Source organism: Micromonospora sp. CMU55-4, from assembly GCF_011602315.1.
In the GTDB taxonomy this organism is placed as follows: Bacteria; Actinomycetota; Actinomycetes; order Mycobacteriales; family Micromonosporaceae; genus Micromonospora; species Micromonospora chalcea.
In genome coordinates this window covers 57,672-115,342 of sequence record NZ_JAAOLH010000015.1, presented here as the reverse complement: position 1 = coordinate 115,342, position 57,671 = coordinate 57,672, and the positions used below count along the sequence as shown (strand labels likewise).

Here is a 57,671-nt window from a genome sequence, read left to right as displayed (position 1 = left end):
CCCGGCGAGCACCGCCAGCCCGATCTCGGCGGCCCGCCCGGGCGGCAGCGGCCCGTCGGTATCGATGATCTCCTGGAGGGAGCGGGACGGGACGTACTCCATGACCAGCCAGGGGTCGCCCTCGACCCGGACCACGTCGTAGACGCGGACCACGTTGGGATGGTTGAGCCGCGCGGACGTCCGCGCTTCGCGCAGCGTACGGGCGCGCAGCTCGTCCCGCTCGTTCTCGGCGAGCCAGTTCGGCGGCACGACCTGCTTCACCGCGACCTCGCGATGCAGTTCCTCGTCGCGCGCCCGCCAGACCTGGCCCATCCCGCCGCGACCGACCAGGTCGAGCAGGCGGTACCGTCCGGCGATCACTACGTCCCGCACCGCACTCCTCACCGCTGGTCAGTGGTCCACAATAGCCAACGGATCGGACGGTACCTATCGCACGGCGAGACGTCATGCCCTAACTGGCCGTACCGGCGAGCAGATTCCCTTCCGGAATGGTGATCGCGGACCGGTCCCGGGCCAGCAGGGCGGTGGCCCGGCGGGCCTGGAACCCGTCGTGGTCGCGGCGCGCGGCGGCGTAGCTGCCCGCGGTGCGGGCGGCGATCGCGGACCAGGCGTACCGCTGCGTGACCATGGTCCGGGCCCGGCGCGCCACCCGGCGGGCGAACACCTCGTCGGCGAGCAGCCGGTCCACGGCGCCGGCCAGCGCGTCCGGGTCGCCGTGCGGGAACGTCACCCCGGTCACCCCCGGCTCGACGATCTCGGCCAGCCCGCCGGTACGCGCCACCGCCAGCGGCGCGCCGGCGGCCGCCGCCTCCAGCGCGATCATGCCGAACGGCTCGTAGAGGCTGGGGATCACGGTGGCGTCGGTGGCGGCGAGCACCGCGGGCAGCTGGGTGGAGTCCATGAAGCCGGCGAACCGGACCGTGTCGCCCAGCCGCAGCCGCCGCGCCTGGTCGACCAGCTCGTCCTTGTACGGCCCGTCCCCGGCGATCACCACGCGCAGGCCGGGGTGCCGGTCGGCCAGGCGCGGCACCGCGTGCACCAGGTGCTGCACGCCCTTCTCGTAGACCAGGCGGCCGGCGTACCCGACCAGCGGCCCGTCCGCGGCGAAGCGGGCCCGGGCGGAGGCGACCGCCTGCGGCCGGGCCCGCCAGGCCCGGTCGTCGACGCCGTTGGCGACCACGTCGATGCGCCCGGACGGTACGCCGAACAGGCGGGTCACCTGCTCGCGCATGTACCCGGAGCAGGCGATCACCCGCCCGGAGGCGTTGCTCAGCCAGTGCTCGACGCCGTGGATGGTGCGGTTCATCTCCTCCGGCAGCCAGCCCTGGTGCCGCCCGGCCTCGGTGGCGTGGATGGTGGTCACCAGCGGCACGTCCAGGTGCTCGGCAAGCGTGACGGCGGTGTGCGCGACGAGCCAGTCGTGGGCGTGGATCACGTCGTAGGCGCCGGAGGAGGCGGCGCGCAGCGCGGCCCGCGTCAGCGTGTGGTTGAACGCCATGGTCCAGGCCAGCAGCGAGCCGGTGGCGAGCGGGAACCGGACCGGATCCTCGGCGGCGCGGACGACGCGCACGCCCTCGGCGTACTCCTCCAGCGGGGCGCCCTCGGCGTGGCGGGTGACGACCGTGACCTCGTGCCCGGCGGCGGCCAGCGCCACGGACAGCGCGTGGACGTGGCGGCCGAGGCCACCGACGAGCACCGGCGGGTACTCCCAGGAGAGCAGCAGCACCCGCAGGCGCCGGGCGGGCTGGATGTCGATCACTTCGGCGTCAGCTGACACGCGGCCCCCTTTGAGTTGTGGCGTCCCCACCCCGGCGGCGGCGTCGCCGCGGTGTCCGGTGGGGTCGGCACCCATCCTGCCGAGGGGTCGATAACCGGCGGCGACGCGCCGGTTGCCGGTCTGTAACGCGTTACCGGCGTGTCCGCCGTGCGCGCAGCAGCTCGGCCACCGACCACGCCTGGAACGGGCAGCCGGTGGCCGCGTGCGGGGCGTCGCCGTCGGCGGTCTCGCTCACCGAGCCCAGGCCGTCCTCGGCGAGGTGGCCCTCCAGGCCGACCAGCAGGTCGTCGGTGGGCAGCCCGGCCCGGCGGTACGCGTCCAGCAGCGGACCGGTCAGCCACGGCCAGACGGTGCCCTGGTGGTAGGCGGAGTCCCGCTCGGCCGGCCCGCCCCGGTGCCGGCCGGTCCAGCCGGGGGAGCCCGGGGCGAGGCTGCGCGGGCCGAGCGGGGTGAACAGCGCCTCGGTGATCCGGCGCAGCGTGGCCTCGTCCGGCTCCAGCGGCGCGTACGGCAGCGACCAGGCCAGCAGCTGGTTGGGGCGCAGCAGGTCGTCGTCGTGGTGCGTGGCCCCGCCCAGCGGGTACGCCGGCGCCGGGGCTTCCACCACGTCGTACAGCCAGCCGGCCGGGGCGGGGAACCGCTCCCGGAACGCGGCGACGGCCCGCCGGTGCAGCGCGTGCAGCGCCGAGGCGTCGCGTCCGGCCAGCTCGGTCAGCTCGGCGAGCCCGGCCAGCCCGTTGATCCACAGCGCGTTCACCTCGACCGGCTTGCCGGTACGCGGGGTCACCGGCACCCCGTACACCCGGGCGTCCATCCAGGTGAGCGCGACGTCCGGCGGGCCGCCCTGGGTCAGCAGCCCGTCGGCCGGGTCGACGCCGATGCCGTACCGGGTGCCCGCCACGTGCGCCTCGACCACACCGTGCAGCGCGGGCAGCAGCTCGTCGCCGAGGTCGGTGTCGCCGGTGACGGTGACGTGCCGGCTGACCGCGTGCAGGAACCAGAGCGTGCCGTCGACGGTGTTGTGCTCGACCCGGCCGGTGTCGGCGGTGTTCGCCAGCATCCCCTCGGACAGCGTCGCCGCGTACGCCCGCAGCAGGTCCCGGCCCTCGTCGGCCCGGTTCGTGCACAGGAACAGGCCCTCGTAGGAGATCATCGTGTCGCGCGACCAGGCCCCGAACCACGGGTAGCCGGCGACCACGTCCGGGCCGGTGGCGGTGCGTACCACGAACGCGTCGGCGGCGAGCGCGAGCGTCGCCTCGACCGCGTCGCCGGGCTTCGCCGCCGCCGTCACGGCCCGGTTGCGCCGCCGGGTCGACTCGACCACCGCGGTCGCCGGGGGCGGCTCCTCGGCCAGGTCGCCCGCCCAGGCCAGCACCGACACCGTCGCGCCGGGCTCGTCCAGCGCGCCGGTGAACCGGCCCGCGTACCAGAGGTCCTCGTCCGGGTGCAGGCCGCGCTCGGCCTCGGTCCGGTGGCGTACCCCGTGCCACCACTGGCCCTCCGGGGTCCAGTCCGGCCCGGCGAGCCGGTACGCGCCGTCGATCACCGCGCCGCCGGCCGCCGCCTCCAGCCGGGGCGCCGGACCGTCGGCGCGCCGCTCGCCGTGCGCGTCGCGCCACGTGCAGGCCGCCGCGAGGTCGAGCCGCACCGGGCCGCCGGAGATCAACCGGTGTACGACGGCGACGCACGAGCGGCCGTACGTCATGGCGATCTCCCGTTCGATCACCACGTCGCCGACGCGCCACCGCCAGCGCGGCACCCCGTCGGTGAGGTCGAAGCGCTCCAGCAGCTCGAAGCCGCGCGGGTCGACCACGCCGGAGGACCACTCGTGCGCGCCGAGGCGGACCTGCCGCCCCGACGGCAACGTCACCGCCGGGTCGACGCTCGCCAGTCCCACCTTTCGGGACGCGGGCGTGTCGCCGGCCACCACGAGCAGCCCGTGATACCGGCGGGTACGCAGCCCGGCGACGGTGCCCATGGCGTATCCGCCGAGCCCGTCGGTGACCAGCCATTCCCGCGTGGCGGCGGCGGACAGCTCACCGCAGACGCGCGGCCCGAAACGGATGTCGATCAACTTTCCTCCACCGGCAGCGAGGTGTGACATGCCACGGCGACAATGGCCGCTGTGGAGAAGTACCCCGGCGGCGTCGAAGATGTGCCAGTGATCACCGACCGGTCGACCTCCGCGTCCCCCGACCCCGAGCGGCACCGGCTCGCCCAGGCCGACGCCGGGGAGCAGGACTGGCGCGCATGGGGCCCCTATCTGTCCGAGCGGGCGTGGGGCACGGTACGTGAGGACTACAGCGAGCACGGCACGGCCTGGGACTACTTCCCCCACGATCACGCGCGGTCCCGAGCCTACCGGTGGAACGAGGACGGCATGGCGGGCGTCTGCGACGACCGGCAGACGTTCTGCTTCGCCCTGGCGCTGTGGAACGGGCGCGACCCGATCCTCAAGGAGCGGATGTTCGGCCTCGGCGGCGACGGCGGCAACCACGGCGAGGACGCCAAGGACTACTGGTGGTACCTCGACAGCACCCCCACGCACTCCTTCATGCGCTGGCGCTACCACTACCCGCAGGCCGCCTTCCCGTACGACGAGCTGGTCGCGGTGAACGCGCTGCGCGGCCGGGACGACACCGAGTACGAGCTGGTCGACACCGGCATCTTCGACGACGACAGGTACTGGGCGGTCACCGTCGACTACGCCAAGGCGTCCCCGACCGACATGTGCGTGGTGATCACCGTGGCGAACCGGGCCGACACCGACGAGACGCTGCACGTGCTGCCCACGCTCTGGTTCCGCAACACCTGGGCGTGGGGGCTGCCCGGCGCCGACCGGGTGCCGAAGCTGGTCGGCACGGGTTCCCGGCTCGTCGGTGAGCACTGGGTGCTCGGGCAGTTGCTGCTGGAAGGCGACGGCGACCCGGTGCCGCTGCTGTGCGACAACGACACGAACGCCGAGCGGCTGTGGGGGCTGCCGGGGCGGTCCGCGTACCCCAAGGACGGCATCAACGACCACGTGGTCAACGGCGCCGCCACCGTCAACCCGGAGCGCACCGGCACCAAGGGCGCGCTGCACTACGTGCTCGACGTGCCGGCCGGCGAGCAGCGGCAGATCCGGCTGCGGCTGACCCGTACCGCGCCGCCCCCGGCGGCCGCGCCGCCCGCCCCGGCCGACCTCGGTGACGGGTTCGACGCCGTGCTCTGGGCGCGCCGGGCCGAGGCGAACCGGTTCTTCGACAGCGTGATCCCGGCCGCCGCCACCGCCGACGAGGCGCTGGTCGCCCGCCAGGCCATCGCCGGGCTGATGTGGGGCAAGCAGTTCTACCACTTCGACGTCGAGCGCTGGCTCACCGGCGACCCCGGCTCCACGCCGCCCGCCGGCCGCCGGCACGGGCGCAACAGCGCCTGGTGGCACATGAACAGCTTCGACGTCATCTCCATGCCGGACCCGTGGGAATATCCCTGGTACGCCGCGTGGGACCTGGCCTTCCACTGCGTCACCATCGCCCGGGTCGACCCGGGCTTCGCCAAGGAACAGGTCCTCCTGCTGCTGCGCGAGTGGTACCTGCACCCCAACGGGCAGATCCCGGCGTACGAGTGGGCGTTCGGGGACGTGAACCCGCCGGTGCACGCCTGGGCGGCGCTGAAGGTCTTCGAGATCGACGGCTCCCGCGACCACGAGTTCCTCGCCCGGGTCATGCACAAGCTGCTGCTCAACTTCACCTGGTGGGTCAACCGCAAGGACACCGGCGGCAACAACGTCTTCGAGGGCGGCTTCCTCGGGCTGGACAACGTCGGCCCGTTCGACCGGTCGGCCGCGCTGCCGGTCGCCGGGGTGCTGGAGCAGTCCGACGGCACCGGCTGGATGGCCATGTACGCGCTCAACCTGCTCGACATGGCGATCGTGCTGGCCGAGCACGACCGCGCGTACACCGACACCGCCACCAAGTTCTTCGAACACTTCGCGTACATCGCCGCGGCGGCGTACCACCAGGGGCTCTGGGACGCCGAGGACGCGTTCTTCTACGACGTGCTGCGCCTGGCCGACGGCACGAAGGTGCCGCTGAAGGTCCGCTCGGTGGTCGGGCTGCTGCCGCTCGCAGCCGTCACCCGGCTCACCGCCCGCACCATGCGCCGCCTGCCCGAGCTGGGCGCGCGGCTGCGCTGGTTCCTCACCAACCGCCCGGAGTACGCCGAGGTGATCGGCGGCCGCCGGATCGGCCCCGACGGCCGGCAGCAGCGGCTGCTGTCGATGGTCGCCCCGGACCAGGTGGTGCGGCTGCTGGCCCGGATGCTCGACACCGACGAGTTCCTCTCCGAGTACGGGCTGCGTACGCTGTCCCGAGCCCACCTGGACAAGCCGTTCACCGTCACGCTCGGCGGGCAGGAGTTCAGCGTCGGCTACGAGCCGGCCGAGTCGACCAGCGGCCTGTTCGGCGGCAACTCCAACTGGCGCGGCCCGATCTGGATGCCGACGAACTTCCTGCTGATCAGCGCGCTGCGCGACTACGCCGCGTTCTTCGGCGACGACCTGCAGGTCGAGTACCCGACCCGCTCCGGGGTCAAGCGGACGCTCGACGAGATCGCCGACGACCTGTCCGCGCGGCTGATCTCGCTGTTCACCCGCGACGGGTGGGGACGGCGGCCGATCTACGGCGCCGCGCAGCTGTTCCAGACCCACCCGGACTGGCGCGATCTGATCTGCTTCCCGGAGTACTTCCACGGCGACAACGGCGCCGGGCTGGGCGCCTGGCACCAGACCGGGTGGACCGCGCTGGTCGCCGACCTGATCCTCACGCTGCGCCGCTGACCGTGTGTGCGGGGCGCGACGGGAGAGCCCGCCGCGCCCCGAACGGTCACGCCAGCGGCAGGAACGCCAGCCGGGCGTGGTACTCGCCGGCCACCGTCACGGTGTCGCTGCCGACCCACAGGCCCCGGTCGGTGGCGTACAGCTCGCCGGTGCCCACCCCGCGGTCCTTCGTCGGGTTCCACGGCAGCGCCTTGCCGGTGACCGGGTGGATCGCCCCGATGCCCGGCCGGGACACCGCGCCCGGACCGGCCGAGTTGCGGCCCTGCGGGTTGTCCAGCCAGCGCTGGTGGCCTCCGACGTAGACGGCCGCGCCGGTCACCGCCACCGACAGCAGCGTGTCGCCGCCGGTGTAGTTGGCCCAGGTGGGCTGCTTGCCGCCGGTGGCCGCACCGAACTCGAAACGCGCCGCGGTGTCGCAGAGCGTGGCCGGGAACGGGCCGCCGGTGGTGACCACCGCGAACCAGGTGCCGTCCGGCGAGATGTCGACGCCGCGCATGTAGACCGGCATCGTCCGCGCGCACTGCGGCTGGTAGCGGTCGGTGGCCCAGCCGGAGAGCGTGGCGCCCGACGCGCTCAGGTCGGCGACGGCGATCTGGTGCCGCGCCACGCCCGCGACGCTGCTGAAGCCGCCGACGAACACCAGCCGCCGGCCGTCGGCGGAGACGTCCAGCGCCTCGATCTTCACCGGCGCGGTGGCGCCGGAGGTGGTCGTGCGGGGACCGGCCAGGTTCAGGTTGACCGACGGGTCGGCGGCTCCGGTGGTGGCGTTCACCGCCGCCAGGGCGCGCCGGGTCACCCCGCCGACGGTCTGGAACGCGCCGCCGACGATCAGCCGGTTGCCGACCAGGCGCATGTCGTTGACCTGGTTGTTCAGCGCCGGCGTGGTGAAACCGGCGACCCGCGCGCCGGTGGCCGCGTCGATCCGGGCCAGCCGGGACGCCGCGGCGCCGTTGACAGTGGTGAACGCGCCGCCGATGTAGAGCGAGCGGCCGTCCGGCGCGGCGGCGAGAGCCTTCACCGCGCCGTTCACCTGCGGCCGGAACGCGGTGTCGATCCGGCCGGTGGTCGCGTCGAGCGCCACCAGGCGGGGCATCGCCAGCTGGGCCGACTGCCCGGCGTTGCGCACCTTGGTGAACGTGCCGGCGACGTACACGCGGTTGCCGATCTGGAGGATGCGGTGCACGGTGCCGTCCAGCGCGTGCGGCGTCCAGTCGACCGGGTTCGTGCCGACGACTGTGGTGTGTGCGGCGTTGACGGCGAGCGCCGGGGATCCCGGCAGCGCCGCGCCCGCGACGGCGAGCGCCGCGGCCACGGCGACGGCCGCGCCCCGTCTGCGCCCGGGTGGATGATCGGGTGAGATCGTCATGGCCGAAGCATGTCGCCCGACCAGGGATCGCGCAGTCGGGTAGCCGCCGGTAACCGCCCGCCGACCGGATAATCCGCGTGGTCCGTCCGGCGACCGGGCAGTACGGTGTGCGAGGTCCGTGAGGGAGGGAGCCCCATGCCGCCGCGCCGGGATGCCGCCGTGCTGGTCTTCGACGCCGACGACACGCTCTGGGAGAACAACGTCCTGTTCGAGCGGGTGATCGACGACTTCCTCACCTGGCTCGACCATCCCACGCTGGACCGGGCCCGCATCCGCGCGGTGCTCGACGACATCGAGCGGGCCAACGCCGTCGCGCACGGCTACGGCAGCAAGGTCTTCCTGCGCAGCCTCGGCGAGTGCCTGGAGAAGCTGCGCGAGCGTCCGGCCACCGACCGGGAACGCGCCGAGATCGATCAGCTCGCGGCGGCTCTGATCGGGCACCAGGTCGAGCTGATGCCGGGGGTGGCCGAGACGCTCGACGACCTGGCCGGCCGGCACGAGCTGCTGCTGCTCACCAAGGGCGAGCGCGAGGAGCAGCAGCGCAAGCTGGACGCCTGCGGGCTGCTGCACCACTTCCGCGCCGCGCACATCGTGCCGGAGAAGGACGCCGACACGTACCGCTGGCTGGCCCGCGAGCACGCCTTCGACCCGGCCGCCGCCTGGATGATCGGCAACTCCCCGCGCTCGGACATCCTGCCCGCCCGGGCCGCCGGGATGAACGCGGTCTTCATCCCGAACGAGAACACCTGGATCCTGGAGCACGACGAGCTGGACCCGTCCGACTCCCAGGTGATCCGGCTGGCGGCGTTTCCCGACCTGGTCCAGCACTTCTAGGCGGCCGGTAACGTCCGGGAGGTGCCACTCACCTTCCCGTCGCACCTGGCGCCGGTGCTGCCGCTGAAGCTGTGGCGGCCCCGCTGGTTCGACGGGGTGGCGCTGTGCGCCGGTGCGGTGGCGCCGGACGCCGCGTACCTGTTCACCGGCACGCCGCTGGCGCTCGGCATGCGTACGCACACGCTCGGCGGGCTGCTCTGGTGGGGGCTGCCGGTCGCGCTCGCGTACGCCTGGGTGGCGCGCCGCGTGGTCGCCGGCGTCGTCGCGCACCTGCCGGGGCGGCGGTTCTTCGGCTGGCCCTGGTACGCGACGCTGGCCGCGGTGCGGCATCCCTGGCAGGTGTCGGTCTGCTCGGCGCTCATCGGCGCGTTCAGTCACGTCGCGTGGGACCGGGTCAGCCACAGCGAGCGCCTGCCCCGGCTGTTCGGCGTCACCGACTTCCACGCCCTGACCGGCGTGTACTGGTACCAGTTCGTGGACGTGACGGCCGGGCTCGGCGGCGGGCTGCTGGTGGTCGTCCTGGCCGTGGGGGAGGCCCGCCGGGGACAGCCGGCCCGGGGCGTCGCGCCGCCGCTGCCGGCGGCGAACCCGGCCGTGTTCTGGCGGGTGGCGCTGGCGGTCACCGGGCTCGGCGCGCTGCTGCTGCCCGCGCTGCCGGCGGCGGACGTCGCCGCCCCGGCCGGCGTGCGGGCGCTGCACGTGGCCGCGCTGGCGCTCGTCGCCGGGGCCGCCGCGGCCCGGAGCGTCCCGCCGGGGCAGGCCGGGCGCAGTCCGCGTCTCGAAGTCGAACAGCGCGAAACCGGCTGACCCCGTTACGCCGACATGCCGCAATTCCGCATAGACATCAATCACAGGCGCGGCCACCGGTCATCGCTTGTCCGGCCTGCGCGTACGCGCCTAACCTGAGCCGGCGTCCACGCCTCGTCGGGGTGAGACGGGGGCGCACCGGAGTCCGGTGGTAAGAGCACCGTGGAGCTGAGTGCGGGCATACCGGCTCGCCGCGCGGAGCCCGGCGAACGGCGTCGTGCCACGCCTGCCGGGTTCCCGCGGCGCAGACCGCTACCCAACCGGACGGCCGGGGTCAGGGCCGGGGAGTTGCGGACCCGGTCCTGACCCGTCCGGCCCCGGAAACAGGCGCCGGAATCGGGTGGGACGCCTCTGGTGCGCGGGCCGGTCACGGAGCGACACTGAGTCATGACTCCTCAGCGCGTACCGCTGCTCGCCGGCCTGGTCGTGCTGCTCGCGGCGGCCTGCACGGCGACCGGCCACGACGGCGCGTCCACGGCGCCCACCCCGACGGCCGCGGCGGCCCCCGCGGCGACCGCGACGGAGGCCACGCCCACCCCGCCCGTGCCGACCGAAGCGGCCCCGACGGGCGGCTCGTGGCGTGTCACCTGGGACTGGGCCGTGCCCGGCCAGCCGGCCCGGGTCGCCCACCGGGTCCGGGTGCCGGTCACGCCGCCGCCGGGGGAGCCGCTGCCCGTCCTGGTGGCGGTGGACGTCGGTGACCACCCGGCGGAGGGCTTCAGCCGGATCACCTTCGCGTTCCGCGGGCCCACCCCGTCCTACCAGGTCGCCTACGTGCCGCGGGTGGTGACCGAGGGCCGGGGCGCGCCGGTCGCGCTGCCCGGTACGGCGTACCTGTCGGTGCGGTTCGAGCCGGCCCAGGCGCACGACGCGCGCGGCGGCGGAACGGCGGACCTGCCGCCGGCGGCGATCCGCTTCCCGACGTTGCGTGGATGGGCGGTGGCCGGCGACTTCGAGGGGCACCTCAGTTTCGGGCTCGGCCTGCTGCCGCCGGACGACGGCCGCCTGCCGGTGCGGCTGGGGGAGTCCACCCGCCCGGACGGCACGCACGTCGTGGCCGTGGACGTGCGCCGCAGCTGAGGCCGGCCCGCGCCGGCGGGAGCGGCGCGGGCCGACCGGGAATCAGCGGTCGATGATGTTGTTGTTCTCGTCGATGCCGTGGGTGCGCCAGTAGACGTCCCACTCGTCGTCGACGTGCTGCGGCACCTTGCCCTCCGGGTAGCGCACGTACGGCGGGGACGGCTCTTCCCCGTCCGGCACGCAGGAACTGCCGCCCTGCGGGCCGACCGCGATCACCGGGTACTCGTCGCTGCCGCAGATGCTCTGCCGCAGGGAACAGCCGGTGGTCGCCATCAGCCCGGCCAGTCCGAGCACGGCAAGAACGATCATGATTCGAGTTCGCACGGGGAGAATTCTCGCCGCCCCGGGCGGGCCCGCCATCGGTACGCGTACTCAATTCCAGGGTGCGGCCCGGGCTCAGGTCAGCTCGCCCCGCACGATCGCCACCGCCACCCGGCAGAACTCGTCCATGTCGGGCTGGAAGCCGGCCGCGATGTCCGGGTGCAGGCCGGAGCGGGTCTCGTCGAGCAGGCGGCGGCACACGTCCTCCACCGGCTCGCCCGCGTAGCCGGAGCGGACCCGGTCCGCGGCGGCCTGCAGGGCCGAGGTCAGCTGATCCTCCAGCGGGCCACGCAGCTTCTGCTGCACAGGGTCAAGCCCGCTCGGGTCGAGCGTGACATGTGGCTCCGACATCGGCGCTCCCTTCGTCGGCGTCCGCGGTACCCCACCGCGAACGTCGGTCAAACCATCGTCGGTACGGCCGACACCCGGACCAGGTACGAGAACTCCTCCGCCGGCTCCTCGACGTACGACAGCCGGCGGATCTGCCGGTCGTCGGACCAGAGCGCGACGTCGACCAGCACCCCGAGGTGGGCGAGACCGATGTTGGCGACCCGCTTCTTGTCCTGGAGCACCGCGCACACGCCGCCGAGCAGCGTGCTGGCGTCGGAGGTGCGGTGCCCGGGCGGGCACCGCAGGGTGAGGTCCACCTCCACCGGGCCGGTGAGCGGCGTCCACCCGGTGCGCTGGGCCGCCGTGCAGGCGGCCTGGAGCAGGGTACGGACTCTCGTCGCCTGCCGGTGCCCGGCGGCGAAGATGGACAGGGCCTCGGTCTTGACCGGGGGCAGGCCGCTCACCTCGAACGTCAGGGCGAGAGCGCGGGTGTCCTGCACGAAGCACCTCCTCGGGGCGAATCCTGCCCAACCGGGGAACGAGCGGACGGCACTTTCCCGACAGAACCAACCGATCGGGCGGGCAGTGGGGGACGGCCGGAGGCGTATCGACGTCGACGGCGACGCGCCGGCTACGGAGCCAGCCCCACGCTAATGCACGACCGCTGACGCTCGGTAGCCTCGCCGTTTCACGACGTGGGACGGCGTGTCGGCCGCGCCCCGTCGTCGCGCTGCCGACGGTGTGCGCGCCGTCACCGTCACATGTCCGTGATGTTTCGCTCCGTCGCAGGTCGGGCACGTTCAGCCGCACGACACGCCCGGGGCGTTCGGTGATCGGACCGAGAACCCCGCCGTCTCGCCGTGCGCCGGGGCACGGGTCACTCCCCGGTTCTTCGCCGAAGAGAGGGGGAGGGTGATGACGACAGTCCCCGACACGGCCGCACGACGGCCGGCCGGACGCGCGGTGGCGGCAGCCGCCGCGCTCGCGTTGGTGGCCCCGCTGGCAGCCTGCGGATCCGGCGGCGACGGCGGCGTCCCCACGATCAACCTGTACTACCCGCCGGAGCAGAACCTGCAGAAGGTCGTCGACACCTGCAACACGGCGGCGCAGGGCCGGTACCGCATCGACTACCGGGTGCTGCCGCGCGAGGCCGACGAGCAGCGGGTGCAGATGGTGCGGCGGCTCGCCGCGCAGGACAGCGGGATGGACGTGCTCGGCCTGGACGTCACGTGGACCCAGGAGTTCGCCAGCGCGAAGTGGATCCGGGAGTGGACCGGCGAGGACAAGGCCGAGGCGGAGCGGGGCACGCTGGCCGGCCCGCTGGACACCGCCCGGTACGAGGACAAGCTGTACGCCGCGCCCAAGAACACGAACGTGCAGCTGCTGTGGTACCGGTCGGACCTGGTGTCGCAGCCGCCGAAGACCTGGGACGAGATGATCTCCGCCGCCCAGCAGCTCAAGGAGCAGGGCAAGCCGTACCAGGTGCTCACCATGGGCGCCCAGTACGAGGGCCTGGTGGTCCTCTACAACACGCTCGCCGAGAGCGCCGGCGGCAAGATCCTCAGTGACGACGGCAAGAAGGCGGAGATGGACGCCGGCGCGGTACGCGCGCTCGACCAGCTCAAGAAGTTCGCCACGTCCGGCGTGACGTCGCCGTCGTTCAGCAACGCGCTGGAGGACCCGGTGCGGCTGGAGTTCCAGTCCGGCAAGGGCGCGTTCCAGGTGAACTGGCCGTTCGTCTATCCGGCGCTCCAGGAGGCCAACCCGGAGCTGGCGAAGAACGTGAAGTGGGCCCGGGTGCCGGGCATCGAACCGGGCATCCCCAGCAAGGTCACCATCGGCGGGGTCAACCTGGCGGTCAGCAGCTACTCGAAGCACCCGGAGGAGGCGTTCGAGGTGGCCCGCTGCCTGCGCAACGCCGAGAACCAGAAGTTCTCCGCCGTCAACGACGGCGTGCCGCCCACCATCGAGGCCGTCTACGACGACCCGGAGATGACCGAGGCGTACCCGATGAAGGAGACCATCCTGGAGGAGCTGAAGGAGCCGGCGGTGCGACCGCTGACCCCGGCGTACCAGAGCATCTCCACGGTGATGTCGGCGATCCTGTCGCCGCCGTCGGCGATCCGGCCCGAGCAGACCGCCGACGAGCTGCGCAAGGCGATCTCCGACGCGCTGGAGTCCAAGGGGGTTCTGCCATGAGCGTGAACGCCACCCCGGCCGGCGCGCAGGCCGCCGCCGAGGCCGAGTCCGAGCAGCCCGGCGGCCGGCACGCCGCAGTGCCGCAGCAGCGGTCGCGGCGCGGCTCCCGCGCCCCGCTGAGCGAGAACAAGCGGGCCGAACGGCGGCTCGGCTGGCTGCTGTGCGCACCGGCCGCGCTGGTCATGGTGCTGGTCACCGCGTACCCGATCCTGTACTCCGTCTGGTTGTCGCTGCAACGCTTCGACCTGCGCTTCCCCGACGAGCGGCAGTTCGTCGGGCTGGAGAACTACGTCACCGTGCTCACCAACGACTTCTGGTGGACCGCGTTCGGGGTGACCGCCCTGATCACCGTGGTCACCGTCGCGGTCGAGCTGGTGCTCGGCATGGGCCTGGCGCTGATCATGCACCGGACGCTCGTCGGCCGGGGGATCGTCCGCACCGCCGCGCTGATCCCGTACGGCATCGTCACTGTGGTCGCGGCGTTCTCCTGGCGGTACGCCTGGACGCCCGGCACCGGCTACCTGGCGAACCTGTTCGACGGCAGCGCCCCGCTCACCGAGCGGGCCAGCTCGCTGGCGATCATCATGCTGGCGGAGATCTGGAAGACCACCCCGTTCATGGCGCTGCTGCTGATGGCCGGGCTGGCGCTGGTGCCGGAGGACCTGCTCAAGGCGGCCTCCACCGACGGCGCGACGGCGTGGCAGCGGTTCACCAAGGTGATGCTGCCGGTGATGAAGCCGGCCATCCTGGTCGCGCTGCTGTTCCGCACGCTCGACGCGTTCCGGGTCTTCGACAACATCTTCGTGCTCACCAACGGCGGCAACGAGACGTCGTCGGTGTCGATGCTCGCCTACAACAACCTGATCCGGGGCCTGAACCTCGGCATCGGCTCCACGATGTCGGTGCTGATCTTCATCACCGTGGCGATCATCGCCTTCGTGTTCGTGAAGCTGTTCGGCACCGCTGCCCCGGGCAGCGACGATGGGGAGAGGCGCTGACATGGCAGTGGAATCCACCACGCGGGCGAAGGTGCGCTGGGGCCTGCTGGACGTCGTGGTCGTCGTCTTCGCGCTGGTCCCCGTGCTCTGGATCGCCTCGCTGTCGTTCAAGACCCCGGCCACGCTCACCGACGGCAAGTTCTGGCCGCGCGAGTGGACGCTGGACAACTACCGGACCATCTTCGACACCGACCAGTTCGTCCGGGCCCTGATCAACTCCATCGGCATCGCGCTGATCGCCACCACCATCGCGGTGGTGCTCGGGGCGATGGCCGCGTACGCGATCTCCCGCCTGGACTTCCCCGGCAAGAAGCTGCTGGTCGGCGTCTCGCTGCTGATCGCGATGTTCCCGCAGGTGTCGCTGGTGTCGCCGCTGTTCGAGATCGAGCGGCAGCTCGGCCTGTTCGACACCTGGCCGGGTCTGATCCTGCCCTACATCACGTTCGCGTTGCCGCTGGCGATCTACACGCTGTCGGCCTTCTTCAAGCAGATCCCGTGGGACCTGGAGAAGGCGGCGAAGATGGACGGCGCCACCCAGGCCCAGGCGTTCCGGCGGGTGATCGCGCCGCTGGCCGCGCCGGGCGTGTTCACCACCGCCATCCTGGTCTTCATCTTCTGCTGGAACGACTTCCTGTTCGCGATCACGCTCACCTCGACCGAGCGGTCCCGCACGGTCCCGGTGGCGCTGCAGTTCTTCACCGGCGAGTCGCAGTTCGAGGACCCCACCGGGGCGATCTGCGCCGCCGCTGTGGTGATCACCGTGCCGATCATCCTGTTCGTGCTCTTCTTCCAGCGCCGCATCGTCTCCGGTCTGACCTCCGGCGCAGTCAAGGGATAGGTGGTAGCAATGGCCGACATCGTGCTGGACAAGGTGAGCAAGCGGTTCCCGGACGGGACCACCGCCGTACAGGACGTCGACCTGGAGATCGCCGACGGCGAGTTCGTCATCCTGGTCGGTCCGTCCGGCTGCGGGAAGTCCACCACGCTCAACATGATCGCCGGGCTGGAGGACATCAGCTCCGGTGAGCTGCGCATCGGCGGCGAGCGGGTCAACGACAAGGCGCCCCGCGACCGCGACATCGCCATGGTCTTCCAGTCGTACGCGCTCTACCCGAACATGACCGTTCGGGAGAACATGGCGTTCCCGCTGCGGCTGGCGAAGCTGGACAAGGAGACCATCAACCAGAAGGTCGACGAGGCGGCGAAGGTGCTGGAGCTGACCGCGCTGCTGGACCGCAAGCCGGCCAACCTCTCCGGCGGCCAGCGGCAGCGGGTGGCGATGGGCCGGGCGATCGTCCGCCAGCCCAAGGCGTTCCTGATGGACGAGCCGCTGTCGAACCTGGACGCCAAGCTGCGGGTGCAGATGCGCACCGTGGTGTCGCGGCTGCAGAAGCAACTCGGCACCACCACCGTCTACGTCACCCACGACCAGACCGAGGCGATGACGCTCGGCGACCGGGTGGTCATCATGCGCGGCGGCGCGGTGCAGCAGGTCGGCCCGCCGCAGGAGCTGTACGACCACCCGCGCAACCTCTTCGTCGCCGGGTTCATCGGTTCGCCCTCGATGAACTTCGTGCACGCCGCGGTGGAGGACGGGAAGCTGCGGACCGCGCTCGGAGACGTGCCGGTCGGCGAGCGGGTCCGCCGCGAGCTGGAGGCCGGTGACGCGCCCCGCGAGCTGATCCTCGGCATCCGGCCGGAGCACTTCGAGGACGCCGCGTTGATCGACGACGAGACCCGCCGCCGGGGCATGGAGTTCGAGGCGCCGGTGGACATCGTCGAGTCGATGGGTTCGGACAAGTACGTCTACTTCACCGTCGAGGGGGAGCGGGCGACCGCCGCCGAACTGGAGGAGCTGGCCGCCGACGCGGGCGCGGCGGACTTCGCGGGCGGCGGCTCGAACCTGGTCACCCGCCTGTCGGCGGAGTCCCCGGTACGCGAGGGCGAGTCGCGCCGGGTGTGGTTCAACCTGGAGAAGATCCACCTGTTCGACCCGGGCAGCGGCCGTAACCTGACGCTGCACGAGGGCCGTTCGGCCGGCGCTCTGGCCGACTGACCCCGGACGCGCGAAGGGCCGGTGGCACGCGGTGCCGCCGGCCCTTCGGCCTTGTCCGGCCAGCTCACCCTCCTCCGTAGTCGGCCATCGGCGTGAGTGGAACGCCACGGGTGTCTCGGCGCGGTTTTGACACCCATGGCGTTCCACCGAGCACGAGCGCGGCGACCCGATGCGCCGATGGCTGCAGAGCGAAGGGGATGCTCGGCAGCAGAGGAGAATGAGGTAAGGCAACGGCGGGAGCCGTCGCTCACCAGGAGTGACGCAGCTCCAAGCCGAGGAAGCGGGCGTAACCCGTCAGCGCGGCGTCCACCCGGGTGCGCAGCGCGGCGTCGAACGGCACGAGCTGGTGCACTGTCACTGTCACCGCCCGCGCGCCGATCGTCCGCGTCCAAGTGCCGACCACGCGCCCGCCGCGCACCACGGTCGACCGGAACATCCCGTTGTTGCCGGGGACCACCGCTGCGGCGTGCGCCGGGTCGAGCATCAGCGACCGGTCCTTGAAGCCGAGCAGGTATTCGTCGAAGCCGGGCAGCGTGTGCACGTCGTCGACGGGCGCGCGGGGCGTGTCGAGCAGCGCGGCGTCGACCACCGCCGGCTCGCCGTCGACCTCGACCGGGGCGAGCAGGTCACCGGCCAGCGTGATCGCCCGGGTCGCGTCGGTGACGGTGAGGCCGGTCCACCGGGCCAGCTCGTGCCGGGTCACCGGGCCGTGGCCGCGCACATAGCGGTGCGCCAGCAACGACAGCGCCTCGTCGCGCTCCGGGCAGCGCGGATCGGGCGCCCACTCGTCGAGCAGCACGAACGTCTGTTCGTTGCCGACGTGCGGGGCGATGCAGGTGACGCCGCGCTGGCTGGCGTACCAGAGCAGGTGGTAGCCGCGTTGACCATCCGTGTCCAGCCCGGCAGCGCGCAGCGCGGCCAGGCACTCGGCGCGGGTGAGCCGGCCGCCGCCGGCCAGCGCCGCACCCAGCACCTCACCGGCCCGTTCACCGTCGGCGACCGCCAGCCCGAGCTGCCGCCACCGCGCGGCGATGCCGGCCAGCGTCCGCACCCCGGTCAGCTCCAGCAGCCACCGCGCGTCGCGCGCCGGCACCAGGTGCACGGTGCCGCGCATCGGCCAGGTGCGCAGGGCCTCCCGCCGCTCCAGCGCCGCGCGGACGTCGTTCTGGGTGGCGCCGGGAAGGCGTACGCCGAGCGACCACAACCCGCTCGCGGCGTCCTGGGCCTGCATGGCGCCGAACCACTCGACCACGTCGGCGACGCCCTCGGGACGGGCCGTCGGGTGCGGGCGCAGCAGCAGGCCGGTCATCCGTAGCGCGAGCGCCTCGGCGCGGCTGAGGCGAACGGTCACGGGCGTCAGCGTAGGCCCGGGGTCCGACAGCCCCTGATCGCGCTGCGCCGGCCGCGCTGCCGACGAAGCGCGATCCCCCGTTCAGGTTCCCGGCGCGGGGGCAGCCGACTTGGCTGGCGCCGGTCCGACCAGGATCCTCGCTGAGCTGGGCCGGGAAAGCGTTTTCGCGCGGAACTTGCGCAAATCTTGAGCCTCGGTCAGTCGAGCCGCCGGTGCATGACGAGCAGGTCGACGTACCCCCGGGTGGGGTGCCGGAAGCCCTCCGGCACCCGGCCGATCACCGCGAAGCCCAGCGACCGCCACAGCGCGACCGCCCGGGTGTTGGTGGCCACCACCGCGTTGAACTGCATGGCCCGGTAGCCGTCGGCCCGGGCCGCGGCGAGCACGTGCCCGGCCAGTGCCCGCCCGACGCCGTGCCCGGCGGCGGCCGGGGCGACCATGAACGAGGCGTTCGCCACGTGGTCGCCGGGGCCGCCCTGGTTGGGCGCGAGCTTCGCCGAGCCGAGCACCGCGCCGTCCGGCGCCACCGCGACCACCGTCCGCGCCGGTGGGCCCGGCACCCAGAGCCGCCGGGCCTGCTCCTGCGTGACGTCCGGGGGCCAGGTGTACGTCTCGCCGGCCGCGACGATCTCGCGCAGGAACGGCCAGATCAGTGGCCAGTCGGCGGCGGTGGCGGTGCGGATCTCCACCTGGCGAGCATGCCACGCCCGCCGTTTGACGCGACAAGTAACGGGTAGTCGCGGGAGTTGACCCCAAACGAGGAGGGATCGTCTGATGGATGGCCAGGTCAAGGTCGCGGTGATCTACTACAGCGCGACCGGCATCACCTACCAGATGGCGCAGTCGGCAGTCGAGGCGGCGGAGGAAGCCGGTGCCGAGGTGCGCCTGCGCAAGGTGCGTGAGCTGGCGCCCGACGAGGCGATCCGCTCCAACTCGGGCTGGCAGGCGCACCGGCTGGAGACCCAGGACGTGATGGAGGCCCAGCCGGACGACCTCTCCTGGGCCGACGTGGTGATCATGGGTTCGCCCACCCGGTACGGCATGGTCGCCGCCCAGCTCAAGCAGTTCATCGACACCACCGGCCCGCTCTGGGCGGCCGGCGCGCTCGCCGACAAGGTGTACAGCGGCTTCACCTCGACCGCCACCTCGCACGGCGGCCAGGAGGCGACGCTGCTGTCGCTGTACACGATCTTCTACCACTGGGGCGGGATCGTGGTGACCCCCGGCTACACCGACCCGAGCCAGTTCGTCGCCGGCAACCCGTACGGCGCCTCGCACACCAGCAACAACGGCGAGGTGGCCCCGGACCACGTGGCCCTGACCGCCACCGCGCTGACCGCCAAGCGGGCCACGCTCATGGGCGCCGCGCTGAAGCGGGGCATGGCCGGCTGACCGGCGGATGGCGACCGGTGGCCGGACGGGGGCTCTCGAACCCGTCCGGACCACCGGTCGCCCCTCGCCCTACCCGCGATCGGCCGCTCCATGCGCGCTCAGCGCGGGCCGGTCGAGCAGATGTCCGAGCAGATCCGCCAGGACCGAGGTGCCGTCCTGGCTCAGCACCGACTCCGGGTGGAACTGCACCCCGGCGAAACCCGCCCCGCGCAGTGCGTGCACCGCGCCGTCGGCCGGGTCGCGGGACAGCTCCACCGGGCCGTACGGGCCGGTCATCCGGTCGGCGTCGGCGCGGGCGGTGAAGCTGGCGTAGAAGCCGACCCGGCGGGTCACCCCGAACACCGGCACGTCGCGCGGCAACCCCTGGTACGGCGCGTCCCGCCGGTGCAGCGGCAGACCCAGCAGCCCGGCGAGCAGCTGGTGGCCCAGGCACACCGCGAGCGCCGGCCGGCCGGAGGCGAGCAGCTCGGCCAGAAGCGCCCGCAGCGCCACCATCTTCGGCGCTGCCGGGTCCCGCGGGTCGCCCGGCCCGGGGCCGACCACCACCAGGTCGTACCCGTCGAGCGGGCCCGGGTCCGGCCAGTCCCGCCGGGTCACCGCCAGCCCCAGCGCGCCGAGCTGGTGGGCGAGCATGCCGGTGAACGTGTCCTCGCCGTCGACGATCAGCGCCCGCCGGCCGGCGAGCCCGCGCAGCGCCAGCGCGCCCGGCCGGCGCTGCTCCAGCCAGAACCGGGCCAGCGGCGCGTTGCGGGCGGCCAGCGCGGCCTGCACCTCCGGGTCGTCGGCGTACCTGACGGCCGGCTCGGCGCCGGCGCCCGGTGCGTCCGGGCCGAGACCGAGCGCGGCCAGCACGCCCGCCGCCTTCGCGTGCGTCTCCGCTACCTCCCCGGCGGTCGTCGAGTGCCGCACCAGCGTGGCGCCGACCGGCACCCGCAGCGCGCCCTCGGGCGAGATCTCGGCCGTCCGGATCAGGATCGGCGCGTCCAGCGTCTGCCGGCCCTGCTCGTCGCGTCCGAGCAGTGCGAGCACCCCGGCGTAGTAGCGCCGGCCGGCGCGCTCGTGCCGGGCGATGACCCGGCAGGCGTTCTCCATCGGGCTGCCGGTCACGGTCGGGGCGAACATGGTCTCCCGCAGCACCTCCCGCACGTCCCGGGAGCAGCGCCCGGCCAGCAGGTACTCGGTGTGCGCCAGGTGCGCCATCTCCTTCAGGTACGGCCCGACCACCTGGCCGCCGTGCTCGGCGACCACTGCCATCATCTTCAGCTCCTCGTCCAGCACCATGTACAGCTCCTCCACCTCCTTCGGATCGTGCAGGAAGCGCAGCAGCTCAGCCCGGTCGACGGTCTCGCCCCGGTGCCGGAACGTGCCGCTGATCGGGTTCATCTCGACCAGGCCGTCGGCGACGCTGACGTGCCGCTCCGGGCTGGCGCCGACCAGGATCCGGGCGCCGGTGTGCACCAGGAACGTCCAGTACCCGCCCCGCTCGCGCAGCAGCAGCCGGCGCAGCGCGGCCAGGGCCGCGGCCAGCGGGTCGCCCTGCACCGTGGCGCGCATGGTGCGGTGGATGACGAAGTTCGCGCCCTCACCCCGGCCGATCTCGTCGGCGAGCACCCGGTCCACCACCGCCGCGTACTCGTCGTCGGCGATGTCGAAGCCGGCGTCGGTGGTGCGTACGGCGGCGTCGGGCAGCGCGCCGAGCAGCTCGGCCAGTGGTATCCGCCGGTGCGCCTCGACGGTCAGGAACTCCAGCGGCATGCCGTCGTCCACGCACTCGAAGCCACGCTCGGTGACCTGCCGGAACGGCACCACTGCCAGCGTGCGCGGGCCGGCGCCGTCGTCGGGCAGCGGCAGGTCGGCGAGCCGGTCGGCGGTGCGTACCGGGCCGGTGAACAGGTCGACGTGGTCGGCGCCCTCGCGGCGGACGAGCGCGAACGGGCCGGGGTCGTGGCCGGCCGCGACGGCGGCGAGCGGGTCGGACGGGCGGGTCATCGGGTCTCCTCGGTGGGCCGGTGACCGCCGACGTGGGCGACCCGGGATGCCGGGGAAGACCGGCGGCCGCCTCGTCGGGCGGCCGCGTGGGGAAGCTACGCGCGGGGGTGGGCCGCCGGGTCGGCGGGCCACCAGCAGGACAGGTGCGCGGGCATGACCGTCACTGTACGCGATCAGCCCGCCTCCGGTAAGCCGGTCGCGCCGGGTAGGTTGATCGGCGATGGACATCCTCGCTCTCGATCTGGGCACCTCCTCGGTGCGTGGGCTGGTGCTCGACGCGGACGCGGTGCCGCGTCCGGGCGCGCTGGCCCGTCGCCGGGTGCATCTGGTCACCGGGGACGACGGCACCGGGACGCTGGACGGCCCGGCCTACCTGGCGTGCCTGACGGAGTGCCTGGACGAGCTGGCCGCCGGCGGGCACCTGCGGGACGTGGACCTGGTGGCCACCTCCGCGCAGTGGCACTCGGTGCTGCCGCTGGCCGCCGACGGCACCCCGTCGGGACCGGTGCTGACCTGGCTGGACACCCGGCCGGAGGCGCTCGCCGGCGCGGTCGGCCCGGCCGACCCGGCGGACTTCCACAGGCGTACCGGCACGTGGTGGCACCGCTGCTTCTGGTCGGTGCGGCTGCCCTGGCTGCGGGAGCACGGCGCGCGGAACGCACGCTTCACCGGGCTGGCCGAGTACGTGCTCGGCGCGCTGCTCGGCGACGTGCCGATGTCCATGTCGATGGCTTCCGGCACCGGGCTGCTCGACCTGCGGCGCCTGGACTGGGACCCGGAGGCGTGCGAGCTGGCCGGCGTACGCCCGGAGCAGTTGCTGCGGCTGGCCCCGGACGGCTGGCACGGCCGGCTGAACGCGGAGCACGCGCGGCGCTGGCCGCAGCTGGCCGGGGCGCGGTGGGCGGCGCCGGTCGGCGACGGGGCGGCCGCCAACGTCGGGTCGGGTTGCGTCGACCCGACGCGCGCGGCGGTGACCGTCGGCACCTCCGCCGCGGTCCGGATGATGCAGGCCGTGCCGGCGGGCGCGGAGCCGCCGCCGCTGCCGGAGCAGCTCTGGCGGTACCGGGTGGACCACAACCATGTGGTGACCGGCGCGGCGTACTCCAGTGGCGGCAACCTGTTCGCCTGGGCCAACCGGGAGCTGCGGCTGCCCGAGGGCGCGGCGCTCGAGGCGGCGCTGCGCCGGACCACCGGCTCGGTGCGGGCCAACCCGCGGCTGGGCGGTGACCGGCCGCCGGGCACGGCCCCGGCGGGCTCGGGCGAGCTGCGTGGGCTCAGCTTCGGCACCACCGCCGTGGACGTCCTCGCCGGGCTGATGGGTGGCCTGTGCCGGCTCGTCGCCGACGACCTGGTCCTGCTGGAGGGTGGCGTCGGCGAGCCGATGGAGGTGGTCCTCGGCGGCGGGGCGCTGACCGCCTCGCCGTGGTGGCGCGCGGCGTTCGCCGACGCGCTCGCCCCGCGCGAGGTGCGGTGGCAGCGCAACCCGGAGATCGGGGCGGCCGGCGCGGCGCTCGTGGCGCTGGGACGTCTGCCCGAGGCGGCGCACATCGGCGGCATCGGCCGGACGGACGAAACCGCCTCGCACGCGTGACGGTCCGCCCGAAGCGCTGACCGGCCTGCTCGTGCCGTCCGGGCGGCCGTTGACACGGACCGCCGGCCTGGTTGGATGGACTCCGCTCCCCGACGTGGTGGAGTGGAACGAGGAGGCAGGTGTGGGCGCAGGTCCCGACCCGGCTCGTGGCGCGGTCCCGCAGCCGCACCGGCGGCGCTCCGGGTTCCGGCTGCGGGACTGGCGGATGGGCACCAAGCTCGCCACCGTGCTGGTGATCCCGTCGCTGGCGTTCCTCGTCCTGGCCGGCATCCAGACGCGCGGTCTGGTCGGGCAGACCACCACGCTGAGCGCCTTCGCCGAGCAGGTGGGCATCGGCCGGCAGATCGCCGTGGCCGTCGACCGGCTCCAGCACGAGCGGGACCGTACCGCCGGGGAACTGGCGGGGCTGCGCCGCGCCGGCACCGGCGCCGACCGGGACGCCGCGGTCGCCGCCCTGAAGCCGCTGCAGGCGGCCACCGACCGCGCGGTGGCGGACCTGCGTACCGCGGCCGCGCCGCTGGCCGACGCCGACGCGGCCTGGCGGGTGTCCTACTCGGAGGCGCTGGAGGCGTACGACCAGGTCGTCAACATCCGCGCCGCGGTGGCGCCGGCGGTGCTGTCCAGCGACACCGTCCTCAGCAACTACCACCGGTCCGTCGCGGCGCTGCTGAACCTGCTGGCCGAGCCGTCGCCCGGCGGCGGGCGGCAGGAGCTGACCGAGGCGGTGCTGCGCTACGTGCAGCTGTCCCGGGTCAAGGAGTTGTCCTCGCGGATCCGCGCGGAGCTCTACGCCGCCGCCCGCTCCGGCCGGTACGAGGCCGACGACCAGGTGACGCTCAGCGACCTGCGGGCCCAGCAGCTCACCGCGCTCGGCGCGTTCCGGGTCGCGGCGACCGCCGACCAGATCCGCCGCTACGACCAGACCTCGGTCGACCCTGCTTTCGTCGCGGCCACCCGGATGGAGGAGCGGACCCTGCCCGGCGGCGGCGACGCGAAGCCGGCGCTGCTCGACGCGGAGCAGTGGTGGTCGGCCAGTGAGCAGCGACAGGAGTTGCTGCGCCAGATGGAGAGCGGGGTCGTCGACGACGCGGTACGCCGGGCCGACGACGCCAGCGCCCGGCAGCTGCGCGACACGCTGCTGGTGGCCGGTGGCATCGCCACAGTGCTGCTGGTGGCGGTGGCGATCTCGCTGCTGGTCGGCCGGTCGGTGGCCCGCGGCATGCGGCAGCTGCGCGGCCAGGCGCTGCGGATCGCGCAGGTGGATCTGCCGCTGACGCTGGAACGGCTGCGCACTGTGGACCGTCCGGTCGGTGCGATCGACGTGCCGCCCGCGGTGATCGACTCGCAGGACGAGATCGGCGAGCTGGCCGAGGCGTTCGTCGCGGTGCACCGCAGCGCCGTCGACGTGGCGGTCGAGCAGGCGATGATGCGGCGCAACGTCAACGCCATGTTCGTCAACCTGGCCCGGCGCAGCCAGGTGCTCGTCGAGCGTCAGCTGGAGCTGCTCGACGACCTCGAACGCGAGGAGAGCGATCCGGACCAGCTGGAGAATCTGTTCAAGCTCGACCACCTCGCCGCCCGCATGCGCCGCAACGACGAGAGCCTGCTGGTGCTCGCCGGCAGCGAGTCGACCCGGCGGTGGAACCGCCCGGTGGGTCTGGGCGCGGTGCTGCTGGCCGCGAGCGCGGAGATCGAGCAGTACCAGCGGGTACGCCACGAGAACCGGACGGACCTGCACGTCGTCGGGCACGCGGTGGGCGACCTGGTGCACCTGTTCGCGGAGCTGCTGGAGAACGCCACCTCCTTTTCCCGCCCGGAGACCACGGTGCGGGTCGTCGTCGAGCCGGACGGCCGGGGCGCGCTGGTGCGGGTCGTCGACGAAGGGCTGGGCATGAGCCCGGCGGCGCTGGCCGAGGCGAACGCGGTGCTGGCCGAGCCGCCGGCCGCCGACGTGTCGGCCTCGGAGCGGATGGGTCTGTTCGTGGTCAGCCACCTCGGCGCCCGCAACGGCGTACGGGTGCGGTTGCAGGCCGGCGGCGCGGGCCTGGTCGCCCTGGTGCGGATCCCGGTCGAGCTGCTGGCCGAGGCGCCCGCGCCGGAGGCGGGCCGGCCGGTGTCGGCGGGTCGGCCCGTACCGGGGGTGGACCGGAGCGTCCGCACGCCCACCGGTCCGGTCGCGGCGTCCGGGGCGCTCGCGGCGCCGACGGCCGAGCTGCCGGTGGCGGGATGGCGTCCGGCGCCCGGTCAGCCGGCGGCGCTGCCGCTGTCGCCGCTGACCGGCCGTCCGCTCGGGGACGGGCCGGAGGCGCCGACGTCCGGATCGCCGGCGCCCGCCGCGCCGGCCGGCGCCGTGCCGCGCCCCCGGCCGGCCCGGGCCGAGGACGTCCTGACCCCGGCTGTCGCCGGACCCGCCGGCGGTGGCTGGTTCAGCCGGCAGGGGCCGACGGCGTCGCCGCTGGGTGTGACGCCCGCCCCGGCGCCGACGCCGGTGACCGGAGGGACCAACGAGCGGGGACTTCCGGTACGGGTGCCGATGGCCCAGCTCGCCCCGGCCTCCGTGGCCGACCGCCCGGTGATGCGGCACGAGCCGGACCCGGAGGCGGTCGGCGGCATGCTGTCGCGCCTCTACAGCGGGGTGCGGCGCGCCGAGGCCGAGGAGACCACCGAGATGTACCTGCCGCGCGACGAAGGAGGACGACGACAGTGACGACGTTGAGCCAGGAGGCACGCGACCTGAGCTGGCTGGTGAACGCGTTCGCGGAGCGCGTTCCCGGGGTGGCGCACGCGGTGGTGGTGTCCTCCGACGGGCTCCTGGTGGCGATCTCGGCGCATCTGCCCCGGGACCACGCGGACAAGCTCGCCGCGGTGACCTCCGGCCTGATGAGCATCACCGCGGGCGCGGCCCAGATGTTCGACGGCGACGTCGTCAAGCAGACAGTGGTCGAGATGGGGCGCGGCTATTTCCTGGTGATGCAGATCCGGGACGGCTCGATCCTGGCCACGCTGGCCGGGGCGGACGCCGACATCGGCGTGGTCGGCTACGAGATGGCGCGGCTGGCCAAGCAGGCCGGCGAGATGCTCACCCCGGCGCTGCGCGCCGAGCTGCAGCAGGCGCTGCCGCGCTGATCCGCCGATGCGGGGGCCCGGCCGGCGCGCAGCCGGCCGGGCCGCCACCGCCTACAGCCCGTTGCGGCGGATCACGTCGCGGTACCAGTGGGCGCTGCGCTTGAGCACCCGCCGCTGGCTCGCGTAGTCCACGTAGACCAGGCCCCAGCGCTGCTCGTACCCCTCGGCCCACTCGAAGTTGTCCAGCAGCGACCAGACGTGGTAGCTCTCCAGCGGTACCCCGTCGCCGATGGCCCGGTGGGCGGCGGCGAAGTGGTCGCGCAGGAAGCTGACCCGCCCGGCGTCGTCGACGTTGCCGTCCGCGCCGGGCACGTCGGGGCAGGGCAGGCCGTTCTCGGTGATGGTGATCGGCACCCGGCCGTAGTCCCGGGTGACCCGGGTGAGGATGTCGTACATGCCCTCGGGGTAGATCTGCTGCCACTCCGCCTCGGAGGTGGGCCACTTGCGGACCGTGCTGCCGTCGCCGGTGACGTAGATCGGCGTGTAGTACTGCACGGCGAGCAGGTCGACCGGGCTGGAGATGATCTTCAGGTCGCCGTCGCGGACGCCGCGGACCATCCGGCTGTCCGGGCCGCGGTCGTCCAGCACGTCCTGCGGGTACGCGCCCTTGAAGATCGAGTCGAGGTAGAGGCGGTTCTCGTAGCCGTCGTGGAGCTTGGTCGCGGCGGCCGCCTCGGCGCTGTCGTCGGCGGGGTAGCAGGGGTGCAGGTTGAGGGCGGGGCCGATCCGGCCGGTGAGGCCGGAGGCGCGCAGCGCCCGCACGGCGAGGCCGTGGGCGAGCTGGAGGTGGTGGGCGACCAGGTACGCCGCGTCCTCGTCCCGGAAGCCCGGGGCGTGGTGGCCGAAGATGTAGCCGTTCTGCACCACGGTCTTCGGCTCGTTGACGGTCAGCCAGACCGGCACCTGGTCGCCGAGGGCGTGGAACACCGCGTCGGCGTACTCGGCGAAGCGCTCGGCGGTGTCCCGGTTCTCCCAGCCGCCGGCGTCCTGGAGGGCCTGGGGTAGATCCCAGTGGAACAGCGTGGCCATCGGCGCGATGTCACGCTCGTGCAGCCCGTCCACCAGGCGGCGGTAGAAGTCGAGGCCGCGCTGGTTGGGGCGGCCGGAGCCGTCGGCCTGGATGCGGGGCCAGGAGATGGAGAACCGGTAGCTGCGCAGTCCCAGGTCGCGCATCAGGTCGAGGTCCTGCGCGTACCTGTGGTAGTGGTCGGCGGCGACGTCGCCGGTGTCGCCGTTGCGGATGCGCCCCGGCGTGTGGCTGAAGGTGTCCCAGACGGACTCACCCCGCCCGTCCTCCTTGGCGGCCCCCTCGATCTGGTACGCCGAGGTCGCCGCGCCCCAGCCGAAGCCGTCCGGGAAGCGCAGTCCGCGGTCCTGCTCCGGGTCGGTGGCGCGCTCGGGCGGGCTGTCGCAGCCGCCGAGCGCGACTGTCGACGCGGCGGTCGCCGTCGCGGTGGCGCCGGCGAGCCCGGTCCGGGCCGCGCCGGCCGCGGTCGCGGACAGGGCGGCGCGGCGGAGCAGGCGCCGTCGGGTGAGTAACGACATGAGGTTTCTCCTCGGAGTGACGGGCCGCCCTGGGCCGGGAGCGCTCCCATCATAGCCAGGGAGCGGCCGGCCCTGATCCGGCGGTCGCGGCGAGGTGCGGCGCGGCCGGCGGGCGGCCGGAAAGTGGGTGGGCGGGGGCGTCGCTCGGGAACGCCGCTCGGGGCGGCGTGAGCGGCGAGGGGTGGGGTGGATAGCGAGAAAGGCCGTCCGGGTGGCGTGTCACGCCTGTCCCGTCGGCCTCTTTTGCCGTCGACAACGGGGGTTTAGTGTGGGGACGGGGGAGGGCAACCCCCGTCCCCACCGATGGTGCACACACGCACGAAGTGGAATTGGCGTCCGTCGTGCGCGTCGCGCGGGAGCCGGGCCACGCGAGTGGCTCTGGTTCCACCTCCCTCCGTTTGGCGGGTGGCGGCCGGTGGCGGCGTCCGGGCTGGTCCGCCGCCGGCCTCTGGGCCGACGCGCCGGGCACGGGCGTACCCGGCGATCCAGTACTTGTATCACCGTCGATGGAAGCGCTCCCATCGGCGATGCTGCGACTGTAACGCCCGTCACGGGTTTGGAAAAGCCCCTAAACGAGATCGAAACATGGAAGCGCGTATCTGCGCTGGCCGTTGTGGTGGGAGCGCTTCCATGTCACACTCTCGTCACGCCACGCGGAGCCAGTGACGCGAGCGCGGGCCGCCGAGGGCACCCGGTGACAACCGGTGCGGCGCCCCGATCCCCGGCACGGCCGGGACGACCACCTTTCCGGACGCCTCCGTCCCCCCGCGTACGCCCCGTCGACGCGTGGAGGCGCCCCGCCGGGACCCCGAGGTCCCGGCCCGGTCCGAGGAGACACCGCCCACATGAGACTTCTGGCCAGACGTCGCCGTACGGCGATGCTCGCCGCCGCCGCCCTCGTCATAGGCGGGGTGGCCCTGCCCGCGGGCGCCGCCCAGGCCGCGCCCGCCTGCGACGTGACGTATGCGTCGAGCGACTGGAACAACGGCTTCACCGCCAACGTGACCATCAAGAACCTGGGCGACGCGCTCAACAACTGGTCGCTGAAGTTCACCTTCCCGAACAGCAGCCAGCGCGTGGTCCAGGGCTGGTCGGCCCGGTGGAGCCAGTCCGGCAGCGAGGTGACCGCCACGAACGAGTCGTGGAACGGCAGCCTGCCCACCGGCGCGTCCACCAGCATCGGCTTCAACGGCAGCTTCAGCGGCAGCAACCCGAAGCCCACCGCGTTCACCCTCAACGGGGTGGCGTGCAACGGCGCGCAGACCAACCAGCCGCCGACGGTCTCGCTGAGCGTGCCGTCCGGCCCGTTCGAGGCGCCGGCGGACGTCCCGCTGACCGCGACCGCCAGCGACCCCGACGGCACCATCAGCAAGGTCGAGTTCTACCGCAACGGCCTGCTGGTCAACACCGACACCACCGCGCCGTACGGCTACGACCTGCTCGACCTGCCGGCCGGCAGCTACACGGTGCAGGCCAAGGCGTACGACAACGCCGGCGCCTCGGCGGTCTCGGAGAAGTCGTTCACAGTGACCGCGGCCACCGGGCCGAAGCTGGTCGCCACCCCGTCCGCGGTCACCGTGAGCGAGGGCGGCAGCGCCACGGTCCGGTACACGCTCAGCGCGGCGCCCAGCGCCAACGTGCCGGTGACCCTCGCTGTCACCGGTGACAGCGACATCACCGTGTCGCCGACCACGCTGACGCTCACCCCGAGCAACTGGAGCACCGGCGTCACCGCCACGGTCTCCGCCGCGGAGGACGCCGACACGGTCGGCGGCACCGCCACGATCACCGCGTCGGCCACCGGCTACGCGCCGGTCTCCGTCGTGGCCACCGAGGCGGACAACGACAGCCCCGGCGGCGACAACGCCTACATCAAGAAGTTCCTCGACCAGTACGGCAAGATCAAGAACTCGGGGTACTTCAGCCCCGAGGGCGTGCCGTACCACTCGATCGAGACGCTGATCGTCGAGGCGCCCGACCACGGCCACGAGACCACCTCGGAGGCGTTCAGCTTCTGGCTCTGGCTGGAGGCGCAGTACGGCCGGGTCACCCAGAACTGGGCCCCGTTCAACAACGCCTGGACGGTGATGGAAAAGTACATCATCCCGTCGCACGCCGACCAGGCCACGGCCGGCTCGCCCGGCACCCCGCAGTACGCCGCCGAGCACAACCTGCCCAGCCAGTACCCGTCGACGCTGGACGCCAACGTCCCGGTCGGCCAGGACCCGCTGCGCTCGGAGCTGCAGTCCACCTACGGCACCGGTGACATCTACGGCATGCACTGGCTGCTCGACGTGGACAACACGTACGGCTACGGCCGCTGCGGCGACGGCACCACCCGGCCCGCGTACATCAACACCTTCCAGCGGGGCACCCAGGAGTCGGTGTGGGAGACCGTGCCGCAGCCGTCCTGCGACACGTTCAAGCACGGCGGCCCGAACGGCTACCTGGACCTGTTCGTCAAGGAGTCCAGCGCCCCGGCCAAGCAGTGGAAGTACACGAACGCCCCGGACGCCGACGCGCGTGCCGTCCAGGCCGCCTACTGGGCGCTGACCTGGGCCAAGGCGCAGGGCAAGGCGGGCGACGTGGCGGCCACCGTGGCCAAGGCCGCCAAGATGGGCGACTACCTGCGCTACGCGCTGTTCGACAAGTACTTCAAGAAGATCGGCAACTGCGTCGGCGCGAGCACCTGCCCGGCCGCCAGCGGCCGTGACTCGGCGCACTACCTGCTCTCCTGGTACTACGCCTGGGGCGGCGCGTACGACGCCTCGCAGAACTGGTCGTGGCGGATCGGGTCCAGCCACAGCCACTTCGGCTACCAGAACCCGTTCGCGGCCTGGGTGATGACCAACGTCGCGGAGCTGAAGCCGAAGTCGCCGACCGCGGCCTCCGACTGGCAGAAGAGCCTCGACCGGCAGCTGGAGTTCTACACCTGGCTCCAGTCGGCCGAGGGCGGCATCGCCGGTGGCGCCACCAACAGCTGGGACGGCAGCTACGCCCAGCCGCCGGCCGGCACCGCCACCTTCTACGGCATGTTCTACGACGTCGACCCGGTCTACAACGACCCGCCGTCGAACCAGTGGTTCGGCATGCAGGCCTGGTCGATGCAGCGCATCGCCGAGCTGTACCTGGAGACCGGCAACGCGAAGGCCAAGGCGCTGCTGGACAAGTGGGTGCCGTGGGCGATCGCCAACACCACGCTGGGCACCGACTGGTCGATCCCGTCGGACATGAAGTGGACCGGCCAGCCGGCCAACTGGAACCCCAGCAGCCCGCAGCCGAACACCAACCTGCACGTCGAGGTGACGGTCAAGGGCCAGGACGTCGGCGTCGCCGGCGCCTACGCCCGCACGCTCATCGCGTACGCGGCGAAGTCCGGCAACACCGCGGCGAAGGACACCGCCAAGGGCCTGCTGGACGCGCTCTCGGCGGCCGCCGACAGCAAGGGCGTCTCGACGCCGGAGAAGCGCGGCGACTACAAGCGCTTCGACGACGTCTACAACGCCGCCGACGGCCAGGGCCTCTACATCCCCAACGGCTGGACCGGGAAGATGCCCAACGGTGACGTGATCGCCCCGGGCAAGAGCTTCCTGGACATCCGCTCGTTCTACAAGAACGACCCGGACTGGCCGAAGGTGCAGGCGTACCTGGACGGCGGTCCCGAGCCGGTCTTCAACTACCACCGGTTCTGGGCGCAGGCGGACATCGCCATGGCGTACGCCGACTACGGCACCTACTTCCCGCAGGGGTGACCCCTCCTTCGTGGGCGGGCTCGCGCCCGCCCACGAAGGAGGCCGACCCGGCCGATGGGGGAACGGAGCGGCCGGGTCGGCGGACGGCCTGACGCCCACGGTCAGGCCGGGTGGGCCGGCCGTCCGGCCGACGCAGCGGACCGGCCGGCCCACCACTCCGCCCGGTGACGACCCATGGCGCGAAAAGGCACGCAAAATTCAGCGGTCCACGGGATCACATCCGGGCCGTGGACGGAGTAACGTATTTGACGGAGAGGCCGCTCCCCCCGTGGCGGCCTCTCCATTACTCTTCCCGGACCGGCTCACCGCCGGGCACCGGCGCCGTCACCGGGTGCCGCAGTCCCGGATGCCCGGCCGGCAGCGACCGCCGGATCACCACCCAGCTCGACGCCAGCGCCGCCGCGATCAGCGGCCAGGTGAGCGCCGCCCGCGCCACGGTGAGCGCGACCACCTGCCCGTCCAGCCACAGCGGGATGAACACCGCCAACCGCAGCACGTAGGTGCCCGCCCACACCCAGCTGCCCCGGCCGTACGCCCGCAGCAGCGCCGGATCACGCCGCCACCGGGTCCGCTGGCCCAGCGCCGTGCCGACCACCACGCCGAGCAGCGGCCAGCGCACCACGATGCTCACCGCCCAGGCCAGCGCGCTCGCCGCGTTGGCGGCGATCTGCAGCAGGAAGAAGTCCTCGGCCCGGCCGGTCCGCAACGCGACGAGCGCGGCCACGCAGACCGCGAGCAGCCCGATCAGCACCGAGCGGGGGCGGTCCCCGCGCCGCCACCGCCAGCCGGCCACCGCCGTGCCGGTCAGCAGCGCGGCGAGCACACCGCCGCGCAGCCCGCCGAGCACCCAGCCGAGCCCGAACGCGAGCGGCGGCAGCGTGGCGTCGACCGCCCCGCGCCGGCCGCCCAGCAGGTCGGCCAGCGACTCCGGCCGTGGCCCGGCCTGCGGTTCCCGCTGCGGCGTGCCGGTCACGCCCCACCTCCTCGGATCGCCCGCCTCACCGTACGCCGAAGCCGATGGCGCTCCGCCGCGCGCGTCGGCGGCCCTACCGTTAAGTTGTCCGGGTGCGGGAGACGGCAAGGGGTTGGACGGCGGTCTGGTTGGTCGTACTGGCCCTGCTGCAGACGGCTGCGTTCGTGCTGGTGTGGCGCTTCGCCGTGCACACCGAACTGGGCCAGTGGCTGGACACGGTGGCGCTGACCGGCAACCAGATCGGCCAGGACCGCATCGACGGTCCGGTCGACACGCTCCTCAACGCCATGTCCGTGGTGTCGCTGCTGGCCGCGACCGCGGTGATCGGCTTCATCGCGCTGATCCGGGGCCGCAAGGCGCTGGCCGTCACCGCGACGCTGCTGATCGCCGGCGCGAACGTGACCACGCAACTGCTCAAGCACTTCCTGGTCCGGCCCGACTTCGGCATCGACCCGGAGCGGGCCGCCGCCGGCAACAGCCTGCCCAGCGGCCACACCTCGGTGGCCGCCTCGGTGGCGGTCGCGCTGATCCTGGTGCTGCCGCGCAAGCTGCGGGCGGCCGGGGCGTTCCTCGGCGCCGGGTACGCCGCCGCCGCGGGCGTCGCCACGCTCTCCGCCGGCTGGCACCGGCCCAGCGACGCGGTCGCCGCGTACCTGGTGGTCGGCGCGTGGGCCGCGGTCGCCGGGCTGGTGCTGCTGGTCTTCCAGCGGGAGCAGGCGGTGGTCGAGCCCGGCGACGCGCACCGGGTGACCGCCGCCGTGCTCGGCGGCGCCGGCGCGGTGGCGCTGCTGGCCTCCGCGCTCGCGTTGTCCTGGCTGGTGGACCGCTCCACGATCCCCGTCGAGGCGCTCAGCCGCCGCCAGCTCTTCGTCGGGTACGCGGGCAGCGCGGCCGGCATCGCCGGCACGATCGCCGTGGTGGCCGCGCTGGTGCTGGTCGTGGTGCACCGGCTGGTGCCCCGGTGGAAGGGCTGATCCGGCGGATGGAGACGGTACGGGCGGCGTTCCGGGCCGAGTGCGACCGCCTGGAGCGGGTGCTGCGCGACCTGGACGACGCGGCGCTGGACCGGCCCACGCCGTGCCCGCCGTGGCGGGTGCGCGACCTGATCGCGCACGTGAGCACCGGGGCCGGACGCCTGGCGGGCATGCTCGCCGAGCCCGCGCCGCCCCGGGCCGAGGTGGACGCGGCCGCCTACTTCGGCGCGGCCAAGTTCAGCCCGCCGGTGGACCGGGACCGCGTCGAGGGCGCGCAGCGTGCGGCCCGGGAGCACCCGGGCGCCGCCGAGGTGGCGGCGGAGTTCGGCCGGGCCTGGCGCGCCACCGACGAGGCGGTCGCCGCGGAACCGCCCGCACGGGTGGTGCGTACCCGCCACGGTGACGCGATGGCGTTGCCGGAGTTCCTGCGTACCCGGGTGGTGGAGGTCGCGGTGCACGGCCTGGACCTGGCCGACGCGCTGGACCGGACGCCGTGGCTGACCCCGGCCGCCGCGGACGTGGTGATCGGCGTGCTCACCGGCGGCGCGCCGGTGCCGCCCGGACTGGGCTGGGACGCGCTCACCGTGCTGCGCAAGGCCACCGGCCGGCTGCCGGTCACCGGCGACGAGCGCGCGGAGCTGACCCGCGCCGGCATCGGCCGGCTGGCCTTCGGCGGCTGAGCCTCCTCAGCGCGCCGCGCAGCGCCGCAGGTGATCCAGCACGATCGGGTCGATCCGGCCGGGCACGAAGCGTTCCTCCAGGTTCTCCAGACCCGTCCAGGCGGCCAGCGCCTCGTCCAGTCCGGCCGGGCCGACCGGGTGCCCGGTGGCGGCGAGCAGTTCGGCCACCTCGGCGGCGAGCGGACCGGTGAGGTCGCGCAGCGTGGCCGGGTCCGGGCGGCCGAACAGCATGTGGTGGATGCCGAGCAGGCGGCGCAGCTCGGAGACCGGGTCCACATGATCGTCCACCCGCAGGTCCACCAGCTCGTCGCCGGTCCCGGCGTAGCCGCCGTGGCGCTGCACCACGAGCATCGCCGCGCTCTGCCGCCCGCGCCGGTCGCCGCCGGCCGCGTCGCCGGCGGTGAGCGCGGCCAGCAGCCGCTGCGGGAACGGCAGCTCCGCACGGGCCAGCCAGGCGTCGCGCAGCGCGTCGATCACCTGCGGGCCGGTCAGGATGTTGCCCTGCGCGGCCCAGCCGTCGCCGGCCTGCCCACCGGCCCACGGGTGGCAGCGCGGCCCGGTCCAGGTGGCCCCGTCGCCGGTCGCGCCGACCACGGCGAGCTGCCGGTCGTCGCGTCCCGGATCGGCGGCCACCAGCCCGGCCACCGCGTCGGTGGCGCTGACGCCGGTCCGTAGCAGCGCGAGCGCCTGCGCCCGGTAGGCGAGGTTGGCGTGCGCCTGGGTGGCGACCGCCCCGACCAGCGCCTCGGCGGCCGGCACCAGCGCCCCGGCGGCGAGGAACCGGCTGGCCACTGCCACTCCGAACAGGCGCCCGTCGGCGGAGCGGGCGACGAGCGAGAAGGTCACGCGCGGATCGTAGCCCGCAGGGCGGGCACGGGGCCCCGCTCCGGCGGCACCGCTCAGAACGGCGGCGCGGCGTCCTCCGGCGGCCGGCCCCAGGCCCGCCGGGCGTCGGCGACCGCCACCGCCGTCAGGACCGCCGCGGCGAAGCCCGACGCGACGAGCGGCGCGAGGCGCACCAGCAGCGGCACGGGCAGCAGCAGCGCGGCGATCCCCACCAGCCGGGACGGGGAGACCCGGCCGAACACCTCGTACTCGAAGCGGGCCCGGCCGGCCAGGAACACGGCCGGCCCGCCGAGGATCACGGCCAGCCAGGGCAGCTCGTTGTGCCCGATCGGGTGCTCGATCACCAGCTCGTAGCCGATCGCGGTGGCGACCACGCCGATCACCATGACCAGGTGGGTGTCGGCGGCGGACCGGCCGACGGTGGCCGGGTGAGCGGCCCGGGTCACCGCCTCGCCCAGGATCTGCCCGGCCCGCTGCACGTAGATCCGCCACAGCAGCACCGAGGTGGCCAGCGCGACGGCGAACGCGGTGACCATGCCGGGGCTGGTGGGGGAGCGGGTGAACGACAGGCCGGCGAGCAGGATCGTCTCGCCGAGCGCGACCAGGAAGATCTGCTGGTAGCGCTCGGCCAGGTGCTCGCCGTGGATGTCCCAGCGGGAGACCGTGGACCGGCCCAGGCCCGGCACCGGCCAGCCGAACCGGGCGGCGAGGTACTCCAGCACCAGCGCCGCGGTCCAGAGCGCCACCCGGGCGTTCACCGGCAGCAGCGCGCCGGCCAGCCAGAGCACACCGGTGGCGCAGAACGTGATCAGCATGCGCCGCTTGAGCCGCCGGTACTGCTGGTTCTGCAGCACCAGCACGAGGATCGCCGGCCGGCTCACCTGGGCCACCACGTACGCGGTGGCGAACATCAGGCCGCTGTGGCCGAACGCGCGGGGGATCGCCACCCCCATCACCATCGCCGAGATCAGCGCGGTGATCACGATGATCTGCAACCACAGGTGGTGCGGGTCGTAGCGGCTGGTCGTCCACGCCGTGCCCTGCCACACGGCCCAGAGCGCGACCAGCAGCAGCAGCGTCTTGCCGCCGCCGGTCACCGCCGACCAGCCGGTCTGCCCGCCCTCCAGCACCAGGTCCTCGAAGGCGCGCGCCGAGATCCGGGTCAGCGCGAACACGTACACCAGGTCGAAGAAGAGCTCCAGGAACGTGGCCCGGTTGGGCCCGTCGCCGGAGCCGCGCAGCGCGGCCGGCTCGGCGGTCCTCACCGCCGAGCTCCGTCCCCGGTCCGACTCATGCGGCAGTCGTAACACTCTTTCCCGGCTTCTCGTCACCGATCACCCATATCGCCTTGGATCTTGCTCGCGGCGGTGCCGGACGGGCACCATCGACGGGTGACGAACCGATGGGGCATGACAGTGCCGTTGGGCGGCATTCCGCTCGCCGACCACGCCGCCGTCTACGCGGCGCTCGACGACGCCGGATTCACCGACGTGTGGTCGTCGGAGGTGGCCGGCGCCGACGCGTTCACCCCGCTGGCCCTGGCCGCCGCCTGGTCGCCGCGGCTGCGCCTCGGCACCGCGATCACGCCGGTGTTCACCCGTGGCCCGGGACTGCTGGCGATGAGCGCCGCCGCGCTGGCCGAGGCCGCGCCGGGCCGATTCGCGCTCGGCGTCGGCGCCTCGTCGCCGGTGCTGGTGCGGGACTGGAACGCGATTCCGTTCGACGAGCCGTTCAAGCGGACCCGCGACGTGCTGCGCTTCCTGCGGGCCGCGCTGCGCGGCGAGACCGTCGACGGCGCGTTCGACACCTTCGCCGTACGGCGCTTCGCGCTGGAGCGTCCGCCGAGCGTGCCGCCGCCGGTCGTGCTGGCCGCGCTGCGCCCCGGCATGCTGCGCCTGGCCGCCGCCGAGGCCGACGGGGTGATCCTCAACTGGCTGGCCGCCGAGGACGTGCCGACAGCGCTCGCCGAGGTGGGCGAGCGCCGCCCCGGGTTCGAGGTCGCCGCCCGCATCTTCGTCTGCCCCACCGAGGACGCCGCGTACGCCCGCGCGCTGGGCCGCCGCATGATCACCGGCTACCTCACCGTCCCCGCGTACGCGGCCTTCCACAGATGGCTGGGCCGCGAGGACACGCTCGGTCCGATGTGGCAGGCGTGGGCCGCCGGGGACCGGCGGGGCGCCTCCGCCGCCGTACCGGACGAGGTGGTCGACGCGCTGCTGCTGCACGGCTCACCCGAGCAGTGCGCGGCCGCCGTCCGCCGCTACGCCGACAACGGCGTCGACGTGCCGGTGCTGGCCGTGCTGCCCACGCCCGAGATCACCGAGGGCGGCGCGGCGGCCTGGATGGATCTGCTGCCCCGGCTCGGCCCCGGGAAGGTGGCCTGAGATGAACCTGACCGACCGGGTGGTCGTGATCACCGGCGGGGCCGGCGGGATCGGCGCGGCACTGGGCCGACGGTTCGCCGCCGAGGGCGCCGCCGCCGTCGTGCTGGCCGACCTGGCCGCCGACGCGGCCCGCGCCACGGCCGAGGCGATCGGCCCGGTCGCCACCGGCGTCGGCCTCGACGTCACCGACGAGGCGGCGGTACGCGCGCTCGTCGAGGAGACCGAGCGCCGCCACGGACGGATCGACCTGTTCTGCGCCAACGCCGGAGTGGCCACCGGCGGCGGCATCGACGCGCCGGACGCCGACTGGGACCGCGCCTGGCGGGTCAACGTGTTGGGGCACCTGCACAGCGCCCGCGCGGTGCTGCCCGGCATGCTCAGCCGGGGCCAGGGGCACCTGCTGCTCACCTGCTCGGCGGCCGGTGTGCTCACCGCGGTCGGCGACGCGCCGTACACCGCCACCAAGCACGCCGCCGTGGGTCTCGCCGAATGGCTGGCGATCACCTACCGGGACGCCGGCATCCGGGTCAGCGCGCTGTGCCCGCAGGGCGTGGACACCCCGATGCTCGCCGACGGCCTCACCGAGGGGCACCTGGGCGCCCGGGTGATCGCCGCGTCCGGGACGATCCTCAGCCCGGATCAGGTCGCCGACGCGGTGATCGCCGGGCTGGCCGAGGAACGGTTCCTGATCCTGCCGCACCCCGAGGTCGCCGACTACGCCCGCCGGCGCGCCGAGGACCCGGACGGCTGGCAGGCCGGGCTGCGCAAACTCGTCCGCAAGCTGCGCGCCGCCGACCGCTGAGCCCTCACGAGGCGGGCGGTCCGGTCAGCGTCGCCACCGTAGCGGCCCCGGATGGATCGTCCACAGCACCTGTCGCCACCGTGACCGGGCCGCGCGCAGCGCCTCGGCGAAGCCGGCGCTCAGCCGTGCGGCCCGATCCGCCTGTTCCGGCGTGACGCTGCCCGGCGCGAAACCCGCCTGGTTGAGCAGAGCGGCCAGCTCGTCCACCGCTGCGCCGTCCGGGCCGTCGATCGCCGCGCCCTCTCCGGGCCGCGCCGCGCGGGCCTCGGCGAGCGTCCGGCGGGCCCGCTCGGCGACCTCCGCCGCCGCCAGGTCCGGCCCGACCGGATGCCCGGCCAGACGCAGCGCGTCGGTCAGCTCCCGCCACGCTCCCGCAACCCGTTCGCCCGGATCGCCCACCGCCAGACGGGAGCGGGTCAGCCGCCGGCGCATCGCGACCAGCGCCGCCAGCACCGCGCCGACCAGCAACACCAGTCCGCCGACACCGCCGCCGACCAGCGCCGGTGTGCCGAGCCCGCCCTCGTGCCCGCCGGGTGCGGGCGCGGCGGCCGGAGGCGTGGCGCTCGGCTCCTCGGTGGGCGCGGGCACCTCCGACGGCGGCGGGTCCTCCGGCTGCGGCCGGAAGTCCTCCTCCACCGGACGGGGCTCCTCGTCCGGGCGCGGCATCGGATCGAACGGCACCCAGCCGACGCCGTCGAACAGCACCTCCGGCCAGGCGTACGCGTCGGCCGCCCGCACCGGCCCGTCGCCGTCGGGCCCGAACCCGACCACCACCCGGGTCGGCAGGCCGGCGAGGCGGCCGAGCACCGCGAACGCGGCGGCGAACTGCTCCGACGTGCCCCGCTGCCCGCCGCCGTTGCGCGGCCCGAACAGGAAGAACGCCAGATTCGGGTACGCGTGCCCGCTCGGCGCGTCGGCTGTCACCCGGTAGTGCTCGGCGAGGAACGTGGCGATCGCGTCGGCGCGCGCGTACGGAGCACCGTTCGACTCGGCGAGCTGGGTGGCCAGCCGGCGCAGCGGTTCCGGGGCGCCGTCGGGCACCCGCAGCACCCGGGCCACCTCGTCACCGGCGGGCACGTTCGCCGTGGGCAGCAGGTTCACGTCCGGGCGCTCCCGCACCGAGGACACCTCGTACCGCAGCCCCGGCCCGAGCCCTTCCGGGCGGATCAGCGTCCCGGTCGCCGGGTCGTACGCCACCCGCGCGCCGGTCACCTCGCGCGGCGTGGGCACCGCGGGCAGCAGCCGTCCGGTCAGGTCGCCGACGGTGATCTCCTGGCGCACCTCGTCGGTGGCCGCGTTCGGGGCCGGCTCGGTGGCGGGCAGGATCCGCCCCGCGTTGCGGTACGTGGCGCCGACCCGCCAGGTCACCCCGTCGTAGTCGCTGAGCACCGCCAGCCGGATCCGCGGCGGCCCGTCAGCGCTCGCGCCGTCGACGGTGCGCACGTCCAGCAGCCGCTGGTCCGGGTTCAACGCCCACCCGGAGATCCGGATCAGCGGGTTCTCGTCCAGCGACTCCACCCGGGGCGGCTCCACGTAGCGGCGCGGGTCGACCGGCCGCTCGTCCACCTGGGCGGCCACCACCGGGGCGAGCAGCGCCGCCAGCGCCACCACCACCGTGAGCCCGGCCGCGCTCGCCGCCACCAGCCGCAGCCGCACCGCCGCGCGTACCGCAGGGGTCAGACCGGCGACCGGATCGGGCGCCGGGCCGTCGCGACGCCCGGGCGTCGCCAGGCCGGCCGCCGCGACCGCGGCGAACACCACCGTCGGGCCGACCGCCGGATCCGCGTTCGGCCCGACCACGTAGAGCGCCCCGGCGTAGAGCAGCGCCGGCGGCAGGTAGCCCAGCAGCACCCGCCCGGCGCGCAGCGCCACCTCGGCGGCGGTCAGCCCGGTCAGCCACGCGGCCACCACCGGGACCAGCACCGTGTCCGGGGCCGGCTCGACCGGAATCATCGCGGTGAGCAGCCGGGGAATCGCGTTACGGGCGGCGTCGGCGGTCACCTCGCCGAGCCCGCCCGGCAGCGCCGCGTGCGCGGCGGCCAGCCGCAGCGACAGCAGCGTCCACCCGGCCATCGCGGCCACCGACAGCGGCGCGACCAGCCAGGACGGCAGCCGCCGCGCGGCCACGCCGACCAGCACCGATCCGACGGCCGCGCCGGCCATGAGGCGGGTCAGCAGCGGATCCGCGTACACCCGGCCCAGCACCACGCCGGAGAGCGCGACCAGCACGATCAGCGCGGCCGGTACCGGCACGGCCCGCAGCACCCGGACCGCGCGTTCCGCCGCCGGTTGGGTCCGTGGCGGCGTCACCACCGGCGGATCCCGTCCCACTCGGCGGCGAACGCCGCGCCGTCCGCCGCGTCCAGCACCGTGAGGCCCGTCGCGCCGGCCGCCGTCGGCCCGTCCGTGCCGAACATCCCGACCACCACCGACGGGTACGCGCCGCGCAGCGCGCCGACGTGCCCCAGCTCGTCGCGGCCACCCGGCCCGGTCAGGAAGACCAGCGTGTCACCGAGCCGGTCCCGGCGCAGCCGCCCGGTCGCGGCCGGCAGCACGTCCGGCCCGGCGTCCGCCAGCTCCACCGCGGCCAGCCGGTCCAGCGGCCCGGCCGCGCCCTCCGGCTCCACCTCTCCCGGTACGACGAGCAGCAGCTGCACCGGCAGGTCCTCCCGCACCGCGGCGGCCACCACCGACGCGGCCGCCTCGCACGCCGACTCGAACGACTCCGCGACCCCGCCCACCCGGCCCGGATGCGCCGACGCGCGGTTGTCCAGCACCACCACCAGGCGCGGCAGGCTGGTGTCCACGTTCTCCCGCACCATCAGCTCACCCACCCGGGCGCTGGTGCGCCAGTGCACGCGGCGCAACTCGTCGCCCACCACGTACTCCCGCAGCGAGTCGAACGTGATCGACCCGTGCGGCACGCTGTCGGTGCGCCCGTCCAGGCTGCGCCCGGCACCGGTGGGCACCGCGGACAGCGGATGGATGCGCGGGTGCACCCACACCGGCACCGTGCCGCCGTAGCCGCGCGCCAGCGCCACCAGGCCCAGCGGATCCCGGCGCACCACCCGCAGCGGCCCCACCGGCACCACCCCACGCCGGTGCGTCGGCACGTCGTAGCGCACCACCGTGTCGCGGCCCGGGCGCAACCGCAGCAGCGGCACTGGCACCAGCGCCCCGGCGCAGCGGTCCTCGGCCACCAGGTTCGCCGCCCGCAGCCGACCGGTGTTGCGCACCGTCAGCTCCATCGCCGCCGGCTCACCCCGGGCCACCCGGTCCGGGTCGGCCCGCCGCGCCACGCTCAGCCGGGGCCGCCAGGCCGCGTTCACCACGCCGTAGCCGACCGCCACCCCGGCTGCCGCGCCCAGCACCGTCAATTCGGGGTACGCGTAGCGGAACCCCACGCCGAGCAGCACCAGGGCGGCGACGAGCAGCCCGATGCCACGGGCGGTGATCCCCACGCTCAGCCGTGCACCGGCGTGGCCTGGCCCGTCGGCAACGGCACCGGCACCGACGCGACCGCCTGACGCAGCACCTCGGCGGACGTCACACCACGCACCTGCGCGTCGGGGGTGAGCAGCAGCCGGTGCGCGAACACCGGCTCGACGAGCGCCTTCAGGTCCTCCGGCATGATCCAGCCCCGGCCGTCGATGAGCGCGTACGCGCACGCCGCCCGGGTCAGCGCGATCACGCCGCGCGGACTCACCCCGACCCGCACCTGCGGATGGGTACGGGTGGCAGCGGCCAGCCGCACCGCGTACGCGTACAACGGCTCGGCGATGTGCACCCGCCGGGCCATCTTCACCATCTCGCCCACAGTGGCGGTGTCGGTGACGGCGGTCAGCGAGTCGGGGGAGCGGACCGTGGCGCCGCGCAGCACCTCCACCTCGACCGCCTCGTCCGGGTAGCCGACCGACAGCTTCACCAGGAACCGGTCGAGCTGCGCCTCGGGCAGCCGGTACGTGCCGTCCATCTCCACCGGGTTCTGCGTGGCCACCACCAGGAACGGCTGCGGCACCGGATGCCGTACGCCGTCCACCGTGACCGTGCGCTCCTCCATCACCTCCAGCAGCGCCGACTGCGTCTTCGGCGACGCCCGGTTGATCTCGTCGGCGATCACGATGTTGGCGAACACCGGCCCCGGGTGGAACTCGAAACCCCGGCTGGCCTGGTTGAAGATCGTCACCCCTGACACGTCGGAAGGGAGCAGGTCCGGCGTGAACTGGATCCGCCGCCACTGCCCCTTCACGGTGGCCGCGATCGCCCGCGCCAGCGTGGTCTTGCCGACGCCCGGGACGTCCTCCAGCAGCACGTGCCCCTGCGCGAACAGCGCGGTCAGCGCCAGCCGCACCACCTGCGGCTTGCCCAGCACGACCGCGTTGACGTTGTCGGCCAGCCGGGCGGCCAGGGCGGCGAAGCCCTGCACCTCCGGCTGGCTCAGCGGTTCGTGCGTGTTCACGGATGCGCCTCTCGGAGTGGTGCGGTCAGCAGGTGGGCAGCAGGTTGAGGTCGTCGCCGCCCTCCAGGTTCAGCCAGGCCCACGGGATGTAGTCGCGGCCCTTGCTGTGGTCGACGCGCACCCACCAGGTGCTGCGCTTGTCGTTGTTGTAGATGTAGGCGTAGACCTCTTCGCCCTTCTTCTTGCAGTAGGCCTTCAGCCGGGCGCCGTTGGGCTCCCAGCCTGCCTGCCTGCTGTTGTCCTGCTGAGTGACCGAGAAGATCTCGTTGCCGTTGCGCTCGCCGGGCACGTCCCGGGAGCAGTAGGTCGCCTCCGCGCCGGAGGAGCCGTTGCGGCAGGTGGCGATCCCGTACAGCGCGTCCGTGGTCTGGGCGCGCGAAGCGGTGCCCTTACCGGCGGCGTTGGATGCGGTCAGCGTCACCGTGTACGCGGTACCCGGCGTCAGCCCGGTCACCCGCAGGCTGGAACAACTGCCGCTCGCAGTCTTCCCGCCGGTCGCCGCCGTGCAGGTGGCCCGCCCGCCGCCCGCGTCCACAGTGAACGTGACGGTCACCGACGTGGCGTCCGCGGACGAGCCGGTCACCGTGATCCGCGGCTCGGCCACCGTCCGCGCGGTGGTGCTCGCCTCCGGCCCGGCCCCGGCCTCGTTCACGGCCTTGACCTTCACCGTCACGTTCTGGCCGTTGCCCAGCCCGCCCACAGTGGCCCGCACATCGGTCACCTCGACGGACTTCCCGGCTGCCTCCACCACGTACTTCGTCACCGGCCGGCCGTTGTCCACCGCCGGGGACCACTGCACCGCGACCGTGCCCGGCTGGTCGGCGACAGTGGACGCGCGCAGCTCGCCGGGCGCCTTCGGCGCCGTGAACGGCACCACCGTGTTGCTCACCGGCGACGCCTTCGACCCGGCGCCCTTCTCGCTCACCGCCGTCACGGTGAACGCGTACTGGGTGCCGTACTCCAGTTGCCCGGCCGCCACCACCAGCTCCGTCTTCGCCGACTCGCCCGCCGGGGCGCTCGCGCCCGCCGAGGTCGCCGTCACCGCGTACTTCGCGATCTTGTTGCCCTGGCCGTCGGCCTCGGGCCAGCTCACCCGCACCGTGCCGTCCGGCCGCGCCTCGGCGGTCACCGACGCCGGCGGGTCCGGCACCTCAGCCGTCGGCACCACCGGGTTACTGCGCCGCGCCGGCCCCTCACCCTTGGCGTTCACCGCGTGCACCGAGAACGTGTACGTCTCGCCGTTCGTCAGGCCGGTCACCTCCAGCGACCGCTGGTTCGCGCCGACCTGGCGGGTCTGACCGGCGCCCTCCACCACGTACCTGGTGATCTCGGCGCCGTTCGACGCCGCGGCCTGCCAGCTCACCCGCGCCGAGGCGTCACCGGCGGCGGCGGTGACCGACTTCGGCGCGCCCGGCTTGGACACCTTCGGCTTCTTCGGCGGGGGCGGCGGCGGAGCCACCGGCGGCGGATCCCCGCCCAGCACGTCGTTCGCGTACTTGTCGACCTCACGCACCTGGTTGCGGTCGTCGACCACCTGCGCGGTGGACGAGTCCGGCGGGTTGATGAACAGGTGGTTCTCGCGCACCTCCAGCTCGACCGGACCGGGGCGGCCGGCGCCCTTCACGGTCTGCACGAGCTGCCCCTCGGCGTCGAACGCGTAGACCGTGCCGGTCGTCTCGTCGGCGCAGTAGAACCGGCCCGCCCACGCCACCGCCGGGCTGAGCCGCACACCGTCGCCCGGCACCGTGAACCGCTTCACCTCGCGGCTGTCCCGCACCACGTGCACCGACCGCTCACCGGGAACCGTCACCGGCACCTGCTGCCCGCTGGTACGGGTCGGCAGGTAGCCCGGCGCGGTCATGGTCAGCGCCGCCCGCTGCGTCTGCCCGCCGACCACTGTGACCAGCGACGCCGAGGTGCGGTCCAGCACCGCCACGCCCTCGTCCAGCGTGGACACCACAAGCTCGTGCGCCGGCTCGGCCACGTCGTACGTCTCGACGCGCTTCGGGCTGAGCCCGGCGGGCGGCGCGTCACCGGGCGTCTCCGGCAGCTCGGCGGCGGTGACCGCCGAGACGGTGCCCTCGCTCGGCACCGCGATCCACAGCTTGCCGGCGCCGTCGAACGTGCCGCCGGCGATGCCCGGCGGGTAGCGGACCGGCTCGCCCACCGGCGTCAGCGCCCGCGGGTCGAGCTGCCGGACGATGCCCTGCACCGCGTCCACCACGAACGCCGCGTCCTCGTGCAGCGCCACGCTCACCCCGAGCCCCGGCGCGGTAGGCGTGGTCGCGGTGATCTGCAACGTCGCCAGGTCCAGCGAGCTGACCTGGCCGGTCTTGAGGTCGCGCAGGATCAGCAGCCGGTCGGTCTGGGCCACCTGCATCTGGTGCCGCCGCCCACCCGGCACCTCCATCCGGGTGTCCACCCGCGCGGTGACGCCGTTGACCCGGGCCAGCTCGCCGCGGGTGGTGCTCCACAACCAGGAGGAGGCGTCGTAGCTCGCCACCGCGTTGTCCGCGGCGCCCAGCCCGAGCACCGTGAGGCCCATCGCGGCCAGCAGCGCAGCCACCGTGCCGATGGTCACCAGCCCGCCCCGCATACGCGATCGTGGACGAGCCTGCTCCGGCCCGGTGCCCGTGACGTCCTCGATGGTGGTCACTGCCGGCTGCCTCCCCGTGTCGGTGGGGGAGGCGCACCCGCGCGAGGTCGACCCTCCCCAGAGCCGGGAGCCATCATAGGTGCCGCCCGGTGCCGGTGAAACCCGCACCGTCCCCCTGTGGACACCGAGCGTGGCGTCCCCGGACCGTCAGTTCGGCGTCGCGCCGCCCTCCCGGTCCGTGCAGACCTGACCCGAGGTCGAGTACGAATCGGTCGCGTAGACAGCCAGCACGGTGAAGCAGTAGTCCAGCTTCGCGCTCAGCCCGTTCACCGTGTAGCGGGTCTGCCCCGCGTCCACAGTGGCCATCACGCCGAGCTTCTGCCCGGCCCGGCCACCCGCCACCACGAACGGCACCCCGCCGTTCGTCGGGTCGGTCCAGGTCACCGTGACAGTGGTGGTGTCGTCCCGTAGCTGCAAGTCGCCCGGCGGCGGACCGGCCACCTTCGGCGACGCGGCGCCGGACGCGGGCACCGGGGCAGGCGGAGGCGCCGCCTCCCGGTTCAGCAACACCACGCCGACACCGACCGCCGCCACCACCGCGAGCACCGCGCCCCCGGCCACCAGGGCCAGCACCGTGCGGTTGCGGCCCGGCCGCTCCGGCTCCATCGGGTACGCGCCCGGCGGCTGGACCGGCGCCGGCTGGTGGAACACCGGCGGGTTCACCGGCCAGGCACCCGGCTCCGGCTGCGCCGGCGGCTCGGGTCGCGTGGACTCGGGAAAGTCCAGCAGATCCTCGTAGATCGGCATCGGCCGGTTCCGTTCCGGCGCGTCCCCTTCCGCCTGTCCGGCCGCGTCGCCGGCCGTCGGCTCGTCCGGGTCAGGCTCGTCCGTGTCCTGCTCGGGGTCGGCGGGCCGGTCGACCGGCTGGGACGGGGCGACACTGCTCCACGGCGGCGCGACCATGCCCCACGGCGGCACGGAGCCGCCGCTGACCGGCGCGGCACTGACGGGCGCCGCATGTGGCTGGCCGGCCAGTGACGGGTAGTCGCCGTGACCGGGTGGTCCGCTGACCAGTGGTGGGAAGCCGCTGACCGGAATTCCGCTGATCGGGTACGCGGCCGCTCCGCTCACCGGTTGCCCCGGAGGGCCGCTGACCGGGTGCGTGGGCGGTGCGCTGACGGGATGCGGCGTGGGCGTGCCGATCGACGGTGCGCTCGCCGGCGGCGTGGGCGTGGACGGTGAGCTGGTGGGTGGTGCGCTGGCCGGGGGCCCGCTCATCACGGGTGCGTCGGCTGGAGGTCCGCTGCTCTGAGGACCGTCCACCGGAGACGCACCGACCGGGGGTCCGCTGACGGACCCGGATGCCGCAGGATTGGCCGTGGTGCCGGTGGCCGCTGTCGCGGCTTGGCGCTCCGACTCCTCCTCCAGCAGCGGGCCGATCTGCTGTACCTGGATCGTCGGCTTGTCCCATCCCGGTCCACCCGGGACGGTCGGTGGCGTACCCGCGCCGGGGCCGCTCGCGTTCGCCTCGATCGCTGCGGGGTGGACTTCCGAGGCTGCTGCCGTTCCGGTCCCGGCCGTACGGTCCGTGGCGGCGTACGGGGGAGCGGCTGCGGCCCCGGCCACCGGTTGGACGGCTGCTGGCCGTGGCGGCACGGGGGTCGACGGAGCGACAGTGACTGCCGGCGGTGGTGGCAGGACAACGTTCGCCGGTGCGGGGATGCTCGGTGCCGGCGGCAGGACGGTCGGCGGTGGCGGCGGTGGCACGACTCCCGCCGACGGCATCCGCGACGGCGGCGGGGTGACGGACGCTGGAGGCGCCTCGGCGCTCGGCCTCGCGGGTGGCGGCGGGATGACCGGCGGGGGCGGTAGCGGGGACGCCGGGCCGGGTACGGGCGGCGCCACCGGCCGCCCGTACCCCGGCGTCCCGGCCGCGGACGCTGTCGTCGGCGTTCCAGGTGTTGCCACCGGTGTTCCGGGTGCCGCTGGGGGCACCACGGCACCGGGGACCGCCGCCGGCGGCGGTGGTGGGGCGACCGGAGGACGGGGCGGTACCGGCGTCACTCCGGGGGCGGCGGGCTGCCGACCGTACGTTCCGGGTGCGACGGGGGTGACACCCTGGGCCGGGGGGACCGGCCGGACACCGGGAATCTGCGGGGCCGCTCCGGCGGCCGACTGCGGCGTCAGCGGGGTGGTGGGTTCGGCGGGCACTACCGGAAACCGGGAGGTCGCTTCCTCCGAGATCGGCGCGAAGCGGGTCGTCGCCTCCTCGGATGGCGCAGAGGGCGGCGAGGGCGGCGCCCAGGGACTCGTCGAGCCGTCCGGCCGCACGGCGGGATGCTGGCGCGGCGGGACCGGAGGGGCGGGCTGCGGGGGAGTGCCCTGCGGGTTCGGCACGGGATACGGCGACTGCACGGCGCCGGGCGCCGGGGACGCCGGGCCGGGGCGGGGCGCCCACTGTGCGCCGGATACCGGCGCAGCCGCGGCAGGCGTTCCCTGGGCAGCGGGTCGGGTCGGCGCGGGCGGGTACGGCGGCGGGGTCGCCGGCAGCGACACGGTGGGCTCGGACAGAGCGGGACCGGAGTGCCCGGGGGAAGCGGGACCGGGCAGGACCTGTCCAGGCTGTGCGGGCACGACCGGACCGGAGTGCCCCGGCAGAGCCGGGTTGGGAGGTCCTGGCAGGGGCGGACCGGAGTGTGCCGGCGGGGCCGGGCTGTGGTGTCCCGGCAGGGACGGACCGGGGTGCCCGGGCAGGTAGGGACCGGGGTGCGTGCCGGCAGCGGCGGCGAAGCCGCCGTGAGGTGGGCCGTAGCCGGCGGGAGCGGCGGCGGAGCCGCCGAGGTACTGGCGGGCTGCGCGTACCGCGGGGTGGTCCGGACCGAGCACGGCGGACCCGGCGGTGGCCACGCGGCTGTAGTTGCGGCGGGCCTCGTGCCGGTTGCCCAGCTCCTCGGCCACCCCCGCGAGGTCGAAGCTGAGCGCGAGCATCAGCGGGTCGCCGTCGCCCCGGCGGCGCTCGCCGGCGGCGTAGGCCTCTTCGAGTACGCGCCGGGCGGCGGCCGGGTCGTCGGCCTCGCGGTGCAGCCGGGCCAGCAGGTGACCGGTGGCCAGGACGTCCTGGTGGTCCTCGCCGTACGCCGGGCGGGCCGCGACGATCGCGTCGGCGAGCAGGCGGCGGGCGCTGGTCAGGTCGCCGGCGGCCCGCATCGCGAGGGCCTGGTGCTGAGTGGCGATCAACGGGGAGGGGTGGGACACGGGAGCAATGCTGCCCGGAATCGTCAGTTGCGCGCTACCCACCCGATTGTTGTGGCCTCTGACCTGCGCAAACGTGCGGCGTTGGTGCTGATGTGCATGATCGTTCCGGGCCGTGTACAGTAATGCCCCGTGCGGCCCGCCAGGCCGGCCGATGCGGTGAGATGATCACCTTGGCCGACCGGGTAGGCTGGTACGTGCAGGTCCGGGTGGCGGAATGGCAGACGCGCTAGCTTGAGGTGCTAGTGCCCGTATAGGGCGTGGGGGTTCAAGTCCCCCCTCGGACACCAACTTGCAGCATCCATGCTGTGTTTCGCGTACTGGTGGTCAAGCGCGCTTGACCACGCAAATCCCAACGCAGCGACCCCCTCGATCGAGCCTGTCTTGATCGAGGGCGATTGTCGTGGCTGATCGTTCCGTGGCTCCCGTCATCCCTCCCCGTGCGCCTGTCGGGCCGGGAGCAGAGCCCGCATCGGCCGCGTGGTGGAGCCACTCGTCGTCCACCATTGCCCCTGCCTGTGCTACCGACGTCACGCGGCGGCACGATGGTGTACGGCCTGGCTACCCTCGACAGCAGTGGCCGGAACATGGGCGCGAGCTACTCCGTTTCGGGCCTGCGTTACCTGCCCCGGCAGGATGGCGGCTCCGGCGCGGTCAACGGACGCATCGGCCAGTACGAGGTGTACGTCAGCACCGACGGCACCAACTGGGGAACGGCCGTGGCCACTGGCGCGTTCGCCAACGACGCGAGCCAGAAGGACGTCCGGTACGCCGCGAAGACCGGGCAGCACTTGCGACTGCGTGCCGTGAGTCAGGTCGCCGGCAACCCGTGGACGTCGGCCGCGGAGATCTACGCCCTCAACTGAGGCTCGTCCGTGCGTTCCCGGGGGAGTGACCGCACGGGACGGTAAGGCATGGGGTGGCCGCCACGGAGCGGGCACCTCATGCCGTTATGAGCCGGCTGCGCCCCGGTGCCAGAGGAAAGACGCATACGAACACCAAGTATCGGTCCGCTGAACAGGGATGACATGGTGCACTCCCGAAGAGTCGACGACTTCCGGAGTCAGTCTTCACCGAGCGGCGGCATAGGTCGGATCCTTGATCTGGCAGGGATCGGGTTCACGACTGCCTCGGGTGCCCGAGGGCTCCTACGCTGAAATTTGTGGAAGATGTCGATGACGCCCGCGAGCTCGTTGAGCAGCGGATGCGCGCCACGGGGTTCGAGGAGGACATCCTCGACAGGGTCTTGGATCTGCTGGAACGCTTCGACACCGATCGGGAGAAGCTGTTCGAGGAGATGCTCTCCAAGCTGGAGCATCCGGGCTATGACGGCCTGACCGACCGGTGGGAGACCAACTGCGAGCAGGCCGAGGCGCTGATGGAGCGCCTCGAATCGGACATCCGGTCGGTGCTGGAGGACAGCCAGGCCAACGCGATGTCCGTCGACGAACGGTGGACCGCGGTCGGCCCGCGTGACTTCCTCGCCGGTGAGCGCAAGATCTGGGCGCAGGTCGCCCGGCTCGACGTGCCCGAGGTCGCCACGTTGATGAGCAAGGTCCTGGAGGCCGACCTCGCGCTCATCAAGAAGTGCGAGGAGGACCTCAAGAACGCGCGCAGCAACGACGCGATCGTCGAGCAGCTGCTCCTCAAGAACTTCGGCTCCATCCAGGACACGGTCAAGAGCCTGCTCGTCAAATACCTCCCGACCTCGGGCGCCCGCTTGATCGTCCTCTTCATGAAGGACCCGTCGTCCAAGGAAGCCGCCAACGAGGCGATCAAGAACTTCGAGAAGCTCACCGCGGAGAACCTCATGGCGGCCAAGCAGAAGCGTGCCGCGAAGCAGACGGTGGTCGACAACATCAAGCTGCTGGCCGCGGCCCGCGAACAGCTCGACGAGGACTGGATCGACAAGCTCTTCGCCCGCGGCGCCGAGGCGGCGGGGAACTGGCGCGGCATCGGCGCGTCCGGCGACTACCGTGCCACCGACTGGGACTGGATGAAGGAGAACGTCCTCGACCGTGGGCTCGACACGCGGGCCGAGGCGGCCAAGGAGCAGTCCAGCAAGCTCTACGACGAGCTCTTCCCCACGCTCGTGGAGGAGAGCACCAACGCCTTCGCCCAGCTGACCGATGATCCGGGCACGCTGGCGAAGTTCAACGAGGAGCTGGAGAAGGCTTCGGAATCCCTGGAGTCGCTGCTGGCGACCGAGGAGGAATACGTCAAGGACCTGGCCGAGGGACCCTACAAGCAGACGGGCCTCGCCGCGTTCGCACAGGTCAGAGACGCGGTCAAGGTGGGCTTCAAGCTGCTCGCGGACAAGACGGAGGAAGCCGACGACGAGGTGAAGAAGTCATGACCGACCTCTTCGTCGCGGCGGGCGGCCCGGTCGGCGACGGCACCCGGGCCCGGCCGTTCCACGACCCGTGGCTCGCGCTGCGGCAGGCTGCGCCCGGCGACCGCATCCACATCGCGGCGGGCACCTATACCGGGCGTGGCGAGCGCTTCTCGTGGGTCGTCGACACCCCCGAGCTGACCCTGCTCGGCGGATACAGCCCCGACTTCGCCCGCCGTACCCCCTGGCAGACACCGACGGTCTTCGCGGCGAAGACCGGCCTGCGCGTCCCGAACGAGCCGAACATGCTCCAGGGCATCGGCGGCCACGACGGCCTCGTCCTGGACGGGCTGTTCTTCGACGGGGCCGGGCGTGACGACTACGACGAGCAGGGCGGCCTGCAGCGCGCCTCCTACGGGGACGGCCCGCTGGTGAGCCTGCGCGGCGAGCGCATCACCGTCCGCGACTGCTGCTTCGCCAACGGCAGCTCCGGCGCCGTCGAGCTCGGCGGCGACTCCGTGGTCTTCGAGAACAACATCGTCGTCAACTGCGTCGGCCTCAGCCTGCTCACCGTCCGCGACGGCGCCCCCGAGACCCCGGCCGCGGTCAGCCGCAACACCTTCGCCTTCGCCCACGACGACTCCGACCCACCGCGCGGCTCCGGCGCCGACCGGGCCGTGGGCGTACGGGTCAACGGCGCTGCCGCGATCTCCGACAACGTGTTCGTCGGCTGCGGCAACGCGGCCGTCGCCTGCCTGCGCGACGTCGGGCAGATCGCCATCGACCGCAACCTGTTCTTCGCCACACCGCGCGACATCGTGCGCAGCCGGGTGCCGGGCGCGGAGGCCGAGCTCACCGAGGAGTACGCCGCGGAGCTCGAAGACGTCGGCCTGCGTTCGGCGGCCGGCAACACCGTCGGCGACCCACAGCTGACCGGGCTCCCGGCGGCGTGGCTCGACACGTACACGGTGGACGTCGCCGTCACGTACGAGCGCCCGCCGATCGCCGCCCTCAACGCGCTGCGGGAATCGGCCGGCCTCGGTGAGCTGTCGTCCGCATCAGACCGTGATGTTCAGCGGCCCGTCATGCGCCGGCTCGCCCCGGCCGAGGTGCTCGCCCTCGCGGTCGGCGCGGCGCCGGGCGCGCACCCCGCCGACCTGGCGGCGCCGGAGCCGTTCACCGAGCTCCCGGCCGGCCCGTCGTACCAGGCCGTCGACTGGGCGCGGCTCTACGAGGCCGACCCGGCGCTCGCCGGAGCCCCGGTGCAGGTGCGGGCCGGGGTCGGCTTCGACCAGAACACGCAGATCCTCCCCGAGCTCGCGGAGACGCACATCGGCGTCGCCGTCTACGAGCCCGGCACCGACAACAGCCCGTGGTGGGCGCTCGCCCCGCGCTACGGCCTCGTCCATCACCAGACCGAGGAGGCCGTACGGTATTCGCGCGGCCTCGACGTCGAGTCCACGTACCTGCTCCGCGGCACGTACCGTCTCACGCCGCCCGGCGGGCGTCAGAGCGCCACCATCGTCCTCGACTCCCTCGCGCCCGTGCTCGACGTCACGGCCCCCGAGCCGCCCCGGCCGGCCGGCCGCGACTGGTTCGTGCGGGCCGGATCCTCCGGCGGGGACGGCAGCCGCGAGGCGCCGTTCCGCGACCCGTTCCAGGCTCTCGAAAAGGCCGCCGAGGGCGACCGCATCCTCGTCGCCGCAGGTGAGTACACGGGCCGCCTGCGGTCGGGCACGTGGCGCATCCCCGTACGCAACCTGACGCTGCTGGGCGGGTGGGACGCCGAGTTCGCCGCGCGCGACCCCTGGCGGCACCCCGTGCGCTTCGTGCTCACCCCGGAGACCAAGGCGAAGGGCATCTTCGGCGATCCGGTGCTCACCGGCGAGGACTCGGGGGAGGGCCTCATCCTCGACGGGTTCATGTTCGACGGGGCGACCTACAACGCGTACGCCGACAGCGGCGCCCTCGACGCGGGCCATTCCCAGTCGGCGGCGCTGCTCGACCTGCGCGGCGGCAGCGGCGGCATCACCGTGCGCAACTGCGTCTTCGCCAACGCGGCGTACTGCGCCGTGCAGCTCAGTGCGGCGTACGGGACGTTCGAGAACAACGTGGTCGTCAACACGAGCGGCACCGCCGTCCGTGTCCAGGCACCCGGCGCGGGCCCCTGGACCATCCGCGGCAACACGGTCCTGTTCGCCGCCGACCCCACCGGCCGGGCCTCGACCGGGCAGTCCACGACCGGCTGCCTGCTGGACCTCTCCGGCCGGGGTGTCATGCGGGTCGAGGCCAACGTGCTCGCCTTCGCCGACAGCATCGCCGTCCGCGCGACCGTGCCCGACCAGAACCTGCTGCTCGACGGGAACGTGCTCGCCGCCAACCTGTACGCCGACCTCCACGACGGCCGCCACGTGCTCGTCGACGCCGAGAACCGCGACCGGGTGTTCCGCGACGCCCCGTTCGGCGCGCAGACCGGAACCCGGTTCGAGCTGCCGGCGGTGCCGGTCGACGCCGCGTACGCCGACCAGGCCGTCGGCCGCCTCTCGGCGCTGGCCGCCGCGATGCCGAAGGACGGGCTCAACGCCGCCGCGGCGGCGCTCGGCGTCTCGATCACGGCGCCGAAGACGGAGGCACCCGTCGAGGCGGCGCCCCCGGAGCCGAAGAAGGAACCGTCAGTGGCCGACCTGCTCGCGGACCTCGGCCGGGCCCGCAAGGCGTTCGAGGCGAAGGACGCGGCCCCGCCGGCCACAGACACTCCGCTGTACTGCCCGGTCTATCCGGTCGAGGCGGCGCTGAGGCTGGCCCTCGACGCCCCGCCAGGCGAGCCCGGCGCCCACGCCCCGCCTTCATGATCGAAGAGCCCGACTCCACCGAAACCGGGGCGGTTCGGTGCCGGGTGACCGCGCATACCGTTGCCGCCACGAGCCGCGGGCGGCGCTTCAGGCGGAGGTGCGTTCCCGCCACGCCCGCAAGCGATCACGCAGCCAGTGGTAGCTGGCCTTGGGCGTACGGGATCCGGTGGCGTAGTCGACGTGGGCCAGACCGAAGCGGGGCCCGTACCCGCGGGCCCACTCGAAGTTGTCGATGAGCGACCAGTAGAAGTACCCCCGCAGATCGAGCCGGTCGTCGACGGCGGCCGCACGGGCCGCCGCCGCCAGGTGCCCGGCCACGAACGAGATCCGTTCCGGGTCCGGCTCGGGTCCGTCCCGCAGGTCGGCGCAGCCGTTCTCCGTCACGTACACGGCAGGCAGGCCCGGGTAACGGTCCGCGAGCCCGGTCAGGGTGTCGAACAGCCCTTGCGGCTCCACCGGCCAGCCCAGGTCGGTGGTGGGCAACCCGTCCGGCCGTAGCTGCCGGACCCCGATGTCGAACGCGCTGCGCAGCGCCGGGTCGGGCTGCTCGTACGGGGCGTCGGCGACGTGCACCCGGTAGTAGTAGTTGACACCGAGGAAGTCCAGCGGCGTGGAGATCACCGCCAGGTCACCGTCCCGGCGGAACGACAGATCGCTCACCCCGGCGTAGAGCCGCTCGAACCCGGGCGGGTACGCGCCGCCCAGCACCGGATCCGTGAACTGCCGGTTGAGCATGAGGTCCTGCCGATCCGCCGCCGCCTGGTCGGCCTCGGTATCGCTGGCCGGCACGGCGGGGGAGAGGTTGAGCGTGATGCCGACGCGCGCCCGCGGGCCGGCGGCGGACCGGACTGCGGCGACCGCCCTGCCGTGCCCGAGCAGCAGGTGGTGGGCGGCGGCCAGAGCGCCATGTCCTTCGGCGGTGCCGGGAGCGTGCCGGCCCTCCGCGTAGCCGACCATCGACGAGCAGTACGGCTCGTTCAGCGTGATCCAGTCCTGGACCCGGTCGCCGAGGACGCCCGCGACCGCGGCGGCGTACTCGGCGAACCACTCGGCGGTGTCCCGTACCCGCCAGCCACCCTCGTCCTCGAGCGCCTGGGGCAGATCCCAGTGGTACAGCGTGACGAACGGCCGGATGCCGTGCCCGCACAGGGCGTCGACTAGCCGGTCGTAGTAGTCGAGGCCTCGCCGGTTCACCGCGCCCCGCCCGGCCGGCATGACCCGTGGCCAGGCGACCGAGAAACGGTAGGCGTCCACGCCGAGGCCGGCCAGCAGGTCCACGTCCTCCCGCCAGCGGTGGTAGCTGTCACAGGCGACCGAGCCGGAGGTGCCGTCGTCGACGGCACCGGGGCGGCGGCAGAAGGTGTCCCAGATCGACGGCCCGCGGCCGTCCTCGTCGACCGCCCCCTCGATCTGGTACGCCGCGGTGGCCGCGCCCCAGATGAAGCCGGCCGGCAGGTCCGGCAGCTCGGGCAGGTGCGGCCGGGTTGCGGCCGCGGCGGCGCCTTGGGATGTGGTGGTCATCCCTTCACCGCCCCCTGCATGATGCCGTCGACGAGATGCCGGCCGAGGAGCATGAAGACGACGAGGATCGGCAGCGTGGCGAGCAACGTGCCGGTCAGCGTCAGGGTGTAGTCGGTGGTGTAGCCGCTGGCCAGTGCGGAGAGCGCCACCTGCACGGTCGCGTTGTCCTGCAGCACGACCAGCGGCCAGAAGAAGTCGTTCCACGCCTGCATGAAGGTGAACAGCCCGAGCACCGCCGCGGCGGGGCGGGCCGCCGGCAGGACGATGTGCCAGTACAGGCCGAACGTGCTGGACCCGTCGACGCGGCCGGCCTCCAGCAGTTCGTCGGGCACGGCGCGGCCGAGGTACTGGGTCATGAAGAAGACGCCGAACGCGGTTACCAGCCCGGGCACGATCACGGCGGTGAGGCGCCCGGTCCAGCCGAGGTCGGCCATCAGGATGTACAGCGGGATGATGCCGAGCTGGTGCGGCACCATCGAGGTCGCGATGGCCACGACGAGAAGCGCCTTTCGGCCTCGGAACCGCAGTTTGGCGAAGGCGAACCCGGCCAGGGTCGAGAAGAACACCACGGAGACGGTGATCGAGCCGCTGACGATGAAGGAGTTCACCAGGGCCCGGCCGAAGTCGGTCGTGTCGAACACGCGCGCGATGTTGTCGAAGAGGTGCCCGCCGGGCACCAGGGCCGGCGGCACCTTCGTGACGGCGTCGCTGGTCTGCGAGGACACGACGATGGACCAGTAGAGCGGGAAGACCGACCCGGCCACGACCGCCAGCAGGGCGCCGTAGCTCCAGACCGAGGCCTTGCGTGGGTACCCGAAGCTCCGGCGCCGGTGGGACCGGCGTGGCGGCGGCGAGGGCGTGGTGCCGGTCTGTACGGGGTCCGCGAGGGTGGTCACGGCGTTCTCCTCAGTCCTCGTCCTTGGCGATGCGCCGGGTGAGCAGGAAGTTGATGATCGCGAAGATGGCGATGACCAGACAGAGCGTCCAGGCGACCGCCGAGGCGTAGCCGAAGCGGAACTCCCGGAACCCCTGCTCGTACATGAACAGGGCGACGGTCTGGAACTGCCGGTCGGAGCCGCCGGTGGGCGTCTGGGAGCTGGCGAACAGCAGGGGTTCGGCCATGATCTGCAGGCCGCCGATCGTCGAGATCACCGTGGTGAAGATGATCGTCGGCCGCAGCATCGGGACGGTGATCCGCCTGAACTGCTGAGCCTGCGACGCGCCGTCGAGGTCGGCGGCCTCGTACAGGTGGTGCGGAATCGCCTGCATCGAGGCGAGGTAGATGAGGGCGTTGTAGCCGGTCCACCGCCAGGCGACGATGAACGAGATGGCCAGGTGGGAGCTCCAGGTGTTGGCCTGCCAGTCGATCGGGCCGATGCCGACGAGGCCGAGCGCCCAGTTGACCATGCCGAAGTCGCGGCCGAAAAGTTGGGTGAAGACGATCGTCACCGCCACGATCGAGGTGACGTTGGGCAGCAGCACGCCCATCCGTAGCGCGGTGCGGGCCCGCAGCCGGTGGTTGAGCAGGTGGGCGATCCAGAGCGCGGCGAGCAGTTGCGGCACGGTGGACAGCACCCAGATGCTGAGTGTGTTGCCCAGGGCGTTCCAGAAGTACGCGTCCTGCAGCATCTCGCGGTAGTTCGCGAGGCCGACCCAGCGGTGCGACCCGGAGTCGAGCAGGTCCCAGTCGTTGAACGAGACGTACGCCGTGTACAGCAGCGGGAACAGCCCGAACGCGCCGAACAGCAGGAAGAACGGCAGGATGTAGAGGTAGGGCGAGCCCTTGGTGTCGAGCCGGCTCAGGCCGGCCCGCCGGGCCTGGTGGAGGTAGGTGGCCATCGTCGATCCTTCGTCGCCGGGCGCCGCCGGCGGTCAGGGGCGACCGCCGGCGGCGCGGGTCGAGTTACTTGGCGAGGCGCTCGACGTCGCTGACCATCTGCTTCCAGGACTCGTCGGAGCTTTGCTTGCCCTGTTCGATGCGGACGAGGGCGTCGCGGATGGTGGTCTGTACGTCTCCGGCTCGCGGGCCCTGGTACTGGGGCTTGAGCTGCTTCGCCGCGGTGGTGAAGAGCTGGCCCACCGGTGCGTTGTTGAAGAAGGCGTCCTTGTACTGGGCAATGTCGGGCTTGTCGTACAGAGCCGGGATGGACGGCAGGTTGCCCCGCGCGGTGAACACCTTGGCCTGCTGTTCCGGGGCGGTCAGCCACGCCGCGAGCTTCTTGGCCTCCTCGATGTGCTTGCCCTGCTTGGGAACGGTGAGGTACGAGCCGCCCCAGTTGCCGCCGCCGCCCGGGACGCTCGCCACGTCCCACTTGCCGGCGGCGTGCTTCGCCTGGTCCTTGATCTTGGTCATCATCCAGGCCGGACACGCGATGGTGGCGAACTGGTCCTTCGCGAAGCCGTTGTTCCACTCCTGCGAGCTGCCGATCAGCTTGGCCGACAGGTTGCTCTGGATCGCCTTCACCGTCAGGTCCCAGGCCTTTCGGACATCGGGGCTGGTGCCCACGACGATGGCGTTGTCCTCGTTGTAGTACCCGACCGGGGCCTGGCCGATGATGGCGTTGAACAGTTGGCCTCCGCCATCGAAGAAGGCGCTGCCGGCCGGGGCCTTCGCCGCGTACCGCTTGCCGAACTCGATGTACTGGTCCCAGCCGCTGCCCCAGGCGGCCG

The 57,671-nt window shown here is 73.5% G+C and carries 44 protein-coding genes, 1 tRNA gene and 1 pseudogene (2 of these 46 cut by a window edge); 22 read left to right on the top strand and 24 right to left on the bottom strand.

The window, feature by feature from the left end; all coding sequences use genetic code 11:
• From HA073_RS23775 to HA073_RS23765, 3 genes are all read right to left on the bottom strand, one after another.
• Window positions 1-372, bottom strand: partial view of a serine/threonine-protein kinase gene (locus HA073_RS23775; RefSeq protein ID WP_166457323.1) — the start only. Its footprint begins 1,914 nt before the window's first position; the window shows 372 of its 2,286 coding nt (coding positions 1-372); the start codon lies at window positions 370-372; its stop codon lies beyond the left edge, outside the window.
• A gap of 79 nt (window positions 373-451) precedes the next feature.
• Window positions 452-1,777: a glycosyltransferase family 4 protein gene (locus HA073_RS23770; RefSeq protein ID WP_309228058.1), complete on the bottom strand. Its 1,326-nt coding sequence runs from the start codon at window positions 1,775-1,777 to the stop codon at window positions 452-454.
• A 130-nt stretch (window positions 1,778-1,907) separates the two neighbouring features.
• Window positions 1,908-3,851 (bottom strand): amylo-alpha-1,6-glucosidase, encoded by a 1,944-nt coding sequence (locus tag HA073_RS23765; protein ID WP_166457321.1) that lies wholly within the window; start codon window positions 3,849-3,851, stop codon window positions 1,908-1,910.
• Between the two features lie 42 nt (window positions 3,852-3,893).
• Here HA073_RS23765 and HA073_RS23760 point away from each other — a divergent pair, with 42 nt between their 5' ends.
• A complete protein-coding gene (locus HA073_RS23760; protein ID WP_043329786.1) occupies window positions 3,894-6,593 on the top strand; it encodes a glucosidase in 2,700 nt (899 codons plus the stop codon).
• A 46-nt stretch (window positions 6,594-6,639) separates the two neighbouring features.
• Here the strand turns inward: HA073_RS23760 and HA073_RS23755 are convergent, their stop codons facing one another.
• Window positions 6,640-7,959 carry a hypothetical protein gene (locus HA073_RS23755; protein ID WP_205798360.1) on the bottom strand — a complete coding sequence of 440 codons (1,320 nt, stop codon included), beginning with the start codon at window positions 7,957-7,959 and terminating at the stop codon, window positions 6,640-6,642.
• A 135-nt stretch (window positions 7,960-8,094) separates the two neighbouring features.
• Here HA073_RS23755 and HA073_RS23750 point away from each other — a divergent pair, with 135 nt between their 5' ends.
• The 3 genes from HA073_RS23750 to HA073_RS23740 all read left to right on the top strand — a co-directional run bounded on the left by HA073_RS23750 (window position 8,095) and on the right by HA073_RS23740 (window position 10,680).
• Entirely contained in the window at window positions 8,095-8,793 is a 699-nt protein-coding gene (locus HA073_RS23750) for an HAD family hydrolase (RefSeq protein ID WP_064445386.1), read from the top strand.
• 21 nt (window positions 8,794-8,814) lie between these two features.
• Window positions 8,815-9,600 (top strand): DUF4184 family protein, encoded by a 786-nt coding sequence (locus HA073_RS23745; protein ID WP_166457320.1) that lies wholly within the window; start codon window positions 8,815-8,817, stop codon window positions 9,598-9,600.
• Window positions 9,601-9,987: 387 nt separating this feature from the next.
• The gene (locus tag HA073_RS23740) at window positions 9,988-10,680 is read left to right on the top strand and encodes a hypothetical protein (protein ID WP_064445388.1); all 693 of its coding nucleotides are present in this window, start codon (window positions 9,988-9,990) and stop codon (window positions 10,678-10,680) included.
• A gap of 42 nt (window positions 10,681-10,722) precedes the next feature.
• Here the strand turns inward: HA073_RS23740 and HA073_RS23735 are convergent, their stop codons facing one another.
• The 3 genes from HA073_RS23735 to HA073_RS23725 form a co-directional block, all read right to left on the bottom strand.
• Window positions 10,723-11,004: an SCO0607 family lipoprotein gene (locus HA073_RS23735; protein WP_223201390.1), complete on the bottom strand. Its 282-nt coding sequence runs from the start codon at window positions 11,002-11,004 to the stop codon at window positions 10,723-10,725.
• Between the two features lie 72 nt (window positions 11,005-11,076).
• Window positions 11,077-11,352, bottom strand: a complete 276-nt coding sequence (locus tag HA073_RS23730) for a hypothetical protein (RefSeq protein ID WP_030500352.1) — start codon at window positions 11,350-11,352, stop codon at window positions 11,077-11,079.
• A gap of 47 nt (window positions 11,353-11,399) precedes the next feature.
• On the bottom strand, window positions 11,400-11,831 hold the full coding sequence (locus HA073_RS23725; RefSeq protein ID WP_043329796.1) for a hypothetical protein: 432 nt from the start codon (window positions 11,829-11,831) through the stop codon (window positions 11,400-11,402).
• Between the two features lie 415 nt (window positions 11,832-12,246).
• Here HA073_RS23725 and HA073_RS23720 point away from each other — a divergent pair, with 415 nt between their 5' ends.
• From HA073_RS23720 to HA073_RS23705, 4 genes are read left to right on the top strand one after another with little or no spacing between them, the layout of a single operon-like run.
• Window positions 12,247-13,530 carry an ABC transporter substrate-binding protein gene (locus tag HA073_RS23720; protein WP_166457319.1) on the top strand — a complete coding sequence of 428 codons (1,284 nt, stop codon included), beginning with the start codon at window positions 12,247-12,249 and terminating at the stop codon, window positions 13,528-13,530.
• Complete coding sequence (locus HA073_RS23715) at window positions 13,527-14,528, top strand: carbohydrate ABC transporter permease (protein ID WP_043329800.1); 1,002 nt, start codon at window positions 13,527-13,529, stop codon at window positions 14,526-14,528. The genes HA073_RS23720 and HA073_RS23715 overlap by 4 nt, the downstream gene beginning before the upstream one ends.
• A gap of 1 nt (window position 14,529) precedes the next feature.
• A complete protein-coding gene (locus HA073_RS23710) occupies window positions 14,530-15,366 on the top strand; it encodes a carbohydrate ABC transporter permease (protein WP_043329801.1) in 837 nt (278 codons plus the stop codon).
• 9 nt (window positions 15,367-15,375) lie between these two features.
• Window positions 15,376-16,584: an ABC transporter ATP-binding protein gene (locus tag HA073_RS23705; protein ID WP_043329803.1), complete on the top strand. Its 1,209-nt coding sequence runs from the start codon at window positions 15,376-15,378 to the stop codon at window positions 16,582-16,584.
• Between the two features lie 247 nt (window positions 16,585-16,831).
• Here the strand turns inward: HA073_RS23705 and HA073_RS23700 are convergent, their stop codons facing one another.
• Together HA073_RS23700 and HA073_RS23695 are read right to left on the bottom strand one after the other, a co-directional pair.
• Window positions 16,832-17,935: a winged helix DNA-binding domain-containing protein gene (locus HA073_RS23700; RefSeq protein WP_166457318.1), complete on the bottom strand. Its 1,104-nt coding sequence runs from the start codon at window positions 17,933-17,935 to the stop codon at window positions 16,832-16,834.
• Between the two features lie 197 nt (window positions 17,936-18,132).
• Window positions 18,133-18,624 (bottom strand): GNAT family N-acetyltransferase, encoded by a 492-nt coding sequence (locus HA073_RS23695; RefSeq protein ID WP_166457317.1) that lies wholly within the window; start codon window positions 18,622-18,624, stop codon window positions 18,133-18,135.
• Between the two features lie 85 nt (window positions 18,625-18,709).
• Here HA073_RS23695 and wrbA point away from each other — a divergent pair, with 85 nt between their 5' ends.
• A complete protein-coding gene (gene wrbA / locus HA073_RS23690; protein WP_043329810.1) occupies window positions 18,710-19,327 on the top strand; it encodes an NAD(P)H:quinone oxidoreductase in 618 nt (205 codons plus the stop codon).
• Between the two features lie 69 nt (window positions 19,328-19,396).
• Here the strand turns inward: wrbA and HA073_RS23685 are convergent, their stop codons facing one another.
• Entirely contained in the window at window positions 19,397-21,316 is a 1,920-nt protein-coding gene (locus HA073_RS23685; RefSeq protein WP_166457316.1) for a chorismate-binding protein, read from the bottom strand.
• A 220-nt stretch (window positions 21,317-21,536) separates the two neighbouring features.
• On the opposite strand from HA073_RS23685, the gene HA073_RS23680 reads away from it, so the two are divergent.
• Genes HA073_RS23680 through HA073_RS23670 form a run of 3 tightly spaced genes read left to right on the top strand, consistent with a single transcriptional unit; the run spans window position 21,537 to window position 26,033 of the window.
• Complete coding sequence (locus tag HA073_RS23680; RefSeq protein ID WP_113972424.1) at window positions 21,537-22,907, top strand: FGGY family carbohydrate kinase; 1,371 nt, start codon at window positions 21,537-21,539, stop codon at window positions 22,905-22,907.
• A 31-nt stretch (window positions 22,908-22,938) separates the two neighbouring features.
• Window positions 22,939-25,614, top strand: coding sequence for a nitrate- and nitrite sensing domain-containing protein (locus HA073_RS23675; RefSeq protein WP_069087744.1), 2,676 nt, complete (start codon window positions 22,939-22,941; stop codon window positions 25,612-25,614).
• Between the two features lie 5 nt (window positions 25,615-25,619).
• A complete protein-coding gene (locus HA073_RS23670; RefSeq protein ID WP_196806755.1) occupies window positions 25,620-26,033 on the top strand; it encodes a roadblock/LC7 domain-containing protein in 414 nt (137 codons plus the stop codon).
• 51 nt (window positions 26,034-26,084) lie between these two features.
• On the opposite strand, the gene HA073_RS23665 is transcribed toward HA073_RS23670, so the two are convergent.
• Window positions 26,085-27,578, bottom strand: coding sequence for a GH1 family beta-glucosidase (locus HA073_RS23665; protein ID WP_043329818.1), 1,494 nt, complete (start codon window positions 27,576-27,578; stop codon window positions 26,085-26,087).
• Window positions 27,579-28,432: 854 nt separating this feature from the next.
• On the opposite strand from HA073_RS23665, the gene HA073_RS23660 reads away from it, so the two are divergent.
• Window positions 28,433-31,330 carry a glycoside hydrolase family 48 protein gene (locus tag HA073_RS23660; RefSeq protein ID WP_205798394.1) on the top strand — a complete coding sequence of 966 codons (2,898 nt, stop codon included), beginning with the start codon at window positions 28,433-28,435 and terminating at the stop codon, window positions 31,328-31,330.
• A gap of 283 nt (window positions 31,331-31,613) precedes the next feature.
• Here the strand turns inward: HA073_RS23660 and HA073_RS23655 are convergent, their stop codons facing one another.
• Window positions 31,614-32,303, bottom strand: a complete 690-nt coding sequence (locus HA073_RS23655; RefSeq protein ID WP_064445398.1) for a DUF3159 domain-containing protein — start codon at window positions 32,301-32,303, stop codon at window positions 31,614-31,616.
• Window positions 32,304-32,395: 92 nt separating this feature from the next.
• Here HA073_RS23655 and HA073_RS23650 point away from each other — a divergent pair, with 92 nt between their 5' ends.
• Complete coding sequence (locus HA073_RS23650) at window positions 32,396-33,277, top strand: phosphatase PAP2 family protein (protein WP_043329825.1); 882 nt, start codon at window positions 32,396-32,398, stop codon at window positions 33,275-33,277.
• Between the two features lie 8 nt (window positions 33,278-33,285).
• Window positions 33,286-33,957 (top strand): maleylpyruvate isomerase N-terminal domain-containing protein, encoded by a 672-nt coding sequence (locus tag HA073_RS23645; RefSeq protein WP_043329826.1) that lies wholly within the window; start codon window positions 33,286-33,288, stop codon window positions 33,955-33,957.
• Between the two features lie 6 nt (window positions 33,958-33,963).
• On the opposite strand, the gene HA073_RS23640 is transcribed toward HA073_RS23645, so the two are convergent.
• Complete coding sequence (locus HA073_RS23640; protein WP_166457314.1) at window positions 33,964-34,803, bottom strand: DUF1028 domain-containing protein; 840 nt, start codon at window positions 34,801-34,803, stop codon at window positions 33,964-33,966.
• A gap of 53 nt (window positions 34,804-34,856) precedes the next feature.
• Complete coding sequence (locus tag HA073_RS23635; RefSeq protein ID WP_166457313.1) at window positions 34,857-36,068, bottom strand: low temperature requirement protein A; 1,212 nt, start codon at window positions 36,066-36,068, stop codon at window positions 34,857-34,859.
• Between the two features lie 144 nt (window positions 36,069-36,212).
• On the opposite strand from HA073_RS23635, the gene HA073_RS23630 reads away from it, so the two are divergent.
• Together HA073_RS23630 and HA073_RS23625 are read left to right on the top strand one after the other, a co-directional pair.
• The gene (locus HA073_RS23630; RefSeq protein ID WP_166457343.1) at window positions 36,213-37,187 is read left to right on the top strand and encodes an LLM class F420-dependent oxidoreductase; all 975 of its coding nucleotides are present in this window, start codon (window positions 36,213-36,215) and stop codon (window positions 37,185-37,187) included.
• 1 nt (window position 37,188) lies between these two features.
• Window positions 37,189-37,989 (top strand): SDR family oxidoreductase, encoded by an 801-nt coding sequence (locus tag HA073_RS23625; protein ID WP_104114656.1) that lies wholly within the window; start codon window positions 37,189-37,191, stop codon window positions 37,987-37,989.
• A 24-nt stretch (window positions 37,990-38,013) separates the two neighbouring features.
• On the opposite strand, the gene HA073_RS23620 is transcribed toward HA073_RS23625, so the two are convergent.
• From HA073_RS23620 to HA073_RS23600, 5 genes are all read right to left on the bottom strand, one after another.
• Window positions 38,014-40,302: a DUF3488 and transglutaminase-like domain-containing protein gene (locus HA073_RS23620; protein ID WP_166457312.1), complete on the bottom strand. Its 2,289-nt coding sequence runs from the start codon at window positions 40,300-40,302 to the stop codon at window positions 38,014-38,016.
• Window positions 40,296-41,450, bottom strand: a complete 1,155-nt coding sequence (locus HA073_RS23615; RefSeq protein ID WP_064445402.1) for a DUF58 domain-containing protein — start codon at window positions 41,448-41,450, stop codon at window positions 40,296-40,298. The genes HA073_RS23620 and HA073_RS23615 overlap by 7 nt, the downstream gene beginning before the upstream one ends.
• A gap of 2 nt (window positions 41,451-41,452) precedes the next feature.
• The gene (locus HA073_RS23610) at window positions 41,453-42,448 is read right to left on the bottom strand and encodes a MoxR family ATPase (protein ID WP_166457311.1); all 996 of its coding nucleotides are present in this window, start codon (window positions 42,446-42,448) and stop codon (window positions 41,453-41,455) included.
• Between the two features lie 25 nt (window positions 42,449-42,473).
• On the bottom strand, window positions 42,474-45,044 hold the full coding sequence (locus tag HA073_RS23605; RefSeq protein WP_205798378.1) for a fibronectin type III domain-containing protein: 2,571 nt from the start codon (window positions 45,042-45,044) through the stop codon (window positions 42,474-42,476).
• Between the two features lie 207 nt (window positions 45,045-45,251).
• Complete coding sequence (locus tag HA073_RS23600; RefSeq protein WP_309228057.1) at window positions 45,252-46,175, bottom strand: fibronectin type III domain-containing protein; 924 nt, start codon at window positions 46,173-46,175, stop codon at window positions 45,252-45,254.
• A 58-nt stretch (window positions 46,176-46,233) separates the two neighbouring features.
• On the opposite strand from HA073_RS23600, the gene HA073_RS30940 reads away from it, so the two are divergent.
• Window positions 46,234-46,356 carry a hypothetical protein gene (locus tag HA073_RS30940; protein WP_255481607.1) on the top strand — a complete coding sequence of 41 codons (123 nt, stop codon included), beginning with the start codon at window positions 46,234-46,236 and terminating at the stop codon, window positions 46,354-46,356.
• A 1,769-nt stretch (window positions 46,357-48,125) separates the two neighbouring features.
• Here HA073_RS30940 and HA073_RS31285 read toward each other — a convergent pair.
• Window positions 48,126-48,251 (bottom strand): annotated as a pseudogene (locus tag HA073_RS31285) (hypothetical protein); the annotation flags it as partial.
• 248 nt (window positions 48,252-48,499) lie between these two features.
• Here HA073_RS31285 and HA073_RS23590 point away from each other — a divergent pair.
• The 4 genes from HA073_RS23590 to HA073_RS23575 all read left to right on the top strand — a co-directional run bounded on the left by HA073_RS23590 (window position 48,500) and on the right by HA073_RS23575 (window position 53,480).
• Window positions 48,500-48,586 (top strand) — tRNA-Leu (locus HA073_RS23590).
• Between the two features lie 255 nt (window positions 48,587-48,841).
• The gene (locus tag HA073_RS23585; RefSeq protein ID WP_166457308.1) at window positions 48,842-49,162 is read left to right on the top strand and encodes a discoidin domain-containing protein; all 321 of its coding nucleotides are present in this window, start codon (window positions 48,842-48,844) and stop codon (window positions 49,160-49,162) included.
• Between the two features lie 296 nt (window positions 49,163-49,458).
• A complete protein-coding gene (locus tag HA073_RS23580) occupies window positions 49,459-50,652 on the top strand; it encodes a hypothetical protein (RefSeq protein WP_166457307.1) in 1,194 nt (397 codons plus the stop codon).
• Window positions 50,649-53,480: a right-handed parallel beta-helix repeat-containing protein gene (locus tag HA073_RS23575; RefSeq protein ID WP_166457306.1), complete on the top strand. Its 2,832-nt coding sequence runs from the start codon at window positions 50,649-50,651 to the stop codon at window positions 53,478-53,480. Before HA073_RS23580 ends, HA073_RS23575 begins: the two co-directional genes overlap by 4 nt.
• 87 nt (window positions 53,481-53,567) lie before the next feature.
• Here the strand turns inward: HA073_RS23575 and HA073_RS23570 are convergent, their stop codons facing one another.
• The 4 genes from HA073_RS23570 to HA073_RS23555 all read right to left on the bottom strand — a co-directional run.
• The gene (locus HA073_RS23570; RefSeq protein WP_187692837.1) at window positions 53,568-55,001 is read right to left on the bottom strand and encodes a GH1 family beta-glucosidase; all 1,434 of its coding nucleotides are present in this window, start codon (window positions 54,999-55,001) and stop codon (window positions 53,568-53,570) included.
• Window positions 54,998-55,897 (bottom strand): carbohydrate ABC transporter permease, encoded by a 900-nt coding sequence (locus HA073_RS23565; protein ID WP_043329848.1) that lies wholly within the window; start codon window positions 55,895-55,897, stop codon window positions 54,998-55,000. The genes HA073_RS23570 and HA073_RS23565 overlap by 4 nt, the downstream gene beginning before the upstream one ends.
• Window positions 55,898-55,907: 10 nt before the next feature.
• On the bottom strand, window positions 55,908-56,840 hold the full coding sequence (locus HA073_RS23560; protein ID WP_030500465.1) for a carbohydrate ABC transporter permease: 933 nt from the start codon (window positions 56,838-56,840) through the stop codon (window positions 55,908-55,910).
• Between the two features lie 64 nt (window positions 56,841-56,904).
• On the bottom strand, window positions 56,905-57,671 hold the 3' portion of the coding sequence (locus tag HA073_RS23555) for an ABC transporter substrate-binding protein (RefSeq protein WP_166457305.1). The gene runs 505 nt beyond the window's last position; only the last 767 of its 1,272 coding nucleotides appear in the window; its start codon lies beyond the right edge, outside the window; the stop codon is at window positions 56,905-56,907.

Coding starts and splice junctions, on each gene's coding strand:
- HA073_RS23625 (WP_104114656.1), top strand. CDS start 37,189: ATGAACCTGACCGACCGGGTGGTCGTGATCACCGGCGGGGCCGGCGGG.
- HA073_RS23605 (WP_205798378.1), bottom strand. CDS start 45,044: ATGCGGGGCGGGCTGGTGACCATCGGCACGGTGGCTGCGCTGCTGGCC.
- HA073_RS23750 (WP_064445386.1), top strand. CDS start 8,095: ATGCCGCCGCGCCGGGATGCCGCCGTGCTGGTCTTCGACGCCGACGAC.
- HA073_RS23560 (WP_030500465.1), bottom strand. CDS start 56,840: ATGGCCACCTACCTCCACCAGGCCCGGCGGGCCGGCCTGAGCCGGCTC.
- HA073_RS23585 (WP_166457308.1), top strand. CDS start 48,842: ATGGTGTACGGCCTGGCTACCCTCGACAGCAGTGGCCGGAACATGGGC.
- HA073_RS23680 (WP_113972424.1), top strand. CDS start 21,537: ATGGACATCCTCGCTCTCGATCTGGGCACCTCCTCGGTGCGTGGGCTG.
- HA073_RS23715 (WP_043329800.1), top strand. CDS start 13,527: ATGAGCGTGAACGCCACCCCGGCCGGCGCGCAGGCCGCCGCCGAGGCC.
- HA073_RS23730 (WP_030500352.1), bottom strand. CDS start 11,352: ATGTCGGAGCCACATGTCACGCTCGACCCGAGCGGGCTTGACCCTGTG.
- HA073_RS23630 (WP_166457343.1), top strand. CDS start 36,213: ATGACAGTGCCGTTGGGCGGCATTCCGCTCGCCGACCACGCCGCCGTC.
- HA073_RS23570 (WP_187692837.1), bottom strand. CDS start 55,001: ATGACCACCACATCCCAAGGCGCCGCCGCGGCCGCAACCCGGCCGCAC.
- HA073_RS23755 (WP_205798360.1), bottom strand. CDS start 7,959: ATGACGATCTCACCCGATCATCCACCCGGGCGCAGACGGGGCGCGGCC.
- wrbA (WP_043329810.1), top strand. CDS start 18,710: ATGGATGGCCAGGTCAAGGTCGCGGTGATCTACTACAGCGCGACCGGC.
- HA073_RS23685 (WP_166457316.1), bottom strand. CDS start 21,316: ATGACCCGCCCGTCCGACCCGCTCGCCGCCGTCGCGGCCGGCCACGAC.
- HA073_RS23710 (WP_043329801.1), top strand. CDS start 14,530: ATGGCAGTGGAATCCACCACGCGGGCGAAGGTGCGCTGGGGCCTGCTG.
- HA073_RS23740 (WP_064445388.1), top strand. CDS start 9,988: ATGACTCCTCAGCGCGTACCGCTGCTCGCCGGCCTGGTCGTGCTGCTC.
- HA073_RS23705 (WP_043329803.1), top strand. CDS start 15,376: ATGGCCGACATCGTGCTGGACAAGGTGAGCAAGCGGTTCCCGGACGGG.
- HA073_RS23720 (WP_166457319.1), top strand. CDS start 12,247: ATGACGACAGTCCCCGACACGGCCGCACGACGGCCGGCCGGACGCGCG.
- HA073_RS23575 (WP_166457306.1), top strand. CDS start 50,649: ATGACCGACCTCTTCGTCGCGGCGGGCGGCCCGGTCGGCGACGGCACC.
- HA073_RS23645 (WP_043329826.1), top strand. CDS start 33,286: ATGGAGACGGTACGGGCGGCGTTCCGGGCCGAGTGCGACCGCCTGGAG.
- HA073_RS23665 (WP_043329818.1), bottom strand. CDS start 27,578: ATGTCGTTACTCACCCGACGGCGCCTGCTCCGCCGCGCCGCCCTGTCC.
- HA073_RS23760 (WP_043329786.1), top strand. CDS start 3,894: ATGGCCGCTGTGGAGAAGTACCCCGGCGGCGTCGAAGATGTGCCAGTG.